31 protein-coding genes are annotated in these 57,671 nt (G+C 37.0%); 9 read left to right on the forward strand and 22 right to left on the reverse strand.

Features of this window, described 5'->3' with window-relative positions; translation table 11 throughout:
- Nucleotides 1–1,125, reverse strand: a 1,125-nt coding sequence (locus tag J2Y60_RS11645; RefSeq protein WP_309994636.1) for a glycoside hydrolase family 95 protein, incomplete at its 3' end; no start/stop codon positions are given.
- Between the two features lie 238 nt (nt 1,126–1,363).
- Nucleotides 1,364–2,041 (reverse strand): DUF6250 domain-containing protein, encoded by a 678-nt coding sequence (locus J2Y60_RS11650; protein ID WP_309918467.1) that lies wholly within the window; start codon nt 2,039–2,041, stop codon nt 1,364–1,366.
- 177 nt (nt 2,042–2,218) lie between these two features.
- On the opposite strand from J2Y60_RS11650, the gene J2Y60_RS11655 reads away from it, so the two are divergent.
- From J2Y60_RS11655 to J2Y60_RS11665, 3 genes are all read left to right on the forward strand, one after another.
- Nucleotides 2,219–4,930, forward strand: coding sequence for a Tat pathway signal sequence domain protein (locus J2Y60_RS11655; protein ID WP_309918470.1), 2,712 nt, complete (start codon nt 2,219–2,221; stop codon nt 4,928–4,930).
- Between the two features lie 208 nt (nt 4,931–5,138).
- On the forward strand, nt 5,139–5,990 hold the full coding sequence (locus tag J2Y60_RS11660; protein ID WP_309918473.1) for an SDR family NAD(P)-dependent oxidoreductase: 852 nt from the start codon (nt 5,139–5,141) through the stop codon (nt 5,988–5,990).
- Nucleotides 5,991–6,119: 129 nt separating this feature from the next.
- The gene (locus tag J2Y60_RS11665) at nt 6,120–7,019 is read left to right on the forward strand and encodes a helix-turn-helix transcriptional regulator (protein WP_309918534.1); all 900 of its coding nucleotides are present in this window, start codon (nt 6,120–6,122) and stop codon (nt 7,017–7,019) included.
- A gap of 169 nt (nt 7,020–7,188) precedes the next feature.
- Here J2Y60_RS11665 and J2Y60_RS11670 read toward each other — a convergent pair whose 3' ends face one another.
- From J2Y60_RS11670 to J2Y60_RS11685, 4 genes are all read right to left on the reverse strand, one after another.
- Nucleotides 7,189–8,907 carry a RagB/SusD family nutrient uptake outer membrane protein gene (locus J2Y60_RS11670; protein WP_309918476.1) on the reverse strand — a complete coding sequence of 573 codons (1,719 nt, stop codon included), beginning with the start codon at nt 8,905–8,907 and terminating at the stop codon, nt 7,189–7,191.
- 30 nt (nt 8,908–8,937) lie between these two features.
- A complete protein-coding gene (locus J2Y60_RS11675) occupies nt 8,938–12,063 on the reverse strand; it encodes a TonB-dependent receptor (RefSeq protein WP_309918479.1) in 3,126 nt (1,041 codons plus the stop codon).
- Nucleotides 12,064–12,115: 52 nt separating this feature from the next.
- Nucleotides 12,116–13,813, reverse strand: coding sequence for a RagB/SusD family nutrient uptake outer membrane protein (locus J2Y60_RS11680; protein WP_309918483.1), 1,698 nt, complete (start codon nt 13,811–13,813; stop codon nt 12,116–12,118).
- Between the two features lie 71 nt (nt 13,814–13,884).
- Nucleotides 13,885–16,920, reverse strand: coding sequence for a SusC/RagA family TonB-linked outer membrane protein (locus J2Y60_RS11685; RefSeq protein ID WP_309918486.1), 3,036 nt, complete (start codon nt 16,918–16,920; stop codon nt 13,885–13,887).
- Between the two features lie 443 nt (nt 16,921–17,363).
- Between J2Y60_RS11685 and J2Y60_RS11690 the strand changes: the two genes are divergently transcribed.
- From J2Y60_RS11690 to J2Y60_RS11700, 3 genes are all read left to right on the forward strand, one after another.
- Nucleotides 17,364–21,542: a two-component regulator propeller domain-containing protein gene (locus J2Y60_RS11690; RefSeq protein ID WP_309918489.1), complete on the forward strand. Its 4,179-nt coding sequence runs from the start codon at nt 17,364–17,366 to the stop codon at nt 21,540–21,542.
- 223 nt (nt 21,543–21,765) lie between these two features.
- The gene (locus J2Y60_RS11695) at nt 21,766–22,764 is read left to right on the forward strand and encodes a glycoside hydrolase family 43 protein (RefSeq protein WP_309918492.1); all 999 of its coding nucleotides are present in this window, start codon (nt 21,766–21,768) and stop codon (nt 22,762–22,764) included.
- A gap of 3 nt (nt 22,765–22,767) precedes the next feature.
- Nucleotides 22,768–23,649: a glycoside hydrolase family 16 protein gene (locus J2Y60_RS11700; RefSeq protein WP_309918494.1), complete on the forward strand. Its 882-nt coding sequence runs from the start codon at nt 22,768–22,770 to the stop codon at nt 23,647–23,649.
- Between the two features lie 71 nt (nt 23,650–23,720).
- On the opposite strand, the gene J2Y60_RS11705 is transcribed toward J2Y60_RS11700, so the two are convergent.
- From J2Y60_RS11705 to J2Y60_RS11750, 10 genes are all read right to left on the reverse strand, one after another.
- Complete coding sequence (locus J2Y60_RS11705; RefSeq protein WP_309918497.1) at nt 23,721–24,770, reverse strand: TIM barrel protein; 1,050 nt, start codon at nt 24,768–24,770, stop codon at nt 23,721–23,723.
- Between the two features lie 63 nt (nt 24,771–24,833).
- Complete coding sequence (locus tag J2Y60_RS11710; protein WP_309918500.1) at nt 24,834–27,632, reverse strand: c-type cytochrome; 2,799 nt, start codon at nt 27,630–27,632, stop codon at nt 24,834–24,836.
- Between the two features lie 255 nt (nt 27,633–27,887).
- Nucleotides 27,888–29,444, reverse strand: a complete 1,557-nt coding sequence (locus tag J2Y60_RS11715; protein WP_309918503.1) for a sialate O-acetylesterase — start codon at nt 29,442–29,444, stop codon at nt 27,888–27,890.
- 30 nt (nt 29,445–29,474) lie between these two features.
- On the reverse strand, nt 29,475–30,641 hold the full coding sequence (locus J2Y60_RS11720) for a sialidase family protein (protein WP_309918505.1): 1,167 nt from the start codon (nt 30,639–30,641) through the stop codon (nt 29,475–29,477).
- Entirely contained in the window at nt 30,638–31,864 is a 1,227-nt protein-coding gene (locus tag J2Y60_RS11725) for an AGE family epimerase/isomerase (protein WP_309918507.1), read from the reverse strand. The genes J2Y60_RS11720 and J2Y60_RS11725 overlap by 4 nt, the downstream gene beginning before the upstream one ends.
- Nucleotides 31,842–33,083: an MFS transporter gene (locus tag J2Y60_RS11730; protein WP_309918510.1), complete on the reverse strand. Its 1,242-nt coding sequence runs from the start codon at nt 33,081–33,083 to the stop codon at nt 31,842–31,844. The genes J2Y60_RS11725 and J2Y60_RS11730 overlap by 23 nt, the downstream gene beginning before the upstream one ends.
- A complete protein-coding gene (locus J2Y60_RS11735; RefSeq protein ID WP_309918513.1) occupies nt 33,080–34,228 on the reverse strand; it encodes a kelch repeat-containing protein in 1,149 nt (382 codons plus the stop codon). Before J2Y60_RS11735 ends, J2Y60_RS11730 begins: the two co-directional genes overlap by 4 nt.
- 7 nt (nt 34,229–34,235) lie before the next feature.
- The gene (locus J2Y60_RS11740) at nt 34,236–35,162 is read right to left on the reverse strand and encodes a dihydrodipicolinate synthase family protein (protein ID WP_309918515.1); all 927 of its coding nucleotides are present in this window, start codon (nt 35,160–35,162) and stop codon (nt 34,236–34,238) included.
- Nucleotides 35,163–35,232: 70 nt separating this feature from the next.
- Entirely contained in the window at nt 35,233–36,768 is a 1,536-nt protein-coding gene (nanU, locus tag J2Y60_RS11745; protein ID WP_309918517.1) for a SusD family outer membrane lipoprotein NanU, read from the reverse strand.
- 18 nt (nt 36,769–36,786) lie between these two features.
- Complete coding sequence (locus J2Y60_RS11750; protein ID WP_309918520.1) at nt 36,787–40,059, reverse strand: TonB-dependent receptor; 3,273 nt, start codon at nt 40,057–40,059, stop codon at nt 36,787–36,789.
- Nucleotides 40,060–40,434: 375 nt separating this feature from the next.
- Between J2Y60_RS11750 and J2Y60_RS11755 the strand changes: the two genes are divergently transcribed.
- Nucleotides 40,435–41,142 carry an FCD domain-containing protein gene (locus J2Y60_RS11755; RefSeq protein WP_309959130.1) on the forward strand — a complete coding sequence of 236 codons (708 nt, stop codon included), beginning with the start codon at nt 40,435–40,437 and terminating at the stop codon, nt 41,140–41,142.
- Between the two features lie 106 nt (nt 41,143–41,248).
- On the opposite strand, the gene galA is transcribed toward J2Y60_RS11755, so the two are convergent.
- From galA to J2Y60_RS11780, 5 genes are all read right to left on the reverse strand, one after another.
- Complete coding sequence (gene galA / locus J2Y60_RS11760; RefSeq protein WP_309918078.1) at nt 41,249–44,653, reverse strand: beta-galactosidase GalA; 3,405 nt, start codon at nt 44,651–44,653, stop codon at nt 41,249–41,251.
- Nucleotides 44,654–44,791: 138 nt separating this feature from the next.
- Entirely contained in the window at nt 44,792–45,841 is a 1,050-nt protein-coding gene (locus J2Y60_RS11765) for a glycosyl hydrolase 53 family protein (protein ID WP_309918081.1), read from the reverse strand.
- 6 nt (nt 45,842–45,847) lie between these two features.
- Nucleotides 45,848–46,903, reverse strand: coding sequence for a SusE domain-containing protein (locus J2Y60_RS11770; protein WP_309918084.1), 1,056 nt, complete (start codon nt 46,901–46,903; stop codon nt 45,848–45,850).
- Nucleotides 46,904–46,927: 24 nt separating this feature from the next.
- On the reverse strand, nt 46,928–48,535 hold the full coding sequence (locus J2Y60_RS11775; protein WP_309918087.1) for a RagB/SusD family nutrient uptake outer membrane protein: 1,608 nt from the start codon (nt 48,533–48,535) through the stop codon (nt 46,928–46,930).
- A gap of 17 nt (nt 48,536–48,552) precedes the next feature.
- Nucleotides 48,553–51,540 carry a TonB-dependent receptor gene (locus tag J2Y60_RS11780; RefSeq protein ID WP_309918090.1) on the reverse strand — a complete coding sequence of 996 codons (2,988 nt, stop codon included), beginning with the start codon at nt 51,538–51,540 and terminating at the stop codon, nt 48,553–48,555.
- 188 nt (nt 51,541–51,728) lie between these two features.
- Here J2Y60_RS11780 and J2Y60_RS11785 point away from each other — a divergent pair, with 188 nt between their 5' ends.
- Nucleotides 51,729–55,889 carry a two-component regulator propeller domain-containing protein gene (locus J2Y60_RS11785; RefSeq protein WP_309918092.1) on the forward strand — a complete coding sequence of 1,387 codons (4,161 nt, stop codon included), beginning with the start codon at nt 51,729–51,731 and terminating at the stop codon, nt 55,887–55,889.
- Nucleotides 55,890–55,950: 61 nt separating this feature from the next.
- On the opposite strand, the gene J2Y60_RS11790 is transcribed toward J2Y60_RS11785, so the two are convergent.
- Nucleotides 55,951–56,289: a zinc ribbon domain-containing protein YjdM gene (locus J2Y60_RS11790; RefSeq protein WP_309918094.1), complete on the reverse strand. Its 339-nt coding sequence runs from the start codon at nt 56,287–56,289 to the stop codon at nt 55,951–55,953.
- A 269-nt stretch (nt 56,290–56,558) separates the two neighbouring features.
- Between J2Y60_RS11790 and J2Y60_RS11795 the strand changes: the two genes are divergently transcribed.
- Complete coding sequence (locus J2Y60_RS11795) at nt 56,559–57,608, forward strand: acyltransferase (protein WP_309918096.1); 1,050 nt, start codon at nt 56,559–56,561, stop codon at nt 57,606–57,608.
- The last annotated feature ends 63 nt before the right edge of the window (nt 57,609–57,671 follow it).

The following is a 57,671-nucleotide window of genomic DNA, read 5'->3' on the forward strand; positions in this document are numbered from 1 at the left end:
AAACATCTTTTCATTCCAAATGCCCTGTAAATTAGCAGGTTGTCCACCAGAATTGGAAGAAGAAATCAATAAATAACGACCGTATTGAAAGTATAAACTAGCAAAAGTTGGGTCATTATTGGTTCTAAATTCCTCTAAGCGAACATCAGTAGGCTTGCTTTCTGCCACTGGATTATAACCTAAATCTAATTTCACTCGATTAAAATAATGCTGAAATCTAGCGATATGTTCGTTGAGTAAAGTGGCATAAGGTTTTGAGATAGCCTTTTGTAAAGCTGTTTCACATCTAGCTACTTCGTCACCTGTCAGGTCTTTATAAGTATTATAATTTGTGGCGATATTTACGTAAATAGTCACCTCGTTTGCTCCAACAATGCTTGTAAGGGTATCATTAGCTGTAATGTTTCCGCCTTGTAGCTTAAAAGTTGTCTGCGCATTGAATTTGAGTGCACCCCCTGCTACGCCTTCATGCCCTGCAGTAGCTCCATGCAAAATCAATTGTTTTTTAGCATTGGTGCTGATTTTAACATCTTTTTGTGGAGTAGAAAAAAATGCATCAAAAGATATGCTATTAGCTTTGTTGGCGGTAATATGCATAATCAATGTATTCGCAGGAGCAGATACATAAGCTGTTCGGGTGTATTGCACACCGTCTACAATATAGGTAGTGGTACTAACAGCACGCTGAATATCTAATTCACGACGATAATTACTGAAATTTTCATGTTTATCGAAACGTAAATTCAAGCTACCGACAGGCTGAAAAATTTGTCCATTTGATTTTTTACTTTGTAACGTTTTACCTGCCAGTATTTCAGCTTCTTTTTGTTTGCCTTCAAAAACTAATTTACGAATAGCAGGTAATGAAGCTAAGGCATCTGGATTGTCATTGCGATTTGGGCTTCCCGTCCAAACAGAAGTTTCGTTTAATTGTAAAACTTCTTGCGCCACATTGCCATATACCATCGCACCGATTTTACCATTACCGATTGGTAATGCTCTTTCCCAAACTTTGCCAGATGGTTTATCGTACCACAAAACGAGTGATTTTTGTGCCTGTATAAGGTTTGAAAAAGTGAGAAGAAATAGGATAATTAAGGTCTTATTAAATAGATTTTTTGTCATTTTCGCAATTCGTTACAGTTATTTCTGAAATAATATCAAAGCAATAAGTATATCCACAGTTAATCGATTAATCCATCTTTCAGAATAATACTCTTTAAAGATGAATTAGCATAAAAAGGATAATAATGAGCTTTATACTCATCTATTTTTATTTTGCGAAGAGCATAATGTCAAAAAAGTAAGATAGCTAAGAGAGGGGTAAGGAGAAAATCCATTATTCCTTAAATCTTAAAGTACTTTAGTCTTTAAAAACCTTAAAATCCCAAATTTCTTGGTGTGAAAAGGTAGAACGAAAACCAAAGTAAGATTTGCTAGGAAAATGTTCATCGGTACCTTCAAAGAATTTCTCGTCATCTACCCAAAAGCTAGTAATATCGTCTTTTACAATAATCTTTATTTGATATTCGTGGTTAGCTTTTAATAGGTAATGAGCATCGTTTTTTTCTGCTAAAAGTTTTCGGTCTCCATTGCCTTGATATTTTCTAAAACGTGTAGTGGTGTTGGTGTTCCCACCCATGCCAACATAATACATTTTCAAATTATCATACTCTTCGAATTTACCAGAGCGTGTAAAGAGATTAGCATTAGCAGGGGCTTCTGTTAACCAAAATACATTAAGGTCCGAAAGTCTATCGTTTACCCCACCATTTACAATAATTTTACGTTTAAAAGTTATGATATAATTGCCTTGTAGAGGTTGATTGAACCATACACTAACGCCACCTTTGGTATCTAAGACTAATTTGCCATTATCGGTATATACCTTAGAGTTGGCTAAAGGCTCAATTTCTGAAACCCATTTTTTAGTATTTAATTTACCTTTGAAGTTTTCTGAATAAAGTTCATTTTGATGAGGAATATTACTGCTTTTACAGCCAGTTTGAAGTAAATAAATAGAGGATATGAGGAACAGCATTAGCTTTTTCACGAATCAAAAGTATATTTTAGTTAAATAATTGGGTAAAATTACTGAAAAAAATGCTTTTTAGCCTTGAGCTGACAACATAAGCATTTAGCTTTGGACATTTACTCAATCACTAACAGCATCGTCAAGCCGAGTGTCGGCAAAAATCCACAATACAACTCTAAATACATGAAGTCACCCTTTTCTTTTACCCGTAGAGCATTCGTAAAGAAATCAATGATTGCTACTGCTGGTCTTCCTTTAGCATCTTCGTTTGCAAATAGCCAAGATAAAAAAAGTATCATTATAGCACCTAATACTGTGCCCTTATCATGGTTAGATACCCAATATTCTTCCCTTTTCAAAGGAACTACTTTTGGGATACCGTGGCCTAAAGGTCAGCTAAAAAAAGGGACAGAACTTACTTTGGTAAGTAATGAGAACATCATTCCTACTCAAACTTGGCCATTGGCTTATTGGCCAGATGGTAGTTTAAAGTGGACTGCCCATGCGATTAGTAAAAATGAAAAGTTATCGGAAAAGATACAATTGAAAATTGGTAAAAGTAGCAAACTAGCTACTTCATTAGCAATTGAGGACAGTGCCGAAAGTATTAAAATAGATACAGGAAAGATTCAATGTGAAATCAGCAAAAATGGACAAACGTTGATTACATCTTTGAAAAGTGCAGAGAAAGAGATTGGACAAAATGGTAAATTAGTTTTGTCGGTACAAGATAAGGTAGAAGGAGGGGAGTCATTTAGTATAGATACTTTTGAAGGAAAAATCAATAAAGTAATAGTAGAGCAAAGCGGAGCTATCAGAGCCGTAGTTAAGATAGAAGGAACACACGAAAATGCTCAGAAAAAAAGCATATTACCCTTTGTAGTGCGTTTGTATTTTTATGCTGAAGCTGAATCTATCAGGATGTTGCATACCATTATTTATGATGGAGATGAAAACAAAGATTTTATAAAAGGGCTAGGCATCCGTTTTTCAGTGCCTTTGAATGAGCCATTATATGACAGGCATATACGTTTTGTAGGAGAAAACAAAGGCGTATTTGCTGAAGCCGTGCAAGGATTATCAGGTTTAAGAAGAGATGCTGGAAGGGTAGCTTTAGATGCTCAGATAGGAGGGAAAACGGTAACGCAAATACCTGATAATGTACTTAAAAATATTCAATATATTCCTGCATTTGGAGATTATACGCTTTTTCAAGGCACGCCAGATGCTTTTGATATTCAGAAAAGAACCAAAACAGGCTACTCGTGGGTGCAGTCTGCTTATGGTGGTCGTGCTAGTGGAACGGGTTATTTAGGTACACCAAAAGGAGGATTGGCTTTTGGTATCCGCAATTTTTGGCAGAGTTACCCTGCTCAGATAGACATCAAAAATGCGTATACAGCTTTAGGTGAAGTAACATTATGGCTTTGGGCACCTAAAGCGCCAGCAATGGATTTACGTGCCTATCATGATGGGATGGGCGAAGATACTTATGAGAAACAATTAAATGCTCTTGACATCACATATGAAGATTATGAACCTGAATTTGGCCGACCTTTTGGCGTAGCACGCACCAGTGAATTACAAATATGGGCTTTAGCCGAAACGCCATCCAACGAAATGTTAACGGATATTGCTCAGCAAATACAAGAACCTCCATTGCTTGTAGCAACTCCTGAATATTTAGCAGGAGTGGGTATTTTTGGGAGTGCGTTTAGTTTACCCGATAAAACATCTCCTAAAAAGCAAGCCATTGAAAATCAGTTAGATTTTCATTTTGACTATTACAAAAAACAGATTGACCAACGCCGTTGGTATGGTTTCTGGAATTTTGGAGATGTAATGCATAGTTATGACCAAGACCGTCACGTTTGGAAATATGATGTTGGCGGATTTGCTTGGGATAATTCTGAACTCTCTACAGACTTATGGCTTTGGTACTATTTCTTAAGAACAGGCAGAAGTGATGTATTCAGAATGGCAGAAGCCATGACTCGCCATACAGGAGAAGTAGATGTGCATCATATCGGAAGATTCAGTCCACTTGGTTCACGCCATAATGTACAGCACTGGGGTTGTAGTGCTAAACAGCTTAGAATTAGTACAGCCGCCAACCGTCGTTTTTATTATTACCTGACAGCCGACGAAAGAGTAGGAGACTTGATGAGAGAGCAAGTAAATGCTGATAGAACACTCAGAACCATTATTCCGGGTAGGAAAATAGGTCAAAAAGCACCATTGTCAGACCCTAAGGGCGAATACGCCAGTGTTTCTTTTGGCACAGACTGGGGAGCATTGTCTGCTGCATGGCTTACTGAGTGGGAGCGTACCGAAAATCCGCAGATGAAAGCTAAATTATTAAATAGCATGCGTACCATTGCAGAACAAGCACATGGTTTTTTTGCGGGAGGGGCTATCATGGAGCTATCAACAGGGAAATATCAACAAGAGGATGCCAAGAAGATTTCGGTGTCTCACCTGAGTGCCGTTTTTGGTTTAGCAGAAATATGTGCTGAATTAATAGATGTAGTGGATATGTCTATTTTCGAGAAGGCTTGGCTACAATATTGTCAATTGTATAATGGCACAGCCGAAGAACAGAAAGCCGTATTGGGCGAAAGCCTGAAAAAACTAAACTTAGAACAAGGACATGCACGACTAACAGCTTTTGCGGCTAAGCGGAATAAGGATCCTGAATTAGGAAAGAGAGCTTGGAAAGAATTTTATGCAGGAGAGGGTGGCATCAGAAAACCATCAACGCAAATTACAAAATTGGCAGGACCTAAAGTACTGAATCCAATTGACGAAGGAGTTGGTATCTCAACCAATAGCGTGGCTCAATGGGGCTTGGCTGCGATGCAGTGTCTAGCTTTTGCTAGTAAGGAGTTAGAGTAATTCTTTGCGATAGGCTATAAGCTTTAGGCAATGACAATATTATATAAATTTTCAACTAAAGCTTATAGCCTATCGCCTACAGCAAAGAACAAATTGTTTGAATTTTGTAAGTATTGCTTTGTTTACCGCAATCACGCTGTTTGATTCCTACACTAATTTTGTATCGTTAAAAACAATAAACATTGTCAAACAAAACAAAATTAGTATAATGGAAAATACATCACAAAAAGTATGGTTTATTACTGGAGCATCTAAAGGTTTAGGGCTTGTATTAGTAAAACAACTATTAAATAATGGCCAAAAAGTTGCCGCTACATCAAGAAATATAGCAGAACTTAGGGAAGCAGTCGGTATCGTTTCAGACAACTTTCTACCATTGGCGGTACAACTTACGCAAGAAGAAAGTGTAGCAGTAGGGATTAAAGCAACGGTAGATTACTTTGGTAAAATTGAGGTAATCGTCAACAATGCTGGATATGGTTTAGTGGGTGCGGTAGAAGAATTGAGCGATGAAGAAACGCGTCAGAATTTTGAAGTAAATGTGTTTGGTTCGTTGAATGTTATCCGTCAAGCTTTATCTTATTTACGAGCACAAAAATCAGGACATATTTTTAACATTGCTTCAATCGGTGGATTTACAGGCGCATTTCCAGGGTTTGGAATTTACTGTGCTACAAAATTTGCCATGCATGGTTTTTCAGAATCATTAGCGGCAGAAGTAAAAGACTTTGGCATCAACGTAACAATCGTTTCACCGGGATATTTCAGAACTAATTTCTTAAGTGCTTCTTCTTTGAGTGTTCCTAAAAATCAAATTCAAGCTTATCAAACAGTACGTGAAGTACAAAGCACCCATGAAAACGAATATGATGGTAACCAAAATGGCGACCCAGAAAAAGCGGCACAAGTGCTTATTAAAATAGCTGAATCTCAACAACCACCTTTACATTTATTTTTAGGAGCTGATGCCTACCATTTAGCAGAAGTGAAGATGGAAGCGGTAAAACAAGATTTAGAAAGCGTAAGAACATTAGCTACTGCCACAGGGTTTGATAATTAAGACATGATGATTTTGTAAAAGGAAAAATAATCAATCATACTTCTTTTAAAGGAAACGATAATTTGGTAAATTATGCCTGACCTGCTTTTTTAAGCGGGTTTTGGGCTTTGAAATAAATCTATACAAATGATATCAACGACTGAAACCTTAGAAGATTTTTATCAACATAAATTCAATTACCTTCCAGAGAATTTAAAACAGGATTTAGGGCATTTTAATGTTTTTAGGTTAGAAGACTGCATTGCAGGGGGAACACCCATCAATTATAGTCGGAGAGATTTTTATAAAGTGAGCTTAATCAGAGGACGCAATATTTATCATTATGCTGATAAAAGCATCGAAATAGACGGCCCAACGCTCATTTTTTTTAATCCACAAGTACCCTATACGTGGGAGTTGATTTCTGGAGAAACTACAGGTTTCTTTTGTATTTTCAAGGAAGCGTTTTTTACCGAAAATCTTAGGAGTAATATTAATGACTTGCCGATGTTCAAAATAGGAGGGAAGCCTGCTTTTTTATTAAATGAAGCGCAAGATGAATACCTTAGTGGAATTTTTCTGAAAATGATGACGGAAATAAATTCAGATTATCGCTATAAATATGACCTTATCCGCAATTATGTTACAGAAATGATTCATGCAGCGATGAAGATTGAGCCTACTGAAAGACTCTATCAACATCCTGATGCTAATTCTAGGATTACGGCTGTTTTTACAGAATTGTTGGAACGCCAGTTCCCGATAGAATCACCTTCACAACGCTTTTCACTGCGTTCGGCAAAAGATTTTGCTGAAAAGTTATATGTGCATGTAAATCACTTGAACAGGGCGATTAAAATCACGACAGGCAAAACAACTACGGATTTAATCACTGAACGATTAATAAACGAGGCAAGAGCTTTGCTAAAACACACTGATTGGAATATTTCTGAGATAAGCTACTGCTTAGGGTTTGAAGAACCTGCTCACTTCAATAACTTCTTTAGAAAACAATTACAAATGAATCCATCGGCGTATAGAATGAATTAATTGTGAATTAGAGAGTGGTGAATTGTGAGTTAGTGAATGGCTAGATTAGTATAATGAAGGTTTAAAGGCTAAGAGAATGATTTTCAGTTGATATAATAAAAAAGTGAGTTGTAAATTTTAAATTATCATTAATACAAAATTCACAACTCACTAATTCACAATTAACTAACTACCAGCCTGGATTTTGTTGCATTGCAGGAGCTTTGCGTACTTCGGAATCAGGAATTGGTAAAAGATACATTTCTGGACGGAAATTATGGCGTCTGACAGATTCAGTAACTTGGTAAGTATAAGTATTACCTGTTTTAACAATACGCATACGTTTGTTAAAACCATTGCTAACAACCATGGCTGTTTTCCAACGACGAATGTCATTCCAACGATGGTCTTCAAAAGCTAATTCAATACGTCGCTCATTTCTGATTACCTCTCTCATTTCTTCTTTTGTCATACCAGCTTTTAATCCATAAAGATTATCAGCCCCCGCATCAATACCAGCTCTGTCGCGCAATTCAATCAATTTACTGTAAGCTAAATCTGGCTTACCAGCTTCATTAATCGCTTCAGCATAGTTCAATAATATTTCTGCATAACGAAGCAATGGCCAACCTCTATTAGCATTAAAACTACTATTAGATGAAATATTTACATCACATAATTTACGTGTGTAATAACCTGTCGTTTGTCCAGCCAATGTAAAACCATCTGAGGCAGCTCCTTCATATGTATAAACTGGACTCAATGTATTTGATGATGCTAAGTAATACAACGATTCATTGTAAACAATAGAATTAGCAAATCGAGGGTCACGATTTTTATATGGGTTATTAACATCATACCCCGAAGTAGGATCAGTAATTGCTTTTCCGTTTTTCATTGGAAAGGCATCTACCAGATTCTGTGTAGGCATGGCATTATAAGCACCCCCTCTGGTTGGCATATTATAAAAACCTTCCATATCACGATTGGCAGCACGGTTCTGGAAAAAGATATACTCACTATTTACTCTATTCAAAAACACTTGAGCAAAACCATAACCTGGAGCGGTAGTATTATCCTTATACAAACTATATTCACCCGAATTAATTACTGCCAAGGCCGCATCAGCAGCTTTTTGCCAGTGACTAACATCATAAGTTGGATTGCTTACCAATTTAGCCAAATTTGCATCTTGCGTTTCAGCACCACCATTGAATAATGGACTAGCCGCATAAAGTAAAATTCTTGATTTCAAGGCTAGGCACGCACCTTTTGTAACACGACCATAATCTTGTTCTGAATACTCAGTTCTTGTAGGTAACTGTGATGCAATCGCATCCAATTCGCTAGTCAAATAAGAGACACATTCAGCATATGAAGTTCGAGGCTCGTTTACAAAGTCAGTAATGTCATACACCTTATCTTTAATAATAGGCACACCACCAAAGCTAATTAATAGCCAATTGTAATACCAAACCCTCAAGAATCTGGCTTCAGCAGCCATTTGTGCCTTAAGCTTGGCCGACAATGGCGTTTGTGGAAGCTTTTGCAACAAAAGGTTTACTCTACGTATATTGGTATAGGGCGTTGACCAAAATTCAAAGAATGGGAAATTGGTCGGGCTACCTGTACCACTATAAAGTACTACCGCTTTTTGCCCTGTGCCTGAATAACGGTATTCAGCATCGTCGGTCGCTTCTTCGGTATTACCGTGAGAATCCCAACGGCCTTTGTTAAAACTAAAGCCAACGTCTCCGTAGATACGGAATAAGAAAGACATTGTACGAGTACTATCGCTAAAAACCGTTTCTTCGGTTAAAGCATTTGTTTTAGGGTCTAGGAAATCACCAGAAGGTTTGCAAGCGGCAAGGCTACCAATGATACATCCAATCAACAATATTTTTTTCATGAAACGATTAGTTCAAATATGGTTAAACACTTAGAATGTGGCACTTATGCCAAGATTTATAAGTCTTTGTGGTGGATAACTCACTCTATCAGTACCAGATGTAATCTCAGGGTCAAATTCATACAATTTACTTAAGCTAGTAAACGTAAGGAGGTTTGAACCATTTACATAGATACGGATTTGAGGAATACCAATTTTTTGAGAAAACTTACTTGGTACTTCAAAATTCACCTGTGCATTTCTCAAGCGAAGGTAATCGCCTGGAATTAGCCAGAATGTGGAAGGATAACCCGCAGGGTCACTAATTCCACCTAATAAAGTAAGGCGTGGATATTTGGCGTTATCACCCAATTCTGGCGTCCAAGCTTGTTGGTGTATAGCGGTTAGATTAGATGCAAAAGCACGGATAGATTCCGAAGTTCCTCTCACACTGAAATTACGAGCTCCCTGAAAATTGGCACTGATACTGATACTTTTGTAACGAATGCCTAAATTGATACCATACACAGTGTTCGGTGTATTTGGATTACCTGTTACAGACATATCATATCCATCAATTTTACCATCGTTGTTTAAGTCGGCATACTTCAAATCTCCGGGTTGTACAGGCACAGCAGTTTTAGGACTATTAGCAATATCATCTGCACTTTTGTAATAGCCGATGAATGTATAAACTCTTGATTGTCCGATGCTGTTACCTGTATAAGCTTGATAAGGATACAATGAACTTGGTTCGTCTTGGAAAACAATTTTGTTTTTAGCTACCGAGTAATTTCCTTTGATTGAATAAGAGAAACCATTGTAGGTAGGACTTTGATACCCTAGTTCTAACTCATAACCACGGTTGTTTACTTTACCAATGTTTACAGGAGGTAAGCCTTGTCCGAAAATAGCAGAAATAGTACCGCGAGTAGTAAGAATATCGTAACGGTTGTTATCAAAGAAATCGATACTACCAGTTAATTTGCTATTGAATAAACCAAATTCAAGGGCTACGTCTAGTTTTTTCTCTTTTTCCCACGTTACATCATTATTGGCTAGCGTTCCTTCATAAATACTGTTGTAACCATTACTTGAGTATCCAAAGTTTGCTTGTACTACACCGTTTCCAGTACCATAATTTTGCTGATAGTAATATGAGAAACTACTACCCAATGCATCATTTCCTACGATACCATACGAACCACGAATTTTAAGTAAATCGATTGATTTATACAGACGACTTTCTTGGAAAAAAGGCTCTTCCGAGATATTCCATCCTGCCGAAGCCGCTGGGAATAAACCAAAACGCTTGTCGCTCACAAAACGGTCTGAACCATTATAGGCTGCATTCAATTGTAATAAATAACGGTTTTTGTAATCATATCCCAAACGACCAGAATAACCTTGGAAATTGCTTGGAATAAAGTTATAAATACCATTACTATTTGCAGCAGTGTTTGAATTGCGGTTTATCAATGCCAAACCATATACGTGGTGAGCTTTAGCAAAAGTTCTGTCGTAATTCAAGATAAACTGTAGGTTCAATACTCTTGAAGTACTTTTAGGGTCGTAACCGATAAAGAACCTTCTTACTCTATATACGTTAGGGTCACGCGCTTCATAAGAATTTGTTGTGGGGTTATAGATGAATGAAGGAAACTGATCACGTGTCATACTTCTAGTATAAGCATAATTGCTTGTAAAAGAAATACGTCCTTGAATATTTAATCCTTCCGTGATAAAATTCAACTTTTGTTTAGCCGAACCAATGAAGTTAATATTACTTTCATTGCTTTGGCTATAACCATAGTACTTCAAACGACCCACCACATTGTTTACATTATAACTTGGGTTTTCGTTACGACTCCAAGTACTGTATCCTAATGACCCATCTGGGTTATAAACAGGATATGCAAAAGGAGCTAATGTAGCAAAACTGCTATAATCATAAAACAAATCGTTATACCCGAACGGGCTACCCACTTGCGGCGTATTTACCTGTGCAAAGTTTCCGTATAAGTCTAAGCGTAAGTCAAGTGTCTTAGTAACGCTCATGTCAAGGTTTGAACGGTAGTTATAACGTTGGTGATAATAATTACTATTAACACCTTGATCCTGACCATAGTCTTTCAACATCCCATCTTGGTTCAAATACCCTACTGATACAAAATATTTTACTCTTTGTGTACCACCCGACAAATCTAAGTTACCTCTGTATTGCTTACTGAAAGTTTTAAATAAAACGTCTTTCCAGTTTACATCTGGGTGACCGTATGGGTCTGTACCATTTTGATATAATGCTAAATCCTGATCAGAAAAACGAGGTTTAAACGATGGATTCGGATTGGCAGCATTATCATTAATTTGTGCTTGGTTATATAATTTAGCACTCTCATAAGCATTCAAGTAAGTAGGAATTTTAGTTGGCTGAGACAGAGCCGTTTCTACTCTTACTGAAATTTGTGGTGGTCCTTCTTTCCCACGACGAGTGGTGATTACTACTACACCATTGGCACCTCTTACTCCATAAATAGCAGTAGTAGAGGCATCTTTCAAAATAGATAAACTTTCAATTTCATTAGGGTCAATTCTTGCAAATTGGTCATAAGAGAATTCAACGTCATCTACAATAATCAAAGGACGGTTGTTACCGTTGTACGAACTAACTCCACGGATATAAAAGTTGGCTCCATCTGCCCCAGGACGACCCGAAGGTTGTTGCGAGAAAAAGCCTGGTAATTTACCTGCCAACGCATTTTGTAAACTGGCAGCAGGGTTTTCACGAATTTCGCGACCTGATACCGAACTTACTGCCCCTGTTAAGGTAAGTTTTTTCTGTTGCCCAAATCCTACAACGACTACTTCGTCAAGGCTTTTGTCTTCAGATTCAAGCACTACATTTAGATTAGTTTGTGTAGTGATTAACACTTCTTGTTGTTTATAACCTAATGAACGAAAGATTAATACGCCACTTTGTCCTTTCAAAGTAATGCGGAATTTACCATTTTCATCGGTTAAGGTACCATTGGTTGTTTTCCCTTTTTCGAAAACAGATACGCCTGGAAGGGTCTCTTTCGCATCAGAAACAACACCACTGACGAGTTGCCCTTGGGCATAAAGTGAGCCGCTAGTAAAGGCGGTAAGTAAAAACAGGATATATATTAGTTTTTTCATAAATTCTAATGAATTTTATTCATGATTTCATAAGCTATTGCTTGTGTCATTTTTACCAACCTTCGTTTTGAATCAAACTTGGGTTTTTCAAGGTTTCGTCATACGGAAGTGGCATATAGTAGAGTTTCTTTGAGAAAACCATACTTCCTACTTGTACAGGGGCATAATTGAAAGTGCCATCTGTTTTAGTAGTAATTTTCATACCCATCAAAGCACCACTCAAAGCAGTCTCTCCGATTTTCCAGCGACGTAAATCCCAGAATCTATGTTCTTCAAAAGCTAATTCTATTCTACGTTCGTTCTGAATCAAAGTTCTTAGTTCATCCTTCGAAATCGCCGCTTTTATTCCATAGCGATTATCCGTTCCTGCTTTTATACCCGCTCTTTTACGGATTTCTATCACTCTCTTTACTGCATCTTCCGTTTTGTCTAGTTCATTAAGTGCCTCAGCAGCATTTAATAAAATTTCAGCATAACGGAATATAGGGAAGTTATGACTCTGATTGGTGTAAGTAGTATTAGTGGCAAAATCAGCCATAAATTTTCTAAGATAATAGCCCGTTCTTGTTTGTACTAAATTACCTCCAGGCTTATCTTTACCTCCCTCAAAAGTCTCTACATTACGTTTTAACCATGTTTGTCCGTTAAAAAATACCGTTAAAGCCAAACGTGGATCACGGTTCAGATAAGGAGCCTGTGGAGAATATCCAGAAAGGGGATTACTAATATCTAAACCATTGTTCATCGGGAAGGCATCTACTAAATTCTGAGTAGGACTTGTAAGCCCTTGACTAGCCGCTGGAGAACCATAACCGATTGGTGCATTCAAACTTTCAATAGTTGTGTTGTTCCCTACTTGTTTAGAAAGGATAATCTCAGCGTTTTTCTTTACAATAAAAATATTGTTGTAGGAAGCTTGCAAAGCATAATAGTTTAGATTAATCAATTCGTTTGCAGCATCTAAAGCATTTTGCCAACGAGCAACATCATAACTTGCATAACCATTCAAAGTTTTTAGGCTCGGATTGGTACTAACCCCACCACCATTAAACAGCGGACTAGCGGCATACAGCAACAAACGCGACTTCAAGGCAATGGCTGCTCCTCTAGGAATACGTCCCCAGTTGTTATCTGAAACAGGCTCAGGTGTTAAATTTCCTTTTATAGCATCACATTCAGCTTTGATATAGTTTACGCATTCTTCAAAAGTATTTCTTGGGAGAGACAGATTATCTTCAATTGTAAAAACTTTATCGGCAATCAAAGGAACACCACCATATCTTTTTAATAACTCAAAATAGAGGTGAGCTCTGATATACCTAGCTTCAGCTTTCCAAGTAACGATACTTGCAGCAGTAGCAGGTACTTTATCAATATTAGCCAAGAATATATTTACTCTTCTAATACCTGCATAGCTATTACCCCAATAAGGGTCAGGGTTGTTCAACACACTGATGATACCATTTGTATAGTATTCTACAGCACGGTTGGTTCTTGAAGGGATAGCATCACCTGCACCAGCATCTAGGAAATCTCCATTGCTACTGCTACTAATGCGATTGAACCCATTAGGGATATAATTATAAATATCGTTCAGGAAGAAAACCGCTAACGTGGCATTTTTATCTTGCTGATCCCAAACTAAATCTTCTTTAATCCAGTCACGAGGCTCAGTCTCAACTCTTTCACAGGCTGTCCAAGACATTGACAAAACCAATAAAAGAAGGCTTGTATATAGTTTTTTATTCATCTTTTTTAGTATTTAGGAAATTGGTGATTTATAAGACTTCATTTATTCAATGATATCATATACTTCACAGCCTACAGCTTTAAATTTACCCCAAAATTGATAAGTCGTTGAACAGGGTAATTACTTTGGTAACTCTCAGGGTCAATCGTTTTGTCGTTGTTGAAAGTCAACAAATTAATAGCATTTGCAAACACACGTATCGAGCCTACTTTGATTTTACTTAATAGTTTTGCAGGTAAAGTATAGCCCAATTCAATATTTTTCAACCGTACGTAGTCTCCTGAACGCATCCAGTATGATGAAGTAGCTTGATTGTAAATATTAGTACCAACCCATACACGTGGGAACGAAGCATCAGGGTTAGTTGGCGTCCAACGATCTAAGTGTTTTTCGAAAGCTTGTCCAAAACCTCCATTTTGAAATGGCCATGTAGAGCTCCATGTTGTATTACCTTGTAAGTAGATATTTCTATTTACTACACCTTGAAACAATGCTGAAAAATCAAAGGCTTTCCAGTGGAATCCAAGGTTTACACCAAAAGGAATCAGAGGGCTTTGGTTACCAATAGGAGCTTGGTCTAATTGATTAATAAGACCATCACCATTCAAGTCTTTGTACTTAATGTCACCCGCTTGTGGTGTATAACCAATCATACTCGGTGCGCTAGTAGCTTCGGCAGTGCTTTGGAATAAACCGTCTGCTACGTATCCAAATGCTTGTCCGACACGCTGACCAGTGCGTCGCATCCATGAGAATGGCTGATTTACTTCATCAATGTATAATACTTTTGATGATTGAATACCAGCATTTATACTTGCATAAACACTTACATTTTTGATGCTTTTTTGCCAAGTAAGTTGAACATCTACCCCTGAGTATTGATTTTGTCCGATATTTTCAGTCGGATAAGTATTTCCCAGAATAGCAGTATTATGTCCACGTTGCATCAACAAATCATAATATTTCATACGATAGTATTCAACAGTAAAGCCCAATTGATGATTTAATACGGCTCCTTGAATACCTACGTTCAATTTATTAGCTTTTTCCCAAGTAATGTTTGGGTTAGCTAATGGTTGTTCAGTAATAGAGGTGTTTGAGCCAGCCCCAGTACCAAATACTGCGCTATTACTATCAAAGTAAGTTTGGATGTACGAAAAGTAACCAGGGTTATCATTACCCGTTTTACCATACGAACCAAATACTTTTAAGTATGAAAGCCAATCTTGTGATTTTAAGAAATCTTCTTCGGTAGCATTCCATGCCAAACCAACTGATGGGAAGAAACCATATTTTGTAGTACCCCCCTCAGGATAACGGTTCGAACCGTTCAATCCGAAAGCCATTTCAACAATGTACTTTTTCGAGTAGTTATAGCTGAATCGTCCTGATGTTCCAGTAAAAGTTAAAGGTAAATCAGAACCTGTTACTGAATTCTGGCGATTTGCCAAAAGGAGGCCTGTGAAGCCATGTTTATTAAAAGTACGGTCATAACCAAAAGTCAACTCCAAATAATCCGAACGTCCTTGATAATCTATACCATTACCATTAGCTTGATCACTGTTTGCACCAAATTGCTGATAGCTTGTTTGACCCGATGGAGATATATTTCTTTGGAAAACAGCAAAGTTTTTACCACGATAAATGTTTTCAGAAAGCGTAGCATAATAGGAACCAGTAGCCCTAACCCATAGTCCTTGTGTTACTTCATCTAACGTTCTTTTTAGATAAAAGTCTGCTAGCATATCTCTTTTGAAATTTTGCTGATAGCCCGAACCAACAGTTTGTGCCCAAAGGTTGTTTTGAAATTGCTGATTACCCCCATAAGAATTGTCTGGATTGTATACAGGATATGCGTTGTTAGGAGTATTCATGATTCCCGAAAGAATAGAATTCGTTCCAACACCCGCATCATTACCATTCAAAATTCTTCCAAGCAAATAAATACCACCTGATAACTTAGGGTTTAATTGTAAATCTACATTTGAACGAATAGTGTATGATTTAAAATTATTGTTGGTATTGTAGGCATTGATGTCGCTTTCTTTCAATAAACCCGTTTGGTTGATGTGGTCGAATGAAACAAAATATTTCGAGAAGCTATTTCCACCAGTTGCGCTAAAAGTATAGCGGTCTTGTCTTGAAGATGAGTTTAATACTTGATCTCTCCAATTTACATCAGGGTACAGATACTTATCAGAACCTGATAAATAACCTTGTAATGTTTGTTCCGAATAAACTGGCGCTAGCCCATCATTTTTCAACGCCTCGTTATACAAGGTAGCATAGTTGTACGAATTTAGTGCCTTTGGAAAACGGAGAGGTTGTTGAATAGCTGTTTGTGCAGTAAACGACATTCTGGCGTTGTTAGGATTACCCTTGCGAGTGGTAATTACCAAGGCTCCATCAGAACCACGTACACCCATCATGGCGGTTGATAAGGCATCTTTTAATACAGTAATTGATTCGATTTCCTCAATATCAAAAACTGTAAGTTGGCGAGGAATACCATCAATAATTACCAAAGGGCCTTGGTTTCTTAGTGAAATACTTGTTCCATCACTTCCGGGTTGACCAGTAAACTGATTAGTGTAAAGACCTGCAAGTCTGCCAGGCAAAGCACTCAATACTGAGGTTACTGCTGATTTCTGCAAGTCACTGTTGAAGACAGCTTGAGAAGAAGTAGCCGTTAAATCATTTTGTACGCTAGTATTAAACAACCTACGGAGAGGTTTTGAACGAAGTACTGCTGGGTTCTTAGTACTTAGGATAATCAAAGGTGAAAGTTTGTCACCAACGATGTAATCCTGAATTTTAATACCCGATGCAAAAATTTCTAGCTTATCACCTTTCTTAGCACTGATGGTTGCCAAACCCGTTGCATCAGTACTTGCTTTTAAACCATTGGTTTTGTTGCTGATACTAATGTTTGCTAGAGGCTCTTCGTTTTCATCAATTACTACGGGTGAAAATAATCCAACATTAGTCGTTTTGTTTTCAGTCGACTGGGCAATCATAAACAAAGCGTTAAACACGAATGTTGCCGTTAGAGCAATCCTACAGAAAGGATACCAATAAAGACAGCGCTTACGTAAAAATTTTATCATAGTTTTGTTTTTTTGAATTTTGGCAATCGTTTTTAATAATGCACATAGAAAAAAAAGGTAATGAAGTTTTAACTACATTTTATCAAAAATTAAATTTGAATAATGCAAAACTAATTAATAGAATTAAGCTGATAGGGTGCTTTTTTCGTATAAAAAGGGGGTGAAAATCACACCTAAAGATTGTTGATGGGCTATTTCTTTAATTTCGAGAAATAAAACAGGGTAGTTTTTAAATACATACCCTAATGCACAGATAAGCCAATTAAATAGTCTGCAATTGTCAATTGGCATGCGAATAAATAATTTCGAGCTGATTTGATGAAAACCTTTTGTTATTCCCTTTTGTATGACAAACTTTGTTGTAATTGTATTAAGAAGGTATCTGAACATTGTACTTAATCATGCCATACCTTTTTTAATATTGTTGAATTAAATACTTTTTTATGAAGTGGCATTTAAAATATATTTTTCTAGTAATTACCATCATACCAAGCGTCAGCTTGGCACAATCCAATACTGCTAAATTTCGATTTGAACACCTTACTGTAAATGACGGATTACCTCATAGTGATGCTATGTTTGTAGTTCAAGATAAATCAGGATTTATATGGATTGGCACCAATAATGGTATCAGCCGTTATGATGGTTATGAACTCAAGAAATACGATATGCCAGTGAATCCCGATAATGGATTACCTAGCAATCGTATCCATACTTTACATGTAGATGCAAAAGGTCGTTTATGGATTGGTGCCGAAAGTGCAGGCGTAAATTTGTTAGATGTAAAACACGACAAAGTAATTAATGTAACACAAAAAGCCAATCCTGCTATTAATCAAGATTTAATAAAACAACTTAGAGTAACCAATGTTGTTTCAATTGGGTCTGATTCATTAGGGCGTATTTGGGTAGGGACTAGTAGAAATGGAATATTTGTCCTCAAAGTAAATGATGATGACCAGCTTGAAAGTGTTCAGCACATTGTTATCAATCAAAAAGTAGCCTATAAAGTAGCAAGCATTATTTGTGATAAAGAAGGTTTCGTTTGGATTGCTACTCGTGCAGAAGGTCTTTGGTATGTTTCGCCCAAAGGATCAACGATTCGACGAGCGGCACTAGAAGGGAACTATATCAGAACAATACATATTGATTTTCATGGGAATTTATGGGTGGCTACTTACGACCAACTTTTATGGATTAGCAAAGCCAAAAGGCTAACCGCTAAAAGTAGTGAAACTATGATGGGAAACCTGTCACAGATTGAATGCATTTATCTTGACTCTTTCAATCAGCTTTGGGTTGGCACTAATTATGGTTTACATTTCTGGCCAGCAAAAACGCCTATACTTGCTAATACTATACCAATTGACATCGATAAGTCTACCACGTTTTTACCTTTAGATGGGGACCAATACAGTATCAATTCAGGGAGAGTTCACCAAGTTTTTGAAGACAATAATCAAAATATTTGGTTGGCAGCCTCGGCCGGGGGACTCAACAGGGTCAATTTGCGTAGAAAACCATTTTATAACTTACAGCGTCAGTTCTCGCAACATCCTACGTTGCCTAATAATTATATCAACTGTATTCATAAGGATGTTTTCAAAAACTGGCTTTGGATAGGTACTCGCAACGGGTTTTCGAGGTATGATTTTAACACAAGGACTTACCAGAACTTTTTGAGCAGAGACCTGCCTGCTGATGCAACAGGTGTAGATGTTTCTGCTTTTTATCAAAACAACGACGGTACTTTATGGGCTGGAACAAGGTATTTGGGTTTAATAAAACTCAATGGAGATAAGTCTGAACGATTTATACAAATAGATAAAGATTTAACCCTTTATAATACCAGTATAGAAAGCATCATCGAAGACCGTTTCGGCACTATTTGGCTGGCTACTTTTGAACTAGGACTTATACGTTTAAATAAAGAAGGGAAGTTATTAGAGCATTATTGGGGAGATAAAAATCCCTTAAAAACCAACGCATTCACTTTTCTGATGTATGATAAAACGAAGGATGTTCTATGGGCAAGTACACGAGACATAGGATTGTGGAAAATACAAGTGAAGCAAGAGGGTGTTAGTTTATTAAAACACTTTAGTTACGACCGGAATAATAAAAATAGCCTAAGTGGAAATTACGCATGGCCCACGCTGAAAGATAAATTAGGGAATGTGTGGGTAGGCACGATTGGGGCAGGATTAAACAAAATTTCGACAAATGCGGCAGGAGAAGACATTGTACAAAGAATAAACATACCCTATCCGAATATAGAAAGCTTACAGGATGATGCTGAGGGAAACTTATGGATAGGTGGCGATGGATTATTGCGTTATAATATACAAAAAGGGCAATGGTTACATTATGATGTAGGTGATGGCTTACAAAGTAATTCCTTTAAAGTAGGTGCTGCTACCAGAGATGCCGAAGGCTTATTGTACTTTGGGGGTATTAGAGGGCTTACTTATTTCAATCCAAAGGAAATTCGACCTAACGCCAATCCTTCAGTAGTACGGTTAACTAACTTTCGGATATATAATAAGCCTGTACAAGTAGGAGAAGAGATAAACGGGAGAGTAGTGCTTGAGAAGCCTTTGGAACAAACTCAAAGTATTACAGTAAAAGATAGAGAAAATGATTTCTCGATTGGATTCGTTGGACTGAATTATAATAACCCACAAAAAAATATTTATGCATATAGATTAAAAGGTTATAATAAAAACTGGGTTTATACGACTGCCAATCAGCGAACAGCAAGTTTTTCTAACCTTTCAGCTGGAGACTATGTATTGGAAATAAAAGCCTATAATGGTGAAGGACAATGGTCTAAAAAACCGGCTATTTTAAAAGTAATGGTATTGCCACCTTGGTACAAAACGTGGTGGGCTTATACGTTATATAGCCTTTTGATAGTATCAGCTTTTATCGTCTATCGTAGGGCTAGCTTAGCAAGGCAAGCCTTGAAAAATGCCATAGCTTTAGAAAAATTCAAGGCTGAAAAAGAGAAAGAAATCACAGACTTAAAGCTAAGCTTTTTTACGAATGTATCCCACGAGCTACGTACTCCTCTTACCCTAATTTTAGGGCCTATGGAAGAATTGGTATCCGTAGAATCTAAAATGAAGGATAAGGTCGTACTAATGCACCAACAAACACGGAAACTATTAGAACTGGTAAATCAATTATTAGAATTCAGGAAAGTAGAATCGGGACACGTTTCTCTGCGTGCAACCCAAGGAAATATCTTACATTTTATTCAAGAAATATTCTTGATTTTTAAATTAAAAGCAGATGAATGCTATTTTGATTATGCCATCAGCATGCCCCAAGAGCCAATCAATATGCATTTTGATTGGAGTAAGCTAGAAATCATCTTGACCAATTTATTGTCGAATTCCTTTAAATACACGCCCGAAGGTGGTAAAATAAGAATACAAGTATCTGTAATAGGCTCACCAGATGAGGGGGCGGTGTTTGAACAGAAAAAGCTGAAGGATAATTATTTAGAAATTAAAGTTCAGGATTGGGGTATAGGGATGAAGACTGATGAAGTTGATAAAATATTTGACCCTTATTTTCAGGCATCGCATACAGAAACCATGAAAATCATGGGAACTGGGATAGGTTTATCCCTAGTGAAACAATTTGTGGAAGCACATTCAGGAGAAGTATCTGTGCAAAGCCAAGTAGGAGAGGGCACAACCTTTCAGTTAAAACTACCTTTTGGGAAAGCACATTTAGCAATACATGAAATTCAAAATGAAGTGTTAGAGCCTCAAAAGGTTACAGTAAATACTAATCTTGTTGACATCGAGCGTCCAGAAGCAGAAAAAGTTTCGATAAAAATCCCAAATACCACTCGAATATTGATTGTAGAAGACAATGAAGAACTGCGTTTGTATTTGCAACAGCTTTGCGAAATAAATTATGAGGTTTTTACGGCAGTAGATGGTTTAGATGGGTGGGAAAAAACCCTACAACTATTACCTGATTTAGTAATTAGTGATGTAATGATGCCAAGGAGTGATGGGTTAGAACTATGTCGAAAAATCAAACAACATCCTAAAACTAGTCATATCCCTGTAATGCTCCTAACTGCAAGGGTGGCTGCAGTACATGAATTAGAAGGATTAGAGACTGGCGCAGATGAATACATGGCCAAGCCATTTAATCCGTTGATTTTTACAGCTAAAATTGTAACAATGCTTCAAAGCAGGTTGCAATTGAGGGAATATTATCAACGACAATTGTTGCTAGAACCTACGCAAGTAGACATTCCAGATGAAACCAAACAGCTTTTAGAGAAAGCAATGGCAATTATCGAGAATAATCTGAGTGATTCAGATTTTAATGTACAGATATTAGTAAGAGAGATGGGAATGAGCCAATCTGCCTTTTATCGACAAATTAAAGCCATTACGGGTCAATCGGTAGTAGAATTTATCCGTGATATTCGCCTGAAACGTGCAGCCCAACTACTTAGCTCAGGTAATTTGCGTGTTTCAGAAGTGGCTATGATGGTAGGAATAGAAGATATTAAATATTTCCGTAAGATGTTCCAAGGTATTTATAATATGCCTCCTTCCGAATATGCCAAACAACACCGCAGTAATAGTTAGTATAATATAGCTTAGTTCATTTGTAAAGTGAAAAAATACCGAGTTGAATGGTTAAATTTTTCGTTTCAAAAAATGAACTAAGCTAGAATACACCTATATAACGCTATTCCTAAAGATTCTCCCTCCTTTTTGACGAAAATCCCCCCTTATAATACTTCAATCTCTTCATAGTTTTGTACAATGCTAGTTATTTAAAAGGGAACAATTTATCCAATTATAAACAATGAGAATTTCTGCAAATGTATTGTTGTTGGCAGGGGCTATATTAGTAGGCTGTCAGACACAAAAAACAAGTGTTAGTACCAAGCAAAACGAATTTAAACCAGGGAGTATCTGGAATGATAACAATGGGGAAGTAATAAATGCACATGGTGGCGGGCTTTTGTACGTCAACAAAACATACTATTGGTATGGAGAAAAAAGAGGGACGACGGCATCTGAAGGAGTAGGCGTATATTCATCTAAGGACTTGTATAACTGGAAAAATGAAGGAGTAGCCTTGGCGAAATCTGATGACCCTGCCAGTGAAATTGCTGTTGGTGGTTTGATAGAACGCCCAAAGGTAATATACAATGCCAAAACCAAAAAGTATGTAATGTGGTTTCACCTAGAATTGCCTAAAAAGGGCTACAGCGCTGCCAGAGCAGGCGTAGCAATAAGTGATAAACCTACAGGTCCTTTTGTGTATTTAAAAAGCTTTCGTCCGAATGGACACATGTCAAGAGACATGACATTGTATGTGGATGACGATGCCACAGCTTACCATATTTATTCTGCCCGAGAAAATTATGACTTACGTATCACTAAGTTAACAGATGATTATCTTTCGGCTACTACCGAAGATACGCTTTTGTTCAGTAGTCACCGTGAAGCACCAGCAGTCTTTAAAAAAGATGGGACCTATTATTTAATTACGAGTGGTTGCACAGGTTGGGCACCTAATAAAGCAAGCTTGCACATTTCAAAATCGTTATTTGGTCCTTGGAAATTAATAGAAGACCCGATGAATGGACCATTGGCAGAAAAAACATTTAATGGGCAGTCAACGTATATTCTACCTATTGTAGGGAAAAAAGACTCTTTTATTTTTATGGCTGACAAATGGAATCCCAAAGACTTAAAAGACAGTAGATACCTTTGGTTACCGATACAGTTTAAAGAAGGAAAACCATTGATTACATGGCAAGATACTTGGAAACTGGACAGTTTTAACCAACAATAATCAATGAATTTTCTACCTCAAATCTCTAATATGATGAAGCATTTGTTTGCATTAATAATAGCATTATTATTTGTTTTTGATACTGTAGCCCAAGATATATCTATTCAAAAAAAATGGGCAAAAGATGGTTATAAACTAGCTTGGTCAGATGAATTTGATAAAAATGGTGAACCCAATTCAGTCAACTGGTCGTATGAAAAAGGGTTCGTTCGGAATCACGAATTGCAATGGTATCAACCACAAAATGCAACCTGTGAAAATGGATATTTGGTTATAGAAGCAAGACGTGAGCAAAGACCTAATCCTAATTATATAGAAGGCAGTAAAGATTGGAGAAAAAACCGCGCAATGATTGATTTTTCTTCAAGTTGTATGATTACCGCTGGCAAGAAATCTTGGCAATATGGACGTTTTGAAATGCGTGCTCGTATTGATATTAGTCAGGGAATATGGCCTGCTTGGTGGACTTTGGGAGTTGAGAAAGACTGGCCAGCCAACGGGGAAATAGACATTATGGAATTTTATCGAGGGAAATTACTTGCCAATATCGCTTGTTTGTCCGCCAACAAACGAACCGAATGGCATAGTAATACCTTCCCTGTCGACTCGCTAGGGGGTGCCAATTGGGCATCACAATTCCATGTATGGCGTATGGATTGGGAAAAAGACTTTATCGCTTTATATCTTGACGACCAATTATTGAATAAAGTATTGGTTAAAGATTTAGTCAATAAAGATGGCACAGGCTTTAACCCTTTTCAACAGCCACATTATATGTTGTTAGATTTAGCAATTGGGGGAGACAATGGGGGAGACCCATACAAAAGTACTTTCCCAAGTCGCTTTGAAGTGGATTATGTGAGAGTATATCAAAAAGAAAAGTAACAAAGAAAGCTACTTCTTCATCAGAAAATATTCATGAAGGAGTAGCTTTCTTGTTTTATAAAATAGAAGAATTAGCTCAAAGATTTTCTACAATATTCAATACATTTTTTTACTTCAGCGACAGAAGAAGAACCTTCAGGTATTTGATATTCCAATTCTACGGTAGCAGGAAAGGCATATTTCTGATTTTTCATCAGTGTTAATACTTCAGCAATAGGAGTATCGCCCTGTCCCCATACTACATTTCCTTTACCATGTGCAGGAGTTTGGCGATCTTTGATGTGCATACTAACAATTTTATCATGTTTGAGTTTGATAAAATCTAAAGGATTCTGATTACCTGCTGCCACAAAATGCCCTAAATCTATATTTAATGCATTGGCTGGCGACTGTGCTAGAGCAGTATCCCAAAAAGTTGGTGTTTGTTGTTCATGACCATGATAGCCTACCTTGATACCATATTTTTGGGCAATGGTTCCTAGTTTAAGTGTATGCGCATCATTACTTGGATGTTCAAGCGTCACTTGATTCGCTCCAAGTGCCTTGGCTGCTTTCATGCCATATTCAATATCAGCATCTGAGTTTTGCATGCCAAATGCATTAGGTTTAAAAGCATAAATTTTTACTCCTGCATCATTATACATCTTACGGACTTTCTCAAATTTATCCATAGATGCCGTAAGTCGCCATTGACTTACTTCTGCATTATATGCTTTTGTTTGTGCATCTATTTCAGCTAGTTTCTTTTGCTCATCTTCCGTTAGCTCTTTTTTCTCGCTCCTTTTTCTCATTAATGGAAAGGCCGAACGAAAATCAACTGGATTTTTAGGTTTCCCTGCAAATGTTTCTGCTGGGTCGCCCATTAATTCAATGGCACTTACACCCGAATCTAATACATATTGCAATGTCGCTTCCGCACTTTGGTCAGGCATATCTCTGAATGAATATGTAATTACACCAATCTGTACGCCATTAATGAATGAATTAGGTTTGTTCAAATGCTTAATGATAGCAGGTGCTCCCCAAATTTTGTTGCTCCCTAATATTGCTCCTGCTCCAATCATTGCAGTTGTTCCTAAGAATTGACGACGAGATACTGATAAATTGTTTTCTTTTTTCATGTTATGAAGTAGTTAAATACCATTAAATATTTTTATTGATAATTATATACAAAACTGTATTACTTATTGTCCATATACTTTCAATTGCCTCATCGACCATGGAATCTCATCTCCATCTTTCGCGATGCTCGTGTTTAGTTTCAGACGTAAAAATTTAGTCTTATTAGTATTCAACGAAATGATATTTTCGCCTTCATTACCTTTAATGGTTGCTATGTTTTCTTGCCAATTTGTCCCATCAGTAGATGTTTCAAGGGTATATTCTCTTGGATAAATTTGAATATAAGGAGGTATGGTATTAGGCTTATATTGCCAACCTTTTTTGATATTTGGTGGAGCGTTAAATCTTACTTCTGTCACATTAGTAGTCACAGGAAACTCAATTTGATACCACATTCCTTTTTCCTGTGTAATTCCTGTTGACCACCCTTCATAAGTAAAGGCACTTAATGGCGAAATATTTCCGCCAATGCGTGTAGATGAGGTATGGCTTGCGGTTATTTTTAATCCATCCTGAGGCAAAATTTCTTTAGGAATTTGTTTAAGTAGTTTATCAAATTGATACATTGTTTTTTGTCCTGCCGTTTTTGCTCGTATCAAAGCTACTTGCTGTGGACTAACCACGGAGGCATCATTTGATAACCCATTTCTGATGTACGAAACTACATCTGCTACCCATTCATCAGATTGGTCTTTCATACTTGCCATCACGCCAGCAGTATACGTTTTGCCATCAATTGAACCTTCCATTCCATGCAAAATTACCCTGATGGCATATTCTGGATGAGACTGAATACGAAGGGAACCTGCTAAGGCGGGAGCCATTAATTTACCTGCTCCTGCAGGTGTACCCATTCCATTATTACCATGACATTGCGAACATAATTCATTGTAAATCACTGCCCCTCTAGCTACAACTTCTTGATGTTCTTTACTGAGGCTTGATGCACCAAAAGGTCCCATATTAGTAGATTTGGGAGGTGACATAATCTGCTTTCCTACTAATTTTACCCCTTCGGCTTTATTATTTTCCATCGCCAATTTTATAGCATTGTCTAAATCGGGCAATTTCAATACTTTAGCGGTCATCATTGCTTGTATTACTACATCAGTATTTGAGTCACTTAAGCTAGCAACATAACTTGCTTCCAGACTTTTATCTCCAGCTTTATAAAGGGTTTCGCTAGCACGCAATGCTTGAATCCGAATCCGAGGTGAGGGGTCTTTCAAGAGTTTTTGAACTACACTTGTTTTTAAAGCTCCCAATCCTTCTAATGTCCATAAAGCATGAATTCTTGCTAGTACATTTTTACTAGTGAGTGTCATTGTATTTAAAGCAGGCACTACAGAAAGGTCTTTTTTTAATACTAATAATTGTTGAGCAGCATCACGTCGCCAGCCGTTGGGGTGTTCCAAATGTTTTACTAATAACGCTGATGCTTCGTTCAACATTTTAGGTTGGTTCTTATCTCGCTCCTTCCCATCATACGTAATGCGCCAAATTCTACCCAAGCCTATTACTTTATCTAATTGATATTGTTCAATTTTTGTTCGTAAATAAGACCCTCTTTGAGTCCACTGCCCTTCTTGAATAATGCCATGATACATATCTACAATGTACATCGTACCGTCGGGAGCGGTTGCCATGTCAACAGGTCTGAAGAGGGGGTCTGTAGAACGAATGAATTCAGATTTTTGCTCTTGATACACATTGTGTAGCGTAGTGAGTCCCTCAGTAACTACTGGATTGATTTGTCTTACTATTCTTGCCACAGGCTCACCATAAAAATATTGCCCTTTGATATTTTCTGGAAGGCGGTCGCCACGGAAAATATCATTACCAGCCGAACCTGTTACCCTGTTCAACGAGCCATCTGGTTGTCTGATTTCGTCCATTCCTCCTTGCATATCGGCTACTTTTACGGCAGCACCCCAAGGGACATCAAAGCCTTTTGCAAACTCATTAGGTACTTCAAAGTTACCATAATGAATAGGAAATTGGAAATACGAAGGCAAGCCACTTGCTCCGCCTTGAAACCACAATTTCCCATCGTCATCTTGCGTAACACCCCATTGAGCTCTGTTAAAACCAGTTTTTTCTCTAATTACACCATTGGGCGTTTCTCTTACACGGAAAGCATTTACAGTACTATACAACCAATTATCCATACCATAATACATAAAAGCTTGTTGATGTTCTACATTGCCAGAACGCCCGTATTTAGTCGTGAAAAGTTCTTTTTTATCCGCCTTACCATCGCCGTTAGTATCTGTGTATTTATAGACGTTGTCTGCATCAGATTCCATCGTCAGAATACAATCTTTACCATACGGCAATACAAAACGAGGAAAAATTAGATGGTCGATAAAAGTAGTGCCTGTTTCATAGATGCCATCGTTGTTTTTATCTTCCCACCTCGAAATCCTGCTAGTAGGTTCTAATTCATTTTTAGAGTCAGCATCCAACATATACGACCGTAATTCTAATACATACATCCTACCATTGCCATCAAAGGCAATTGCCCCTGGTTGTTGAATAGCAGGTTCTGTAAGAATAGGTTGAATATGGTAGCCAGGGGGCAAAAGAAAACGCGCGGCTTCATCTGTGGGTGAAAGAGGCTGTACAGGTTGCTTTGGTTCTAAATCAATACCCTTCCAGTTTTCATCGTTTGGGTCAACACCATCAGGAATTTTTACTTTGGGGAGACTATCTACTGGAAAAAGGGGATAAAGGTGTGCTAAGTATCTTGCCTGTTGAGGTTTAGCAATAATAAAAGAACACAAGGCTAATGCTAGCAAACCCAGCACTAAACCAACCTTAGTCTTTGATTTATAAGGAGATTGTTGGAAATGTTTTTTCATTTTTTATAGTAAAAATTGGATTAAATAAACATTTCTCAAATGTAATGACTTTGAGGGTAATTATGTAAACAAAAACGACAACTACCTTATAAGACCAGACAACTTACCCTATTTGAACGATAGATAGTATTGAGGAAAGAGTGATTGTTTTTTAAATAAAGGCTTGTTGTTTATCGAAGTAATAGGCAGTTATAAAACAAAACAGTAGCAACAAAATTGTTACTACTGTCTGAGATTCAATCAAAAATATTTTATCTAAAAATTACCATCCAATTCTATTTTGAAAGGAGCGAGGGGTAAATTTACCTCATTCACAATATTGCAGGATGGATTAGGTTTCCAAGCATATTTTATTTGAATAACCTGTATATACGTTGGTAATGTTATGACTATCTCTGTAGGAAGTATAGTTACTTTATCGTCTATATCAATAATAATTTCCTGTGTTCCTCCAAGGTTATAACCCTGCAAAACAAATCCTTTTGGTGATTGTCCATCGCTCGTTTTTAGGTTATTGGTATTGTTAAAATAAAGGTGAACAATATTACCTTTTTGTTCAAAGCGTGTTAGGGTTGGTCCTGTATGCATTATACGTTGATGATACGTTTTCGCCAAAGCTAATAATGATAAGCGTTCACCAACAACTTGTTTTTGAGTTGGGTGAACATCCAAAGAATCACCAGTATCAATCATAATTGCGATGCCTGAATTTTTTATCCGTTCACTCAATCTCATTTGGCTTTCTCTAAATGCTGGCCACTGACTACGATTAGCAATAGCAGGTAATTGAACAGTGTAAATAGGCAAATCTGCTTGTTGCCAAGCTCTACGCCAGTTTTTAACCAATGTTTCAAATAACACATCATGAATGGAAGGATGAGTCGCATTAGATTCACCCTGATACCAAATCACACCTTTGATGGCAAAAGGTATTAAAGGCTGAATGCCCTTTTTATACAAAAAAGAAGGAGCAAAAGGATGTAAGAAAGTTCGACTTGGGTTGCTATCATTCAACGTTTTTTGCAGATTTTCTTTGCTTCGCTCCAATACCCACGGATGAATTTCCTTGGCTGTTTCAAACCATTTCAAACCATTTTTTGAGCCAACAAATTGTTGTAACTGTGGGTGTGATGCCAAACTGACGGAATCGATAAATGCCTGAGTGGTAGTACCGCCAACGGCATTACAAATTAATCCAATGGGAACATTCAGTTTTTGATGAAGCGCTTTGCCAAAGTAATACCCCACCGCTGAAAATTTGGCCGCAGTTGATGGCGAGCAAACTTGCCAAGTAGTTGGTTCATAAAAAGAGCCTTTCTGTAATGCATCAAGCAGGCTATCACTAAATACTACATTTGCTAAAGGGCGAACTTTGTTTTGTGCCACCATGCTAAACAACCTAATTTGATTAAAATTAGCATTGGGTATTTCTTGCTTGGCATTGCTAGATTGTTCGAGCCGCCATTCCATGTTTGATTGTCCCGAGCAAAGCCAAACCTCACCAACTAATATATTCTTTAATAGGATAGTAGTATGTTTATCGCTAACCTTTAAGGTATACGGACCACCCGCTTTTACAGACGGCAGTCGCAGTTTCCATTGTCCATTATTATCCGAATAAGTGCTTTTTGTAATGTTATTAAAACTAACTTCTACCTTACAGTTTTTGCAAGAATTCCCCCAAACTGGTAGCTCCATGTTTTGTTGTAAAACCATATTATCCGTAAAAATAATAGGCAATTGTAATTGTGCTATTGAAGCATGACACAAACAATAAGCGACAAAAGAGAGGATGATAAAACGTTTTTTCATGTAAAAAATGAACAAGTTAATCCAGTTGATTTATTTCCATTTTACCGTAGTAAAAACTATTTGGGTATATCCATTTCTTTCATATAACACACCTATTTCGTCATGCTTTGTCTGAACAATATCAGAATAGGCTGTATAATCATGATTGTCTTTCTCATCACTTTTGTCTATTAATGTTGAAATAGCCCATGTTTGTCCATCATCAAAGCTAATTTTTAAAGTTAAGTTGTTACGCTGCTGCGTATCAGCAGCATTACAGAAAGCCAAAATATGTTTCCCCTTTTTCTTTCCAACCGTCAAAATACTTCCTTCACAAACGGGGTCGGGGAGGTTTGCATCATAAAATGTTTTATCCCAACTTTGACCACCATCGTTGCTTATGGCTACAATTCTTTGTCTGATATCTCCTTTTTGATTACGGGCATTCAACATCAGCCTATCTCCTGAAATGGCCGTAGCAGTAGCTTCATTTCCACCTGCTATTTCAATCGTCTCACTTAATCGAAACGATTTCCCGTGGTCATCTGTATAAAATCCATGCGCAAAATAATCCGCAAATTGCTTCTGTGGATTGCCTTGGGAGTGATTGGCGGCTACATAAATCCTGCCCTTGTATTTTCCTGCACTAAATTGGGTAGCGTGCCCTGGCGTATTAGCGTAAGAACGCCAATCTTCCTTAAAATTATAAGCAGGATTAGCAGTAGGTTGGTTCGGTTTGTGTACTTGCAAGGTAATATTTACTCCTTCGCTCCAAGTAGCTCCACCATCTGTTGATGTTTTGTACCATACTTCTCTCAATCCCTTTCCTTTTCTTACTTCACCTTCATGATTGTTTCCAGTATTATAAAAAAGAAAGATTCTACCTTTAGGAAAAGCGGGGTCTGAATCATCAAAAACAGGTGCTGGATTGCCTGCTTGAAGTGTATCGTAGTCGACAATGGTAGATAGAGTGCTCCAAGTTTTACCATTATCTGCACTCCGTTTCATCACAATATTAATATCACCAAAATCACCACTACCTTGTAGTCGACCTTCGGCAAAGGCTAATATATCACCTTTAGGAAGCTTGATAATAGCGGGAATGCGATATGATTTATGCCCTTCATTCCCCGAAACGAATACGGGTATTTGTTGTGCATGGGTATAAGATTGACCTAGTAAAATAAGGCACAGGAATAATAAAATATTTTGTTTCATGATTGTTCTTTTTTTAAATAATCAGCTAAAATTTTATAACAATACCATTCTTGTCTAGGCAAATGAAAAGGCCCTTTAAAAAGATTGCCTTTAGCAGTTTGTGCCACACTGCCATCTCTGTGCAAATATCCAAACCATTCTCCATGTTCAGCATCGTGAAAATGTGAATAGGCATATTCATGTACCATTTGGTGCCATTGAGCATATTTTTCATTGCCTGTCATCAAATAGGCTAATAGCGTGGCGATGATTACTTCGTTATGTGGCCACCAGAACTTCATGTCTTGCCAATATTCCTGCACAGGTTTGTCATAAACATCCCTATAATAAAGAATACCTCCATGTTCTTTATCCCATCCTCTTTCCCACATATAGTCTAACATTTTGCAACCTAATGGAATCAGATGGGGGTCGTTATTACGATATTTGGCTTCGTGCAAAATAAACCAAGCACCTTCCATGGCATGCCCTGGATTGAGCGTCCGACCATCAATATGGTCGATGATACTTCCATCAGGTGCAACACTCTCCATTACACAACGGATGTCGTCTTTTACGAAGTCTGTTTCTATTTCCGAAATCCATTTGCTAATCCATTCATCACAACGGTCATCACCAATAGTCTCTCTTAATTGTTGAGCCGTGTTAATCATAATCATCGGCACACCAATTCCTTTGGAAGGACGAACGGCTGTGAATTTGGCAGGCAACAACGATGGATTGGTGGCGTATTCGATACATTTGCCAAAAAGAAATCTCGCTTGTTCAGCCGCTTGTTGGTCGCCCGTAGCTTTAGCATAAGCCGCATTGGCAATAGTGGCGAATGTCTCTGAAAAAAAATACCTTCTTTTGCGAATAGGTTGCCCATCTCTGGTTACATGAAAAAACATTTGCCCATCAGTATCAAAGCAATATTTATTCAAGAAATCGATGCCACTTTTAGCACCTGCTATCCATAAAGGGTTATGCTCAAAAGTATTGTTTAACGTTGATAACATCCATGCTGCTCGACCTTGAATCCAGACTGCTTTGTCATCATCAATTAAATTGCCTTGCTGGTCTCTCATTAATAAATAACCTCCATATTCCGTATCCATACTGCGGGGAAACCAAAAGGGCATGGTATTATTGAGCAATTGGTTTTTATAAAAATCTCTTAATTCAATAAGCTTTTGGGTTGAATAGAGCATCGTTGTCAAATTAAATGGTGTTGTTAAAGTCATTGTGTTTGGGTTTGATAAAGGCAATAAAAAGGGCAACAGCAATAAATACAAAGCCTGCTAAAATGGCTAAATCATACCCTAAATTGCCTTTATCAGTAGATTTGCCTAATAAATTGGTGATAAATGCTCCTGCAAAAACGCCCGACATATTCATCAGTCCATAGGCGGTACCTCGATGTTTGGCAGATACGAATTGGCACAGGATGGGCATATTGTTGGCATCGAACATGCCATACCCTAAGCCAAAACAAAGGGCTGCACCTATTAAATGTACAAGACTATGCCCAAAGCCAAGTAATAACAATGAAGGAACTGTGAGTACTAAGCCAATGGTACTAATATATATTCGCCCCTTAATGTTATGTTGAACCCATTTGTCCGATAAGATGCCCCCCATTATTACGCCTAATAAAGAAGATGCCGCTAATGTAATTGTCGATAATGGTCCAGCTTTTGACATTTCGATATGAAGATTTTGAGCAAATAATGTTGGCAACCAGTTTTTAATACCCCAACCCGACAAGCTTGGAATGGTAAAATAAAAAAGGAGCATCCAAAAGGAAGCATTAGAAAATAATACTCCTAAATCTTTTATTAAGGACGTTTTGGAGGTAGTAAGAGTATCGTTTTGAGGTAGCCCAACAACTACTTTCTTTTCTTTCAAGAATAGTAAAAGCACTACAGCATAAACAATTCCTATCATCCCGAATGAATGAAAAGTTTGTTGCCATGAAAAATAAGTAGCGACAGTTGCTCCAAAACCACCCAAGGCTTGCCCTGTATAAAGCCCCGTCATGTGTATGCCTATTGCTAAAGACCTTGTTTGAGAAGAATGGTAATCGGCAATCAAAGAAAGTCCCGCAGGAATATACAATGCTTCGCTGACGCCCATCAAGGCACGTAACCAAAATAGTTGATTAAACGAGGTGGTATAACCCATCAGAAAAGTAACCGCCGACCATACAAAAAGACTTCCTACAATTATCCATTTTCTATTGATTCTGTCTGCAATAATACCTGCCAGCGGACTCATCAAACCATATATCCATAAAAATACAGCCATTAAATAGCCAAAATTTGTAGCAGTTTGTAGTTCTGGAATAGATACCTGCATACTCGCTTTCATCGTTGAAAGCATTTGTCTGTCAAGATAATTGAGCAAGGCTACACCCCAAAGCAAGGCTACTACCAACCATTTGTATGTTTTTGATGCATTCATGGGTTTGTCATGTTAAGTTTTCCAATCAGGATATTGGCTGTGCGAATACCTGCTTTTATCTCACCGCAAGGAATGAATATCTTGCCGTCCCATACGATGGCGGTCGTTGTGACGGCTGTTGTTTCATCAATTGGATTAAGCGTTGTCCATTTGTTAGCTGAAATATTATAGAGAAGCACATTTTTACTAAAACCAGGATGTTGGCGTTGTAGCTGGTTTTTTTGTTGAATAAGTTCCTCTTTTTTCTGCTCATTTTTTTCTGCTTGTATTTGGCTAAGAAGAGTTTCTACTTGATGAAAAGTAGTGCCTTTATCTCCCCCAAACATGAGTAAAAAGTTAGGAGATAATGCTTGCCCAGTACCAGCTGATAAAGCATAAGGCAGACTGCTTTTGGTTGTCCAAGTATTGCTGAGAAGGTTAAAAGCAAAAACAGTATCATAAAGATTACTAATGCCATTATCATTTCGTTTTCGCCCTCCCACTAAAAAAAGTTGATCTTTATTATTCAACAAAACAGCATGTGATACCTCGTGTGGGAGTTGTGATATTATTCTCCACCCTGCTTCAATATTGTCTATATCCAACATGACCAATTGCTTAGCAACACCATTGGCTATTTCGCCACCTGCTACATAAACAAAACGATTGCTGACGATTGTTCCTGTAGCATTGGTTAGCGGTATTGGCAAACTTGGTAGTGTGACAAATTGTATATTCTGCTGAGAATCATTCCATTGGATATAAAAAACGTTATTGCTCAATCCTTTTTCATTCTCACCTCCAATACAAAGAATGCCATTGGGAGTGCTTACTGAAACGGCATAGGCTATATTTTGAGGAAGCTTAAAAGTATGATTATGCCAAAGGTATTTACCGTGACCATCCTTTTTCAAGACATATATATCATCAAAATATTTTTTCTTTCCACCTTCCCAAGGAAGCCCATCTTCAAAATTTGAACCTCCTGCAACGATTAATACATTATGATGATGTCCAGCTACTGGCCCAGCCAATCCCATTTGTTTACTATGACCTTCGGCCACGGGAAGCTGACTAACCACAGACCAATCAATGCTTTTGATTGACTGGCTTTGGGCAATACTATTTAAGGTTAAAAAAGATAATGACATTAATAGCTGTTTCATGAATGTTTTAGATAGATTTAGAGCAAAATAAGGAGAAATTCAATGAATTTACATCCTTTCTAAAATCTTCAAATTGTTCCTTACTCATATTCCTCACGGGAGCTCTAAATTCACCACAGTCTATCCCAATCATTTTCATATATGCCTTACCCGTAGAAATGCCACCATATTTACCCAACAAACGAATCATTTCAATAGAAGTCATTTGATATTTGCGAGATAAGTCTAGTTCGTTATCTTCAAAAGCTTGTATTAATTGATGATACAGTGGTGCGGCATAATTGAAAGTACTCCCCACAGCTCCTTTAGCTCCCAATGCCCAAGCCGATAACATATTTTCATCACGTCCCCATAACATATCATATTTCTGGTCAGCATATGTCAAACAAGATTGATAATCCATGAAATCTTCATGAGTGTACTTGATGCCTGCGAAATTGGGAATTCGTCCATCAATAGTTTTTAATAAATCATGCATCGCAAAATTTACACCTGTTAATACAGGAATATGATAATAATACAATGGCATATCTGGTACTACAGAAGCTACCTCCAAACAAGCATTGGCAAGCACTTCTACGGAGGCAGGTTTAAAGTAAAAAGGGGCTGTAAAAGAAATAGCGTATAGCCCAATCTCTTTGGCATGGATTGCCAATTCTTTGCAATCGGTAATACTAGTGCCACCCAAAAACATCATTACTTTAAAGTGTGCATCATCTCTTGTGCAGTTTGCCCATGCTTCGGCAACTTTTCTTTTTTCTTGATGCGTCATGGATACTCCTTCGCCTGTAGAACCGCAAATAAATGCTCCTGTAATACCATTAGATTTTAGCATTTGATAATACTGAGGAATAACAGAAACATTAAGTGTTCCATCGATATACATTGGTGTAAATGGTGCAGCAATTAGCCCTGTAAGATGCGAGTTTTTCATATTTTTACTATTTAATTTAATGAGAATCAGTAGTATAGGACAAGTGATATTACTTGCCCTATAAAAGTTTTTAAAATGCTGGATAACCAGGCGTTTGTACTAATGACCTATTGTTAGTCAACGAGTTTCTATCAATTGGCCATAATAATTTATAGGCTTCGCTAGATAGCACAGTGGTGTTAGCAAACACATAATTGTTGCCTACTCTGCGTAAATCATACCAGCGTTTGCCTTCAAAAACAAATTCAAATAGTCGTTCATCCAAAATGGCATTAATAGGGCTAGCATCTTTTGCTTGGTTAGGAAAACCATATTTTTTATCGTTGTACTGTGTCCCAAAAGCACGAGCTCTCACGAGATTTATCTCTGTGGCAGGGCTTTGTCCTAAAATCACTTTTGCTTCAGCCATCATTAACAATAAGTCGGCATAACGATAGATTGGGTAATCGTTCGTAAAAGCTCTAGCCCCTGCATTTTGTTCGCCTTGAAATTTATTGGTAAAACATCCTACAAGCTCAAAGCCTGTCCCTTTTTTACTAAAGGCGGGTTGGATAGATGCTAGTTTTCGTGTATCGGCATCATCAAATTTTTGATAAGTTGCTATGCGAACTGGAGCACGCAATAAGCCACCCCAATTGTCGGTAGTGACATTAAATTGTCGTGAACCATTTAGGTCATAGAAGTTTGCAATAAGTCCTGATTGTGGTACAAAACTACCTGCAATAAAAGTCATACTAGCTTCATTGAGTACGTAGCGTATGGCAAAAATAATTTCGTTGTTTCCTTTATTGGCCGAAGCAAAAACTGAACTATAACTAGGTAATAAGGCCAAGCTTGGAATATTCGTTTTGATATCATTCAAGGCATTTAAAGCTGTGGTAGCATCTGCCACACCACCACCACGGTAGCTATTCCAAAGAGATACTTCAGCCTTGAGCATCAAAGTAGCCGCTTTTGACCAATACGATTTACTATTTCTGAAGGTATAGTTGCTCCCAAAACTGCTCTCAGATTTTTCGAGGTCGGCTTTAATCAAACTCATTACCTCAGCTTCAGACGAGGCCGCTTTGGCAAGATTAGAAATATCAATCGATAAAATAGGGTCTGTCTGAATCACTACATTGCCCCATGATCTCAAAAGGTGAAAGTAATAATAAGCCCTTAGTCCATGAGCAATTCCTAAATAATACCCCTTGGTTGCACTCGTAACAATATTGGTAGTATTCAGCTTATAAATCAATAAGTTTATTTGAACAATATTGCTGTAAAAACCTCCAAAATTACTTACGCCCGTATTATCTAAATCCAATGTCTGTAGCCACATTCTTTCTAATCCTTGGGTGGCTTCGCCAGTAAAAGTACTTGGGCTATTGGCTTCTGTACCAAATATGTCAGAACGTAATTCTCCTAAAGCCTGAAAATTGGCATTATGACTTCTGAAACGCACATTAATCCCCGAAACAAAAGCGTCAAACTGGTCGGCAGTTTTCCAATAGTTGGCGTCACTTATACTACTAACTGGGGTTAAGTCGAGGTTAGTATTGCACGAAGTAAGCATCAAACAGATACCTAAACATGTATATATTGCTTTAATGATATTTTTCATGAAAGTATTTTTTAATAATTAAAATGAAACCTGAACACCTAAAACTACAGATTTGGGCGTTGGATATGTTCCTGAATAAATACCACCCGTTGGAGGCTCAGGAGATGGTCCGCTAAATTTGGTGATATAAAATAGGTTGTTGAAGTTGGCGTAAACGCGTGCTTGAGAGAACCACTTAGTCAAAAGTCTGTATTTTGATAAATCATAAGAAATGGTAATTTCTCTGCAAGCTAAATAATCACCTTTTTCATAGAATTGTGAATTATTCCCGTTGAGTACCTGTCCGCCATTATTAGCCCTTGTATAGTTCTTCTTACCAGCAGGTGCCCCTACTTGGTCAGCATAATATACCTTTGGAATATTGGTATCAGTATTCGTTGGCGACCATGCTTCTTTTTGTAATTCAATGTAATTGAATGTTCCTTGGTAATTTCCTAAAGTACGCGCCACCAAGTCGTTATAAATGGTATGTCCTAATGCAAAGTCGAATCTAGTGAATAGTGAAAATTCTTTAAACGAGATACTAGAGGTAAACCCACCCGTAATATTAGGCGTAATGTTTCCTAAATAAACTTGGTCTCTTGAATCAATAATGTCGTTTTTATCTACATCTAGCCAATTTACGTCACCTGGCGTAATTTTATTCGCCATCGAAGTAGAAGGACCACCAATTCCTGCAATATTATCCACTCTATTAGCGGCAATTTTAGCGATTTCTTCCTCATTTTTGAAAATAGAAACCTGTTTGAAGCCATAAATAGCCCCCAAAGGTTGTCCTTCTTGCAAGCCACCTACCCACACGACTTTACCTTGTGTTGGGTCATAGATTTGTAAACCTCCCTGACGGTTATTCTCGTTGCCATTGTATGGTAATTGAAGGATTTTATTACTGGTAAATGAAACGTTTCCACCTAGATTCCAAGTCAATCCATTGGGACTTTTAAGAATCGTTGCATTAACGGTTACCTCTATACCTTTGTTCTGAAAAGTACCTAAATTGGTTCTTACCGAACTGTATCCTACATAACTAGGCAAGGTTAAATTGGTCAATAGGTCGCTAGTTCTTCTATCATAATAATCGAATAAAATGTTCAATCTATTTTTTAGCAAAGAAATATCTAGTCCTACATCGAGTGTTTTGCTTTTTTCCCATCTTAATCCAGAATTAATAATATTGGTACTCAAAAACCCAAGACTACCATTATAATTACCCTGAGAACCATATACGCCTTGTACTTCATAATTGCCAATACCCGCTACATTTCCATTGAAGCCATAACTAAACCTTGGTTTTAATGCACTGACATAATTGTTTAAAAAGCTTTCTTGAAAGAATTTTTCCTTGTGAAGGTTCCAGCCTGCCGACATACCGGGGAAAATACCATAACGGTTTTCGTCTGCTAAGCTCGAAACGCCGTCTCGTCTTATTACTAAACTAAGCAAATAACGTTCATCAAAATCGTAATTTAAGCGACCAAATTGAGATAAAATTTTGTATTCATCTCTGAAAGAATAATTACTTCCTGCGGCAAAAGTCGTAGAAGCATTAGCCGTCTCAATATCATCAGTTGGTGCATTCTGGCCACTTACTTGCATTTCAAAACTTTTCTGACCGAATAATTCTGCCCCTAGCATTGCATTGATATGGTGAAAATCGCCAAGTTCCTTTTGATAATTGATAATAGCATTATACTGCTGTTGTACCGACCTTGAAAATAAAGCGGTGGATGCACGGGTAGCATTGCTAAACGACGGAGGATTAGTGTACAAGTTAGTATACGTCTGCGTCGCTAAATTAAAAGATTGATTAAGCGATTCGAATAAATAGGCATTACCACTCACCTTTACATATAAATCTTTAGTAATATCATATTTAGCGGAAGCATTTACGGTAATTCGATTGACTTCGCTATTTCTTTTTGTTTTCTGTAACCAATACAACGGATTTCCATCGCTAATGCTGTTACCAGGGTTAGGCATCGTTTTAAGAGAATCCAACCAAGGATTCATCGTTGGCCAAATGGCTAAACTCCTGTAAAGTACGTTTGATTCAGAGGCTAACGTACCATTCTGTGAAGACGTTGAGAAAGTTGCCCCTGTGGTTATTTCCAAATTGGGTTTCACTCTGTACGAACCATTGATGTTACCTGTATAGCGTTTATAATCAGAGCCTACAATAACACCATCTTCATTGTAATGGTCAAAACTAGCAAAGTATTTTCCTTTATCGTTACCGCCCTCAACACTTAGGTAATGGTCTTGTGTGGTAGTATTTCTAAAAACAAGATTTTCTATTTCTCCACTATGGTCTTTGTATAAAATTGAGCCGCCATAAGGGTCATCCATCGCTTGCCATTCTTGCGATAATAAACCAGCGTTAGCAGCATTGTTCACTCTAATATCAAATAAGGCAAGATTGGCAGCATCTGTCAATAAGCCATATCCACGAGATGAATTAACCTGAGCAAGGGTTCTTCCAGAATTCAAATTGCCGAGCCTGTTATAATAAATATAGTCTCTAGCATTCATGTATTTGTAACCTTCTCTATTTTTATTAAAACCCGTTGTAAATTTATAGCTTACCCTAGCAGTTCCTGCTTTTCCTTGTTTGGTTGTGATAAGAATCACGCCATTGTTGGCTCTTGCCCCATAAATGGCAGTTGAGGCTGCATCTTTTAACAATTCAATAGACTCAATATCGTCGGGAGCAATATCATTCAAGGCTCTAATAACACCATCAACAACTACCAATGGAGAACCTGGGGTATTGATGGATGCTCCACCACGTAATAAAATTGAAGGCGCTGCTCCAGGGGTACCTGAACGATTGACTACCTGCAACCCTGCTAACGAGCCTTGTAAGGCTGTTCCTACGTTGGCTCTGGGACTATTAGCCAAGATGTCTTTGTTAATTTTACCAATCGAGCTAGTGATGTTTCTTCTTGATTGCGTTCCGTATCCTATCACAACTACTTCCCCGAGGGCTGTAATATCGTTTTTAAGTTTTATAGAGACCGTAGAAGATTTGCTAATACTAATTTCCTCTTTAAGATAACCGACATAACTTACTATAAGGATATCTCCTTCATCAACAGCTAGTGTAAAGTCTCCTTTTTCGTTGGTAATGGTTCCTACTGTTTTTCCTTTTATAATGATTGAAACTCCAGGAAGTTCTTCGCCAGTATCATTAGCGGTAACTTTTCCGATAATCTTCCTTGTTTGTCCCCATGTGGTTAATGCAAAGAGAAAACAAGCTGTTAATAAGCAAATTTTCAGATAAATATTTTTCATAATGGAAGATAGTTTTAATGTATTATGTATGACATAACAAATGTAGAAGTTATATCTGATATATTGCAAATAAAAATCAAAAAATTTTACATTTAATCACAAAATAGTAACAATTACTGATTTGTATAGCCTAATAAATACTCATCGTTTCCCATAAAATTAATTAATATGTAATACTTAATACTCAAAAATGAGTATATAATTACAATTTTATAACAATTAAGCATTATTTGAGTGTATTTTTGCAGTATCTAAAGTTATTATCTATAAAAGTGCTTGATTGACTATTTAAGGCATTTTATAATCAAAAAAGAGATAATAGTTAGTGAAATCAAATAAAAATCTTACTTTTACCTTAAATAAGTAATACATAATATGATTAAAGATTCTGTTAATAATAATTTTACTACCGTTGATAGCAGCTCATTGGTAGATAAGGTTGAAGCTAACCTTGTTGAATTATTACAAAGTAGGAAACTGAAGGTAGGAGATGTAATCCCTAAAGAAATAGAGCTGGTAGAACTACTAGGAGTAAGCAGGACCGTCATTCGAGAGGCAATAACCCGACTGCGAACAATGGGGATGATAGAGTCGAAAAAGAAAAAAGGTTCTGTGATTACAAGTCCAGATATTTTTGGAATTATGGGTAAAAGCATGAATCCTCATATTCTTGATGAAGAGACGTTGAAAGAAATCTTTGAAATCAGGCTAGTGCTTGAAATAGGCATGGCTGATTTTATTTTTCAAAAGATAACGCCTAAGGATATTGATGAATTGAAGGAAATTGTAAAAAATGAACCTGCTTCAAGCGAAACACATCTATTTAATATTGATCATGAAATACAGTTTCATGGAAAGCTTTATGAGATAACAGGAAATAAAACAATGAAGACATTTCAAAGTATGCTTTTGCCTATTTTTGATTATGTCCATAATAGTGGACTCCTAAAAAAAGAGGTTCAAATGAAGAAATTTGTTTCGCATAAAGGCTTGATTGATATTCTAGAAAATGGTTCGCCCGAATTATTCAGAAATGGCATGAGAAACCACTTGGAAAACCACTTCGCTCGATTGATTTCTTAGTTAATTAAGAAATACATTTGCTAATAAACCCAACATCTTATCACTAGTCAGGGACTTAAATTCCTGACTAGTGATAAGATGTTGAGCAAGGTTTTAATAAAACTTTTTACTTGACTAAAAACTGCTTTGAAAGTTTATCATAAACGCCCAAAAGCTGATTTGATTTACCATCCTTCTGAAAGATTGATTCCCACGTATTTAAAGGCTCCCAAATACAAGTACCTTTCCCTTTGCCATTGGGCAAATTAAAAGCAATCGCATTGACATCTTCTTTCAATTGCGAATACTCTACCACGATAACGTCTTTGTTGTAACGCTGGATAAGGTTGCTTAAATTATCTCTTAAATCTTCGGTGGTACCATGCCATTTAGGATAATACGATTCGCCAATGACATCAAAATGAACCCCTCTCGCCAACATTCCATCAATAAAATTGACTGATTCGTGATTTTGACCACCTAAGGCTACATGGAGCATCATTACCACATTCGCATCAACAGCTTTGACTGCGGCAGTACCTGCATTTAGTAATTGAGCCAATTCGTCAGGATTTTGCGCATTGCCATTGGGCCACACAATACCGTGGTTAATCTCATTACCAATTTGTACCATATCAGGAACAGTTCCTTGGTCTTTCAACTCCTGCATTACTTGCTTGGTATAATCAAACAATGATTTTTTGATTTCAGCAAATTGTAAATTGTTCCAAGTAGCAGGCTTATTTTGTTTACCTGGGTCTGCCCAGTAATCGCTATAATGGAAATCGAGTAAGAGTTTCAAGCCAGCTGCTTTTACTCTCTTTGCCATTAGTTTAGTATGTGCTAAATCGCAAAAACCTTTGTTAGGAGAATATCCATTGGCATTAGCAGGATTATTAAAAATACGCAAGCGGATATAATTGAAACCATGTTCTTTCAGAATTTGAATAGCATCCTTTTCAATACCATTGTCAGAAAACTTCACATTTCTAGCTTCTAATTCTGGTAAGAATGAAATATCAGCACCAATCATTTTATCAACCGAACGATTTTTGGCTGCTTCACCTTTTAATTCGTAAGTTTTATCAATCGTAATTTTGGTTGCTTTTTCAGGAGCAACCGTTACAATATCTGTTGAACCTGCAAATAGTCCCGATGCTGTAGCTTCAAATTTAATCAAATCGGGTTTTGTTCCTGCTTGTACAATCACTTGACATTTACCATTGAATAAGGCTCTTTGCCAAGCGCCATCAATGCATTTATCTGGTTCATGGCTACTTGGGTCGCCATTACCCACACCAATGATTTTAGCATCGCCTTTTAGCGAGAATCTTATCATATTATCAGCGTCAGGCACTTCTCGTCCTTCTTTATCCACTACGCTAATATTAATTATGCTTACATCTTTACCATCGGCCAAAGTAGTAGTTTTATAGGGTGTAACTACTACTTCGGTGGGTCTGCCGGTGGTTTCTATTTTAGTGGTTAGTTGTTTACTATTTTTATAGGCTATCGCTTCTAATTTGCCCGGTGCATAGTTCACCGACCATTGAAGGTGACCATTTCTAGGCATATCTTTTTTGCCTAAGCTTTTTCCATTCAAAAACAATTCTACGTTATCAGCATTGCTATTCACCCAAACGTCAATCGGTTTGTCATTTTTGCCTAACCAGTTCCAATGTGGAGAGATATGGAGAATGTCTTTGTCCGTCCACCAACTTTGATAATAGTAGTAAATGTTTTTCGGAAAACCGCAAACGTCCATTACGCCAAAATGAGAATTGACATTAGGCCAGCGAAAAGGTGTAGGTTCACCACGGTAATCAAAGCCTGTCCAGATAAAACCACCTAGCCAAGCATCATTGTTAGCCGCCAACTTCCACCATTCTTCTGCTTTACTTGCCCACCATGGAGCAGTAATATCTTGGTCAGGTAAATAACCTCTGATAGAATCTGTTTCATAAATTCCTCTGGTTGTTACCGTACTACCCATTTCAGTACCAAGAATAGGTTGTGTTGGGTGGTCTTTATGGTAGTCAGCCACAGCAAACTGACGATAATTGAATCCTCTTACTGGAATTACTTCATTTACACCACGATATACATTAGCCAAATCTGCGGCATAAGTAGAAGTACGAGTAGGATCTAATTGCTTTTGTTTTTCGATAAGCGACAGTGCTATTCTTTTACCAAATGTATTGGTCTGGATACCGCCTTCTTCGTTACCAATACTCCACATAAAAATAGAAGCATGATTTCGGTCACGCTTTAAAAGGCGTTCAAACTGAGCCATGTATTCCGCTCCGCTATTTAATAAGCGTTGTTCATCCATTACTAGCATCCCTAAACTATCACAAGCTTCTAATAATTCTGGTGTAGGAGCGTGGTGACTTGTTCGATAAGCATTAGACCCCATATTTTTGAGCAAACTGATGCGATAGTATTGTAAATAATCAGGTAATGCACTACCAACACCCGCATGGTCTTGGTGGTTGTTAGTCCCCAATATTTTTACATATTTTCCATTCAGAAATACACCATTGTTTTTTACATCAATGGTTCTTATCCCAAATTTAAAGCGTTGTTTATCTATGAGTTGCCCATTCGCTTTAAGCTCTACTACTATGCTATGCAAATAAGGGTCATCTAAAGTCCACAGTCGTGGATTGGTAACGGTAAAACTTTGTTTCGTTGTTTTTTCTTCAAGAGACGTTTGAGATAATGGTTGGTCGATAGATTTACCAATCATTTTCCCAGACCTATCCATTAAATAAGATGTCAACGTATAGTTAGTAGGAGAGAAGTTTTCATTGCTTACACTAGTTTCTACATGAATGGTCGCTTTATTATCTTGTATTTTAGCATGGGCAAAAATACCATCAGTATTGATATGTAAATTTGAATATTTATTTAACCAAACATGACGATAGATACCCGCACCTTCATAAAACCAACCTTCATATTGTGAAGCATCGGCTCGCACAACAATCACATTTTCACGTTTGAAATTAATAAAATCAGTAATATCATAAGCTACTCCTAGATAACCACTTTTATTATTGCCCAAGTAAAAGCCATTTATCCAGATATTGGCATCTCTGAAAATACCATCAAACTGAATTTGAAAACGGCTACCAGAATCAGAAGGAGCTACTTTAAAGTGTTTTCTGTACCAACCCACGCTTGTTTCTGGGAACAAACCACCGACAGGCTTAAATCCATGAGCTTCTACGTTCAAATCTTCCGATTTTACAAAAGGTAATTCAACAGCCCAGTCGTGTGGAAGATTGATTTTTGCCCAAGTACTATCTTTAAAACGAGCTTCAATAGCAGAATTTTCGGCACTACCAGATTTTACAAAAACTTTGGTAATACCATAATTAAAGTCTTTTTCGGGGTTAGAGGTATGTCCTAAATGGAATTTCCAATCATTATCAAAATTGATTCTTTGCCTTGGGATAACCTGTGAAAATGATATAATAGAAAATAACAGGAGAAAACCTGTTAATAAAAAGCCTTTGTGATTTTGCATAATTATTAAAACAGTAAGAATAGTTAAAAAATTTCCTCTGTATTTACACAGAGGAAATTTAAATAAAAAAGCATCAATAGGTATTATAGTTACCTATCTCAATTGATTTTTAACCTCAAAAATCATTTTTACTATTTATTAAGGTAAAAAAGCATCCATCGCAATAGTAGGTTTGCCCGAATTATCAAAAGCACCTAGCGTATAGCCAACCCAATTATTATGAGCTTGAGGTTCCCAGTAAAGTACGCCCAAGCCTTTTGAGTTACTTAACGATTTTGTTTTAGTGATAATGTCGCTTAGGAATAACTTACACGCCGCTGCACTATCCCAAGGCATACCTACTTCTACAATCATTACTTCTTTATTGTAGCGACTTATCATATCGTTCATGTTAGTCAAACATTGTTGATTAACTTTTGCCCAACCACCAGTGGCAAAGTCTGGAGCATAAGTAGGATACAGTGACATCCCAATAACATCATATTTTGCTCCATTGGCTTTTAAGCCATCAAACATCCATCTGAAAAGTTGGTTATCATAACCATTAGAAATATGAACGATAACCTTCGCATCTGGAAAAATAGCTTTCACCCCATCATAACCCGCGTTAATCATTTGAGCAAAAGCACTCATGTTGGTAGAGGCTCTTCCAGTTGGCCATAACATACCATCATTCGTTTCGTTCCCTACTTGAACCCACTCAGGCGTTATACCATTTTTCTTTAATTCAGCTAATACGTCAGTAGTATGTTTTCCGATGGCAGATTTTAGCCCTTCCAAATCTAAACTCGCCCAAGCGGCTGGTTTGGTTTGCTTGCCAGGGTCAGCCCAATTATCGCTATAATGGAAATCAATCATGATGCGTAGGCCTAAGTTTTTAGCACGAATGGCTTTGGCAACAACATCAGCAGTATTGTTGTAGGCTGGCGAAGGATTTACCCAAACTCTGAGGCGAATAGAATTCATTCCCAATGATTTCATCAGTGCCATACATTCCATCGCTTGTCCAGAAGTATTATAAAACTTTACTCCAGCAGCCTCCATTTCTGTTACCCAACTTACATCAGCACCTTTTGCAAAACCAGAAGTTGGCGTCTCTTTCACTGGTTCAATCACTTCGTTATTACTTGTATTACTACACGACAACAACAAAAGAGAACAAAAAAGAAAATTAATTAATTTATTCATGTTATTTTATTCAATTGTATAAGTATAATTGCCTGCTTTTAAGTCTAGTGTAATGGTGCGAGTTCCCGCTAGGCTCGCTGGAATAACGATATTGTCTCCATCATATTCTAAACTTAAATCTGCACCAGTATCGCCCATATTAATAGCCCATGCACTGTTTGCTCTAAATTTCAATCCTCCAGCTTTTAGCACAGTGGTTACTTTCCAAACATTTTTTGCAGCATCGTAAGTCATTTTCACGTCGTCTGCCCAACCATTTGCTGCAGCATCACCAATGATTCCCCAAGTAGTTTTAGTACCACTCCAAGTATTACTATTAGTGTTACCTTTTAATAGATAATAACCGTCTTCTGGTACAAACAAATTGCCACCACTACTGCTAAAAGTACCTGCTACATCGCTACCTGTGGTAGTACTGCTTACCCAACCATAATTTGTACCATTCCAATCAGGCTGACTAGTATATTTGAATTGATGCGTTCCGCCAACAATATTAACATAGCCTTCATAAATACCATTGGCATTTCTTGAAGAAATTTTTGGTGCGGATGCTGGGTCCCATCCTTGAAAGTCGCCTGCTACCCAAAGAGACGGATAATTAATCACGACTAAATAGGGAGTAACAGAAACAGATAAAACATTAGAATATATATCTGCTACAGCATCTGAAATATAAGATTTCACCCTTAGCTCTAACTGACCAACAGCATTAGGCTTTAGCCCCATGATGATGGATAACTGATTAAAATCGGCAATAGTATATTTCAACTGCACTGTGTTGCCTAAGCTAATTTCTTTGGGTGCCGTAAAGTTAGTACCAGCTTTAGCAATTTGTAAGGTATAGCGGACAGCAGCCTGAAACCCATAATTGGCACGATTCCATGTAAATGCCACGACAGAATCGTTGGCTGTTGCTGGTGTAAGCACATAACTTGTTTTAGAAGAACTTAGCACAGATGCTTCGCCCTTACTACTCATAACGGTTTTTATTTCATTGTTTTCACAAGAAAAAATACCAATGCTTATGAGGCTTATTAATAGTATTCTGAATATATTTTTCATGATAGTCTCTATTTTCTTAAATCATTAATAACCTTGATTCTGTACCAGATTTGGATTGGATGATAGGTCATTTGATGGTATCGGGAAAAGGTTGTACTTATCCTCTACAGACCTTCCATTAGCAATTCCGCCTTTCCAAGCCCATAAATAAGCACCAGTCGTGAATTTTTTATACCTGATTAAATCTGTTCTACGATGAGCTTCATAGTACAATTCTCGTCCTCTTTCATCCAAGATAAAGTTGAGCGTTAACTGGCTAGCTGTAATATTGCCTGTAGTTTTTCCACCGTAAGCTCTAGTACGCAATTGGTTAATGTAGGTCAAAGCAGTTGCCGCATCACCACCTGTTCCACCTCTTAATACGGCTTCTGCATAAGTCAAGTTGATTTCGCCTAACCTAAACAAAGGGAAGTCAATGTCTGTCCAGTTTCCAGCAGGGTCTGCATGAGGAGCTTTAGCACCTGTACGAGTTTTATTGCGATATTTATTCGACGAATAGCCGTCAGTGCCTTTATACAATTCTGCCATCAAACGATTTTGCCCCACTGTATAAAACTGTGCTCTTTGGTCTGTATTACCCGTTTCATCAGTAAATAAATCAACGAAGTTTTGTGTATGACGAAGTCCACCCCAGTTACCACTCGTTCCAGAAATATCACCTGGTACGGCAGCAGGGCCGTGTGCCAAGTAAGTAGTTCCACCCCAGTTTTGAGTATTGGTAGCATCGTAAGCAATCATGAAAATGTTTTCAGTGGTATTCAAATGATTGTCTGCCAAAGTCAATTCACGATAATTTGGATGTAGTGAAAAAGAAGCAGCTTTTATTTTATTACAGTAAGTAATCGCCTCTGTGTATTTGGCTGTTCCGGCATAAACTTCAGCATTCAAATACAAACGAGCTAATAATGCCCAAGCGGCAGATTTTTCAGCACGTGGGTATTCGTTTTGACCCGGAGCAACTAAATCATTTTCAATGGCTTTTAATTCTGTTTCGATATAAGTAAACAAATCTTTACGCTGAATCTGTTTTGGAAGAATAGCCCCTACTGCGTCGTTTTCTGTCACAAATGGAGGATTTCCAAACAAATCCATCAATGCCCAATACTGATAAGCACGAATAAATCTAGCTTCTGCTCTGTATTTTCTAATGTTTTCAGCATCTGTTCCTGTGATGCCTCTCTTGCTCAAATTAGCATCCGACGACTGGCGAATGAAATCATTACAAAGCGTGATTTGGAAGAAAGCACGGTAATAAATACCATTGATAATAGGATTGATAGCCGACCAGCTCATTTCCTTTAATCCTTTTACACCAGCATCATTTTGCCATGTCCACGAGGCTTCATCGGTTGTAAGTTCTTGCAAATTCCAATATAATCTAAGGAAATCTGAATTTCCTTCGTCTGAAATAATCTGTGATGGAATATCGGGGCTTCCTGTTCCTCCTGTATTACCCGTCAAGGCAAAGGCTGAATATACTTTTGCCAACGCTTGTTTATACCCGAGTGGAGTTTTATAAACCGTTTCAGCAGTAATATCATTGGTGGGTAATAAATCTAACTTATCAGTACAAGCACTTGTAATAGTAATAAGCAGGCTTGATACGGCTATTTTTAAATATTTTATTTTCATTTTTCTGTCGAATTTTATTAAAAGTCAAGATTCAAGCCTAAAGCGATAGTACGAGGACGAGGGTACAAACTGTTGTCGATACCAGAAGCAACTTCAGGGTCTAAGCCTTTGTATTTAGTGATGACAAAGACATTCTGTACGCTGGCATTGATGCGTAAATTAGCAGTACTATTTTTCAAGAATTTACCTAAATCATAACTCAAATTGGCATTGTCCATTCTTACAAACGAAGCATTCTGAATATAATAATCACTCAATAATTGTTGACTATTGCCTTTGAACTGTGTATCTAAATAATTGCTTGATGCATTATAAAGTACACTATTACCTGTAATTTGACTCAATACACCGCTTTGACTAAAGTTGTTATTGTAAACGTAATTATCAAACGAAGCACGCATTACGAAGCCCAGATTCCATTTTTTGTAATTAACAGAACTACTAAGTCCCAAGAATACTTTTGGAACAGCACTTTTACCTTTATAAAGGTCATCTTGATTGATAATGCCATCGCCATTTTTGTCTACAAATACACCTTCCACAGGTTTGCCATTTTCGTCATATACTTGCTTATAAAGATTGAACGTACTTTTGCTATATCCTACAGCATTGATAAATGCAAACTGACCGCCAATACCGCCTGCAATACCACCCGATGGAAAGCCAGGATAGTTTTTGTCTTGTGGCACTACTGTTAGGTTAGTGATACTATTTTGGTTGTAAGTAGCATTGAAATCAAGGTTCCAAGTGAGGTTGTTTTTTCTAATGATTTGAGTATTAATGCTAAATTCTACCCCTTTGTTTTCCATTGATCCTACATTGGCTACAATAAATGCTGTAAAGTTTGCCCCTGCTGGTTGTGGAATATTATTAAGTAAGTCTTTCGTATTTTTTACATAAAAATCAACACTACCTTTTACCCTGTTGTCAAATAAGCCGTAGTCTAAAGCAATGTTTTTAGAAGCTGTTTCTTCCCATTTACGGTTGCTATAGAAGCCACCTGGGCGATAACCCTGATAGAAAGTATCTCCAAACTGATAAGAAGCATTTGCTGAACTCAAGGCAAAATATGAATAATAGTCATAGTTCCCGATGCCATCTTGCTGACCAGTTATCCCGTAGCTAGTTCTTATTTTGAGGGCTGAAATTACTTTACTACTCGCTAAGAAAGTTTCATCCTTAATGTTCCAAGCCAATGCAATAGACGGGAAAAGTCCCCATCTGTTGGCAGGTGCAAAACGAGAAGAGCCATCTCGACGAAGTGTTGCCGTCAAGAAATAACGATCATTCAAGGAATAATTCGCACGACCAAAGAAAGAAATCAATGTGTTTTCTGGCGTATCAAAAGGAAAAGCAGGGTCAGTATTTGGATATTTTACGCCACGAGCATTATAACTAGCATAATTGTAGTTCGTCGTTTTATAATTATTGAACGAATACCCCGCCATTATATCAAACTTACTTTTGATGTCTTTCAATTCTTTGGCATAATTCAGATAAAACTCTAAAAGCGTATTTTGCTTTGTTTGTTTGTAAATATTGTTTGTTCCACCTGCACCATTAGCTACATAACCAATAGCGGCACTGTCTGTAACATAAATCGTTCCTGCACCTTTTGATACATCATAGCCTAAGTTCAAGTTGGCTCTCAATTCAGGTAAGAAGTGGAATTTATAATCTAACTGAATATTACCGATGCTTCTCTGTGGAGTACTTTCATCAAAACGCTGTTCTAATTGTCCCAAAGGATTTCTGCCTGCTAAATTGACCAAGCCAGTAGCACTTGTTTTGTCTAACCACTCAAAGTATCCTCCAAATCTCTGTGGATTCTCAGTAGCATAGACAGGCTGAGTAGGGTCAAAACTAATCGCTGAGCCAATTGCACCAGTAGCCGCAAATCTTGCCTTTTGCATACTTCCTTTAAGGCTAATGTCTACTTTAAGGTGATTCTCAAAGAAAGTAGGATTTAGGGCAATTGATAAAGATGTTCTTTGCAATTTATCTGTTTTCAAAACCCCCGTTTGGTTTTGGAAACCCAAAGAAATACGATAAGGTAGTTTGGCTACTTCACCCCCAAGGCTTAGGTTATTATCAGTCATAAATGCTGTTTGGTAAATAGCATCTTGCCAATTCGTATTTGCTTTGCCAAGCATCGCTTTTTGTGCAGCCGTTCCTTTTTCGTTTACAATTGCACGAAATTGGTCGGCACTCAATACACTTACTTGTTTTGTAATGTTTGAAGTTGAGTTTACCGAAGAGAAATTCACTCTTAAAGCACCACTTTTCCCTTTTTTAGTCGTGATAATAATTACCCCGTTTGAAGCCCTAGTACCATAAATAGCCGATGCCGAAGCGTCTTTCAAAACGGTGAATGTTTCAATATCATTTGGGTTGATAAAGCTGAGAGGGTTAGATGCTCCAGCGATTCCGCCTTCTCCTTCCAAAGGAACGCCATCAATAACAATCAAAGGATTGTTACTGGCACTCAATGACGAGCCACCACGGATTCTGATGGTACTTCCAGCCCCTGGCTGACCGCTATTTGAAATGATAGACACCCCAGGAACTTTGCCCGAAATTAATTGCTCGGGTGTGGTGATTGCTCCTGTTTGGAAATCCTTGGAAGTTATGGTGGTTACAGCTCCTGTTAAATCCTTTTTCCTTGACGTTCCATAACCAACGACCACCACTTCGTCTAAAGCTGTGGTGGCAGGTACTAATACAATATTCATCACCATAGCAGGACCAACAGGCGATTCTAGTTTGGTAAAACCAACGGAATTAAAAATCAAGATATCTCCAACAGATGCCATTATTTTAAACTCCCCCTTGCCGTCTGTAATGGCTGCTGTCTTTTTATTTTTAACAGTTATCGTTACACCAGGTAAGGCCGATTCGGATGACTCTACTACTCGCCCTGTTATCATTCTATCTTGTGCAGAGGCATTAATACTGGTTAGAATACTAATGATAGCCAAGACATAGTACAATAATTTTTTTCTCATCTTAATTTTTGATATAAATAAAATACTATTAATTATTTTAAAAGTCAAAATTAGAGAGGATATTACGCATACTTTTATCTCAACAATCATAATTTTGGTGCTATTGTTCTAATTTTGAAGAATTGGAGGTTCTACATAAAAAATGATTTATTTTAGATTAAATATTATATAATTAAGACACAGTATTAATGCATCAATTCATTCCTCGTAACGTTGTTTTATCATTGACTTACCTATTCATTTTTTGGAGTTTAGGCTTTTTGACTTATGCCCAAATTCCCAGTTTAAAATTTAAACACATTACTAATGAACAAGGACTATCGAATAGCACTATCGAAAGTATTTATCAAGATAGCCGTGGCTTTATATGGTTTGGGACAAGAGATGGCTTGAATAGGTATGATGGCAATCAAATCGTAGTTTTTAAGAATAATCCAAATGATGAAAAAAGCATAAGTGATAATTACATTACTTACATTCACGAAGACAAAAACAAGACTTTATGGGTAGGTACAATTAACGGATTGAATCGTTTTGATGAACGAAAGAATACCTTCACCAGATTTAAACACGATGCACAGAAACCTAGAAGCATTACTGATAATTATATCACGTGTATTAAAAATGATAGTAAAGGAAGGTTGTGGATTTGCACGCGCGGGGGAATTAATCTTTTACAATCTTCTGATGGTAACTTTATCGCTTATCGCAAAAAGCAAAATGTTGATATTTCCCTTACTGATAACCATATTAATTGCTTGTTTGAAGATAGTAGCCATAACCTTTGGGGAGGAACAGAGAGTGGCATTCAACTTTTTGATACCCACAATGGCACTTTCCAAAAGATAGATGCTTTTGCAAATCTTGGTTTTTCTCTAAAAGGATATGCCGTCAATTGTATTAATGAAGACAAACAGGGTAATCTTTTGATAGGAACTAATGGAAATGGCTTGATTATTTATAATCATCAATTGGGTACAATCAAACAATATAGTCATCAGGAAACTCAAGCGAAATCGCTTGCTAATAATTTAGTTAAAGCAATTCTGATAGATGATAAGAAAAATATTTGGGTGGGTTGTATTAATGGAGGTTTAAATCTTTTTGATCCAGTTTCTGGTAGTTTCTTAAATTACCAATATCGCCCCGAAGACCCTAATAGTCTTTCACAACGAACGGTGTCTGCTCTTTTTGAAGATAACCAAGGAAATCTTTGGGTAGGTACGCACCGTGGCGGAATAAATTTATACATGCCCAAAACAGAAAAATTTACTTTATTTAGGCAAGAGTCCAATATTAATAGCTTGAGTTATAATGACGTTAAAGCTTTTTGTGAAGACCGTTACGGTAATATCTGGATTGGGACAGATGGCGGGGGCTTGAATTTATTTAATCGAAAAGATAAATCGTTCAAACATTTCAAATATAGTCCATTTAATAAAAATACGATTGGTTCTAATGAAGTATTAGATATTAATGAAGATACAAATGGGAATTTATGGGTTGCTACTTGGGGTGGTGGACTAAGCTTATACAACCGTGCAACAAATACATTCAGTCGTTTTTTGAATAATCCAGCCGATAAAAATAGCGTTAGTTCAAACTACATTCAGACAATATTTGAAGATAGTAAACAAAACTTATGGATTGCCACCTATTATGGAGGCTTGAATCTTTTTGACCACAAAACTGGAAAGTTTACTCGGGTTATCTATGGAAAAAATAGCCAATCACAATTACAAGGAAATAATATCATTTCCATTAACGAAGATAAGAAAGGAAATATCTGGATTGGGACAGATGATGCGGGCTTGAATTGCTTGAATACTACCACACAGACTTTTACACATTACTTTAATAATGATAGTAAAAAGCCAGATTTGAGGGTCATTTTCACCGATAAAAAGGGGAGAGTTTGGGTAGGACAAATGGGGCTTTACCTTTTTAACGAAAAGCAGAACACTTTCTCTATTTTTACATCAAAGGCAAACCTTGATACAGAATTTATCAAGGGAATCGTAGAAGATGATGAAGGCAATTTGTGGATTGCTACTTCAAACGGGATTACACAGCTCAATCCACAAACGATGAGCATAAAAAAATATAATACTGCCGACGGATTGCAAGGACTGGAATTTGAAGCAAATGCCTCTTTGATGACCCGAGATGGGCAAGTGTTTTTTGGCGGAGTGAATGGCTTTAATACATTTTATCCCCATAAAATTACCACAAATACTTTTACACCGCCTGTTTATATTACTGATTTTCAGCTATTCAATAAAAAAGTAGATATCGGAGATGATTCCCCTTTAAAGGAAGACATTAGTTTTGCTCAATCAATAGACCTTAGTTACAAACAATCAACTTTTTCTTTTGGTTTTGCCGCACTCAATTATACCGCGTCTGAAAACAATCAATATGCTTATAAATTAGAAAATTGGGACAAGGATTGGATTTATGTAAATAATGAGAAAAAAGCCTCTTATACCAATGTAAGTCCCGGAGATTATACTTTTCATATTAAGGCAACCAACAATGATGGCGTTTGGAATGAGAAAGGTTATACTATAGAGGTAAACATTACACCACCTTTTTGGGCTACATGGTGGTTTAAAACCTTAGTAGCTTTGTCTATTTTAAGTGGCATAGCGGCCTTTTATAATTTTAAAAGAACGCTTGAAATTCAACAATTAGAAGAACAGAAAAAGGAGGAAATCCATCAAGAACAACTACAGTTTTTTACTAATATTTCTCATGAATTTCGCACGCCATTATCGTTGATATTAGGGCCTCTTGAAAAACTAAAAAGAGAGTTTCCTACTTCGCCAGCTCATCCCTATTATGATTTAATGTACCGTAATGCCAATCGGTTAATTAGCCTTATCAACGAGTTAATGGATTTTAGGAAAGTAGAATCAGGCGTATTGAAATTGAATGTCATGGAAGGAAATATAAATACTTTTCTAAAAGAGATTTCAGAAGAATTTAGTGATTTGGCAAACGAAAAGAAAATTACTTTTGAAGTTTTTCAAAATAATCAGTTGGATGAAACATGGTTTGATCGCCAGATTCTCGAAAAAATTATTATTAACCTGCTCAGTAATGCCTTTAAATACATTGCTAATGGTAAACACATTACCTTAGAAGTAATGGAATCGCTCGAAAACTATCAACCTAAATATGCCAATGAACTATTAATACCGCACGAATACAAAGGTTCGAGCTACCTGTACATCAGGGTTTCAGATGATGGCATAGGTATTTCTAAAGAATCAATCCCTAATTTATTTGAACGATATTATAAAACTACTGAGGCGCATCTGGGTTCGGGCATTGGTTTGGCCTTTGTGAAAAGTCTTACGAAACTTCATAAAGGAAGCATTTGGGTATATAGTGAAAAAGAAAAAGGCACCGAAATTATTATCGGAATACCTTGTAAAAGAGAGGATTATGCTGAAAAAGAACGATGGATAAAAAACAAAGATATCTTGATTAAACTAGAAAGTATCTCTTCAAAATATGAAGTAGATATCCCTATCAACGAAGAAGTTGCTGAAAAAAAATCCTTAAAATCTACAGAATCATTAGCCAAGCCCACCATTTTGGTAGTTGACGATAATGATGAATTACGAACATTTTTGAAAGATGCCCTTCATAAAAATTATCATATTTTAGAGGCTATTAACGGACAACTCGGATATGAAAAAGCAAAAGAATGTTTCCCAGATTTGATTATTAGCGATGTAATGATGCCAGTAATGAATGGGAATATATTTTGTAAGAAAGTGAAATACGATGACGAGATTAGCCATATTCCATTTTTGATGCTTACGGCCAAAGATGCAACAGAATCGAAAATTGAAGGGGTGGAGTCTGGAGCAGATTTTTATTTTTCAAAGCCGTTGAGCATAGAATTATTAGAACTGACTATTAAAAATATCTTTATCCAAAAACAAAAATTAAAAGAAAAATATGGTAATGACCAACTTACGGAGATTGTAGAGTTGGCACATTCTCAAAAAGATAAAGCTTTTCTGACAGAATTGATTCAAATGATTGAAGCACACCTGAGCAACCCAGAAATGAATATAGACTATATCTGTGCGGAAATGGGCATGAGTCGTACAAAACTGTATACTAAAGTGAAAGAGCTAACGGGGCAAGCGATAGGTGATTTTATCAGAAGTATTAGATTAAAAAAAGCGGTGCAGTTAATGACCCAACAAAATATGCCTATTGCTGAAGTAATGTATAATGTAGGGATTCAGACACAATCGTATTTTACCAAAGCCTTCAAAAATGAATTTGGTAAAACACCGATGCAGTTTTTGAAAGACTTGAAAAAGTAAATGGGAGGGATAGAATATAAAGACATGAGTCATCCAGAATCTTCTAGATGACTCATGTTTACTACGCTTTTCTAACAAATTCCGACTTTAAAGCCATTGCACCAAAGCCATCAATTTTACAATCAATATTGTGGTCGCCATCAGTAAGACGAATATTTTTTACTTTAGTCCCTGCTTTAATGGCTTTAGGAGCGCCCTTGACAGGTAAATCTTTAATGACAACAACGGTATCGCCGTCTTTAAGCTCATTACCATTTGAATCTAGTATTTTTGAACCTGCATCTTCGGTTTCTACTTCATCAGGATTCCATTCATAGAAGCATTCAGGACACACTAATAGCGAATCACTTGGATAAGTGTACTCACAATTACATTTTGGGCAAGGTGAAAATTCAGACATGAAATTAATTTAATAATGATGATTTTATCAGTTAGATAATTTAATAAGCTACAAAAGTAAGCATATTTCATTAATAAGTTTGTAAACGCTGAATCATAAATAGCTACGACAAAATTTCTTATTACTTTAAAGATATAATAGCATTAACCCTATAAAAACCCCTATAAAATGCTGAAGATGTTTTATATTTCGCTTTGAATAAATATGTGAAAAGAATTCAAAGTAATATTTTACTGATAAAGTCCTCTCAAAGTATCAAACAAAAAATAATGATAAAAAACAAACCACATTTTAAAGTATTAGATGGACTGAGAGGAATAGCGGCTTTATGTGTTGTGGTATTTCATTTTGCTGAATGTGTGTATGCCGATTATAGTAAAAACTTTATTGGACATGGTCATTTAGCCGTTGATTTTTTCTTTTGCCTTTCAGGATTTGTAATAGCCTATGCCTACGACGATAGAATTGAACAGATGGGGAAGTTAGCTTTTTTCAAAGCTCGATTGATTCGATTACACCCTTTGGTAATAATAGGAACGTTATTAGGAGTAATAGGTTTTCTTTGTAGTCCATGGACAAACGTAGTTAGTAATTATACTTTTGGAAAGATATTTTTGTTAGCGATAGGGTCTATTTTTGTAATACCACTTCCATTAATGGAAGACCGTTTCTTTAACTTATTTGGTTTTAATGCTCCTGCTTGGTCATTGTTCTGGGAATATGTTGCCAATATTTTGTACGCCTTTTTATTGCATAAACTTAGTCGTCGTTTATTGAGTGTGCTAGTAATTTTAGCGGCTGTATTCCTTGGTGTGGTAAGTTACCGTGCTGGAAATTTAGTGGGAGGATGGAGTAAAAACAATTTTTGGGACGGAGGAGCACGCTTGGCATATTCCTTTTTAGCAGGATTATTAATTAATAGAAGTCGATTGATTATTGAGAATAAACTTGGATTTATAGGTTTAATTCCGATGTTAGTAGTTGCTTTTATGATACCCGTCTTTGCTAATAATTGGCTAGTTGAACTTTTAGTGGTAGTATTTTACTTTCCATTGCTTATTGCTTTAGGAGCAGGCACTAAATTATCTTCCATAACACAAAAGATTTGTCAGTTTTCTGGAGAACTTTCGTATCCACTTTACATGACTCATTATGCATTTATTTGGATTTTTGCTAGTTATTTGTCTCATTTTAAGCCAGATATAACTCAAATTGCTTGGGTAATTGTGGGAGGCACTTGCTTTTTAGTACTTTGGGCAACAGGCATTATGGTATTTATTGATAAACCTATTAGAAAGTATTTAGCATCTAAAAAGTGAGGTACTTTATATTCCTAAGCTGAAAGTTTCAGAACAACTTAAACGTTGGGCTGTCAAGTCTAA

Source organism: Arcicella sp. BE140 (genome assembly GCF_031456255.1).
Lineage (GTDB): Bacteria > Bacteroidota > Bacteroidia > Cytophagales > Spirosomataceae > Arcicella > Arcicella aquatica.

Coding starts and splice junctions, on each gene's coding strand:
- nanU (WP_309918517.1), bottom strand. CDS start 36,768: ATGAAAAATATCATTAAAGCAATATATACATGTTTAGGTATCTGTTTG.
- J2Y60_RS11675 (WP_309918479.1), bottom strand. CDS start 12,063: ATGAAAAAACTAATATATATCCTGTTTTTACTTACCGCCTTTACTAGC.
- galA (WP_309918078.1), bottom strand. CDS start 44,653: ATGCAAAATCACAAAGGCTTTTTATTAACAGGTTTTCTCCTGTTATTT.
- J2Y60_RS11765 (WP_309918081.1), bottom strand. CDS start 45,841: ATGAATAAATTAATTAATTTTCTTTTTTGTTCTCTTTTGTTGTTGTCG.
- J2Y60_RS11740 (WP_309918515.1), bottom strand. CDS start 35,162: ATGAAAAACTCGCATCTTACAGGGCTAATTGCTGCACCATTTACACCA.
- J2Y60_RS11770 (WP_309918084.1), bottom strand. CDS start 46,903: ATGAAAAATATATTCAGAATACTATTAATAAGCCTCATAAGCATTGGT.
- J2Y60_RS11685 (WP_309918486.1), bottom strand. CDS start 16,920: ATGATAAAATTTTTACGTAAGCGCTGTCTTTATTGGTATCCTTTCTGT.
- J2Y60_RS11775 (WP_309918087.1), bottom strand. CDS start 48,535: ATGAAAATAAAATATTTAAAAATAGCCGTATCAAGCCTGCTTATTACT.
- J2Y60_RS11730 (WP_309918510.1), bottom strand. CDS start 33,083: ATGAATGCATCAAAAACATACAAATGGTTGGTAGTAGCCTTGCTTTGG.
- J2Y60_RS11705 (WP_309918497.1), bottom strand. CDS start 24,770: ATGAAAAAAGAAAACAATTTATCAGTATCTCGTCGTCAATTCTTAGGA.
- J2Y60_RS11660 (WP_309918473.1), top strand. CDS start 5,139: ATGGAAAATACATCACAAAAAGTATGGTTTATTACTGGAGCATCTAAA.
- J2Y60_RS11735 (WP_309918513.1), bottom strand. CDS start 34,228: ATGAAACAGCTATTAATGTCATTATCTTTTTTAACCTTAAATAGTATT.
- J2Y60_RS11650 (WP_309918467.1), bottom strand. CDS start 2,041: ATGCTGTTCCTCATATCCTCTATTTATTTACTTCAAACTGGCTGTAAA.
- J2Y60_RS11720 (WP_309918505.1), bottom strand. CDS start 30,641: ATGAAACAAAATATTTTATTATTCCTGTGCCTTATTTTACTAGGTCAA.
- J2Y60_RS11780 (WP_309918090.1), bottom strand. CDS start 51,540: ATGAGAAAAAAATTATTGTACTATGTCTTGGCTATCATTAGTATTCTA.
- J2Y60_RS11715 (WP_309918503.1), bottom strand. CDS start 29,444: ATGAAAAAACGTTTTATCATCCTCTCTTTTGTCGCTTATTGTTTGTGT.
- J2Y60_RS11785 (WP_309918092.1), top strand. CDS start 51,729: ATGCATCAATTCATTCCTCGTAACGTTGTTTTATCATTGACTTACCTA.
- J2Y60_RS11750 (WP_309918520.1), bottom strand. CDS start 40,059: ATGAAAAATATTTATCTGAAAATTTGCTTATTAACAGCTTGTTTTCTC.
- J2Y60_RS11710 (WP_309918500.1), bottom strand. CDS start 27,632: ATGAAAAAACATTTCCAACAATCTCCTTATAAATCAAAGACTAAGGTT.
- J2Y60_RS11700 (WP_309918494.1), top strand. CDS start 22,768: ATGAATTTTCTACCTCAAATCTCTAATATGATGAAGCATTTGTTTGCA.
- J2Y60_RS11655 (WP_309918470.1), top strand. CDS start 2,219: ATGAAGTCACCCTTTTCTTTTACCCGTAGAGCATTCGTAAAGAAATCA.
- J2Y60_RS11725 (WP_309918507.1), bottom strand. CDS start 31,864: ATGACTTTAACAACACCATTTAATTTGACAACGATGCTCTATTCAACC.
- J2Y60_RS11695 (WP_309918492.1), top strand. CDS start 21,766: ATGAGAATTTCTGCAAATGTATTGTTGTTGGCAGGGGCTATATTAGTA.
- J2Y60_RS11790 (WP_309918094.1), bottom strand. CDS start 56,289: ATGTCTGAATTTTCACCTTGCCCAAAATGTAATTGTGAGTACACTTAT.
- J2Y60_RS11755 (WP_309959130.1), top strand. CDS start 40,435: ATGATTAAAGATTCTGTTAATAATAATTTTACTACCGTTGATAGCAGC.
- J2Y60_RS11690 (WP_309918489.1), top strand. CDS start 17,364: ATGAAGTGGCATTTAAAATATATTTTTCTAGTAATTACCATCATACCA.
- J2Y60_RS11680 (WP_309918483.1), bottom strand. CDS start 13,813: ATGAATAAAAAACTATATACAAGCCTTCTTTTATTGGTTTTGTCAATG.
- J2Y60_RS11670 (WP_309918476.1), bottom strand. CDS start 8,907: ATGAAAAAAATATTGTTGATTGGATGTATCATTGGTAGCCTTGCCGCT.
- J2Y60_RS11795 (WP_309918096.1), top strand. CDS start 56,559: ATGATAAAAAACAAACCACATTTTAAAGTATTAGATGGACTGAGAGGA.